Source organism: Burkholderia sp. Bp9012, from assembly GCF_003853825.1.
Classification (GTDB): domain Bacteria; phylum Pseudomonadota; class Gammaproteobacteria; order Burkholderiales; family Burkholderiaceae; genus Burkholderia; species Burkholderia diffusa.
The window spans coordinates 1-54,909 of record NZ_QTQA01000019.1 but is presented as its reverse complement, the minus strand read 5'-3'; the positions used below and the strand labels follow the sequence as shown (position 1 = coordinate 54,909).

The following is a 54,909-nucleotide window of genomic DNA, read 5'->3' as shown; positions in this document are numbered from 1 at the left end:
CTGTTCGACGTGCGCTCGGCCGTGCAGATCGCGGCGTCGGAAGGCAGCTCGACGGCGACCAACTACGGCGCGGCGCTGGGCGGCCTGGGCGGTGGCGTGGGCGGCGGTCTCGCCGGCTTCTCGACGACGCCGGAAGGCAAGGCGACGGTCGTCGCGTTTATCGACGCGTGGAACAAGATGGTCGTCGCGCTGCGCAGCTACAAGGCGCAGGACGTCAAGGGCGGCCTTGGCCGCGGTGGTCAATTGCAGGTCAACTGACGTTCCGGGCCGGCGCTGCATGTCCTGACGTGCAGCACTGGTCGAACTGGGTGCATCCGGTGCATCGCGGCGTGCGTGCCCGTCTGTGCGGCACGCGCGTGAGAACGACGGCCTGGTCGGATCGAAGCGGCCGTCCAGTGGGAATCGGCAAGAGGCGGCACACAGGCGAGGCGGCGCCGACTTCGCGCATGCCTCCCCGGCGTGCCGCATCGCGCGATCAACCTTCCCGAAAAATCCCGCTATATGCACTCAACGCCGGCACCCCGCCTAGGTGCGCATACAGCACCTTCGACCCCGGCTCGAATTCCCCGCGCCGCACGTGGTCGATCATCCCGTGCATCGATTTCCCTTCATAGACGGGATCGGTCAGCATGCCTTCCAGCCGCGCACACAGACGAATCGCCTCCAGCGTGCCATCGTTCGGCAGTCCGTATTCCGGCCCGGCATAGCGCGTATCGAGCACCACGTCCTTCTCCTCGATATCGCGCCCCAGCCCGACCAGCTCGGCTGTGTGCCGCGCGATGCGCGTGATCTGTTCACGCGTGCGCTCGGGCGTTGCCGACGCGTCGATGCCGATCACGCGGTCCGCGCGTCCGTCGGCCGCGAAGCCGACGACCATCCCCGCCTGCGTGCTGCCCGTGACCGAGCAGACCACGATGTAATCGAACTTGAAGCCAAGTTGTGCTTCCTGCTCGCGCACTTCTTCCGCGAAGCCGACGAACCCGAGTCCGCCGAGCGGATGCTCGGAACACCCGGCCGGAATCGGATACGGCTTGCCGCCCGCCTGCCGCACGCTCTCCATCGCTTCTTCCCAGCTGCGGCGAATGCCGATGTCGAAACCGTCGGCAACGAGCCGCACGTCGGCGCCCATCATTCGTGACAGCTGGATGTTCCCGACGCGGTCGTACACCGGATCCTCGTAGTTGACCCAGTGCTCCTGCACGAGCACGCACTTCATCCCGAGATGCGCGGCGACGGCCGCGACCTGGCGTGTCTGGTTCGATTGAATGCCGCCGATCGACACGAGCGTGTCGGCGCCTTGCGCGAGCGCGTCGGGGACGAGGTATTCGAGCTTGCGCGTCTTGTTGCCGCCGAAAGCGAGGCCGCTGTTGCAGTCCTCGCGCTTCGCATACAGCTCGACCTTGCCGCCGAGGTGCGCGCTCAGACGCCTGAGCGGCTGGATCGGCGTCGGGCCGAACGTGAGCGGATAGCGGGGGAAACGTTGCAGGTTCATCGACAAGCTCCGAAAGGCTGTGGGCGGGAATTCGCATCGGACGGGGGCGGCCGGCACGCCGTGTCCCAATGGAAAATGATAGGCAGGACGGCGCGAAATGAGCTTGCGAAATTAATAACGAAGGCCTACGTTGTCGATGAGATGAGGATCGGATAGATAATTTTCGTTCGTAAAAAGTCCAGGAGACGCAATGAAATTAGATCGTGGCAGTGCCTTGCCGGCCGCCGCCGCGCCGGTGCTCGACCGCATCGACCGCGCGATCCTGCGGCAGTTGCAGCAGGACGCGTCGATCTCGAACGTGAGCCTCGCCGCGAAGGTGAAGCTGAGCGCGCCGGCGTGCCTGCGGCGCGTCGAACGGTTGAAGGAGATGGGGCTGATTCGCGGCATCGTCGCGCTGCTCGACCCGAAGCCGCTGGGTGCCGGGATGCTGGTCGTGATCGGCTTCGTACTCGATCGTTCGACGCCGGAGGCGTTCGCCGAATTCGAGAAGGCCGCGCAGAAGGTGTCGGGGTGTGTCGAATGTCACGTGGTAACCGGCGAATTCGACTACTTCATGCTGGTCCGCACGCGCGACAACGAGAGCTTCAACCGCTTGCACGCGGAACAACTGCTGTACCTGCCCGGCGTGCGGCAGGTGCGTTCGTTCATGGTGCTCAAGGAGATTCTGTCCACGCACGCGCTTCCGGTGTAGCGCATCGCGATGGGGTCGGCCGTGCAGGCTGCGTTGACGGCATGCGGGCCGGGAACGCGCGGCCTCGCAGGGCAGCTCCGTCGAGAAAACGACTGGCGTGCCGCGCTCTGCGTTGCCGCGCCCGTTAGCCGCTGCGTCGCCGCGCGTGATCCTCGCATCGTCACGACGCCGCGCGGCACGATCGCGTATGCTCGTCCCGTCAGCGGCGACGGCGGCTGCCGTAGCCGGATCAATCGTGTAACGACCGATCAATGAGCGAGGGCATGATGGCTAGACAGACGATGGCGGAATACCTGGCGAAGACGCTGGCGGCAGCGGGCGTCGAGCGGATCTGGGGTGTGACGGGCGACAGCCTGAACGGGCTGTCGTTCAGCCTGAGCCAGATCGGCTCGATCCGCTGGATGCATACGCGGCACGAGGAAAGCGCCGCGTTCGCGGCCGGCGCCGATGCCGCGTCGACCGGCCGGCTCGCGGTGTGCGCGGGCAGCTGCGGCCCCGGCAACCTGCACCTGATCAACGGTCTCTACGACTGCCATCGCAATCACCAGCCGGTGCTGGCGATCGCCGCGCACATCCCGTCGACCGAGATCGGCCTCGGCTACTTCCAGGAAACCCATCCGCAGGAGCTGTTCCGCGAGTGCAGTCATTTCGCGGAACTCGTGACCAACGCATCGCAGTTCCCGCGCGTGCTCGCGCGCGCGATGCGCACCGCGATCGAGGAACGCGGCGTCGCGGTGATCGTGCTGCCGGGCGACATCGCGCTCGGCGACGGCCCGGAAGAGGCGCCCGCGTGGAGCGGCTCGGCGCCGCCGTCGATCCTGCCGGCCGACGCCGATCTCGACCGGCTCGCGGCGCTGCTCGACGCGTCGGATGCGGTCACGCTGCTGTGCGGCAGCGGCACGCAGGGCGCGCACGACGAAGTGGTCGCGCTGGCCGACACGCTCGGCGCGCCGGTCGTGCATGCGCTGCGCGGCAAGCAGTTCGTCGAATGGGACAACCCGTTCGACGTCGGGATGACGGGGTTGATCGGCTTCAGCTCGGGCTATCACGCGATGGAATCGTGCGACACGCTGCTGATGCTCGGCACGGACTTCCCTTACCGGCCGTTCTATCCGACCAACGCGAAGATCGCGCAGATCGACTGCAAAGGCTCGCAGCTCGGGCACCGTGCGCCGCTTGCGTTGGGGCTCGTCGGCACGGTGAAGGAAACGATCGCTGCGCTGCTGCCGCGCCTCACGCGCAAGACGCAGCGGCGCTTCCTCGAGAACGCGCTGAAGCACTACGCGGCCGCGCGCAAGGGGCTCGACGATCTCGCGGTGGCCGAGCCGCCGGGCCGCGCGATTCATCCGCAATACCTGACGAAGATCGTCGACGACGTCGCGGCCGACGACGCGATCTTCACGGCCGACGTCGGCACGCCGACGCTGTGGGCCGCGCGCTACCTGACGATGAACGGCAAGCGCCAGCTGCACGGCTCCTTCAACCACGGCTCGATGGCGAACGCGATGCCGCAGGCGCTCGGCGCACAGGGCGCGCATCCGGGGCGGCAGGTCGTGTCGCTGTCGGGCGACGGCGGGCTGTCGATGCTGCTCGGCGATCTGCTGACCGCGCGCCAGCTCAACCTGCCGATCAAGATCGTCGTCTACAACAATAGCCTGCTCGGCTTCGTGTCGATGGAATTGAAGGCGGCCGGCTATCTCGACACGAACGTCGACCTGAGCCCGACCGACTTCGCGGCGATCGCGAAGGGCGCGGGCATCTTCAGCGTGCGCGTCGAACATTCGGAGAACGTCGAGCAGGCATTGCGCACGGCGTTCGCGCATGACGGGCCGGCGGTCGTCGACGTCGTCACGTCGAAGTACGAACTGGCGATGCCGCCGAAGATCGAGATCGCGCATGCGAAGGGCTTCAGCCTGTTCATGCTGCGCGCGATCCTGAGCGGGCGCGGCGACGAGATCGTCGAGCTGGCGAGGACCAACCTGCGGTGAAGTGGCGGAGCGGGGCGAACCGTCAGTTGTCCGACGCGTTACCTCCGGCAGCCGTCCATTCGCGCACGGCTTCGACGAACAGCCGCAGGGCGGCCGGCGGATGCCGGTTCGCCGGATAGTAGAGGCACAGGCTGTCGAACGTCTGCGCCCATTCGGGCAACACGCGCACGAGCCGGCCGTCGGCCAGATGCTCGGCGACCCGCGCGTGCGTGACCCATGCGATGCCGATGCCGGCGAGCGCCGCGTCGACCATCAGGCTCAGGTTACCGAGCGTCATCGGCCCGTCGACGTCGACGCTCACGCGCTTCCCGTCGCGCATCAGGTCCCATCGATAGAGCGCGCCGCTTTCGAAGCGGAACCGGATGCACCGGTGGCGCGTGAGGTCCTGCGGCGTGTCCGGCGCGGGGTGCCGCGCCAGGTAGTCGGGCGACGCCACCGCGACGAAGCGGACAGCGTCGCCGAACCGCACGGCGATCATGTCGCGCGGCACGTCCTCCCGCACGCGGATGCCGGCGTCGAAGCCGTGTTCGACGATGTCGATCAGCCGCGAATCGACGACGAACTCCACGTGAATGTCCGGATAGCGCGCGACGAAGCCGGGCAGCACATGCCGGATCAGCGGGCGCGACGCGGATTCCGACGCGCTGATCCGGATCTGGCCGGACGGCCGGTTGCGGGCGGTCGCGGCGTCGTTCATCGCGTCCTCGAGATCGGCGACGGCGGGCCGCACGCGCAGCAGCAACTGTTCGCCGGCTTCGGTCAGCGCGACGGAGCGGGTCGTGCGGTTGAACAGGCGCACGCCGAGCCGCGCCTCGAGATGACGGATCGCATGGCTCAGCGCCGACGGCGACACGCCGAGGATGCGGGCCGCGCCGCTGAAGCTGCGCTGTTCCGCGATCGTGATGAAGGTCGTGAGTTCGCCGAGGCCAGTGCGCAGCATTAATGAAATTCCCTCAGTAATGTATGAAATGGTACGCCGATTGTTGAGACGTATCCATCAACCTACACTCGCTTCCTCGGGCATCCCGTCAATCGTCTTCACCTTTCAGCAGGAGAAAGTCATGCAAAAGCGCATGCTTGGAAAGAGCGGCCTCGAAGTCTCGGCAATCGGGCTCGGCTGCATGGGATTGAGTTATGGCTACGGTCCGGCCACCGACAAGGCGAGCGGCGTCGCGCTGATTCGCGCGGCGTTCGAACGTGGCGTGACCTTCTTCGATACGGCCGAAGCGTACGGCCCGTTTGTCAACGAGGAACTGGTGGGCGAGGCGGTGGCGCCGTTTCGCGATCAGGTCGTGATCGCCACCAAGTTCGGTTTCGAGAATGGCGAGCCGATGAAGGGCGTCGACAGCCGGCCGTCGCAGATCCGCGCGGTGGCCGACGCAGCGCTCAAGCGGCTGAAGGTCGACCGCATCGATCTGTTCTATCAGCATCGCGTCGATCCGAACGTGCCGATCGAGGACGTCGCGGGCACCGTCAAGGATCTGATCGGCGAAGGCAAGGTCGCGCACTTCGGGCTGTCGGAAGCCGGTGAGCAGACGATTCGCCGCGCGCACGCGGTGCAGCCCGTCGCGGCGCTACAAAGCGAATATTCGCTGTGGTGGCGCGAGTCGGAGGAGCGCATCCTGCCGACGCTCGAGGAGCTCGGCATCGGCTTCGTGGCGTTCAGCCCGCTCGGCAAGGGTTTCCTGACGGGGGCGATCGATGCGAGCACGACGTTCGATGTGACCGACTTCCGCAATATCGTGCCGCGCTTCTCGGAAGAAAACCGCAGGGCCAACGCGGGCCTCGTCGACCTGCTCGGCCGGATCGCGGCCGACAAGGGCGTGACGCGCGCGCAGATCGCGCTCGCGTGGCTGCTGGCCCGCAAGCCGTGGATCGTGCCGATTCCGGGCACGACGAAGCTGCATCGGCTCGACGAAAACGTGGGCGCGGCCGCGGTGGTGCTGACGACCGACGAACTGTCGGCGATCGAGACGGCGCTGCGCCAGATCACGATCGTCGGCGAGCGGTATCCCGCGCAGCTTCAGCAGCGCGTCGACCGCTGATCGGGCAGCCGTCGGTTGCACGGCCCGCATCGATGACGCAATCAGGGACAATCTTCACGTCGCCTTAAGTTTGCATTTCCTAGAATCGATTGATCGCCGCGCGAGCGCGGCGGACCGATTTGTTCAGGAGGATGCACGTGAAAGAGCCCCGTGTCGTCGTAGCCCAGTTGCAGGCAGTCATTGGCACGTCGAAGCTGAAAGCGCAACCGCGCAAGGTTGGCCGATGATCTGGCCGAACGCGTTGCGTGTCTCGGCACTGTTCGTGCGCGAGTGGGTCGGCCGCCCGGCCGCGGTGGGCGCGTTGTGCCCGAGTTCGCGGCATCTGGCGCGCGAGATGGCCGATGCCGTGCCGGACGGCGACGGGCTCGTCGTCGAGCTCGGCGGTGGCACCGGCGCGATCACCGCCGCGTTGCTCGAACGCGGCGTCGCGCCACGGCGCCTCGTGGTGGTCGAGCGGTCGCCGGCGTTCGTGCAGCACCTGCGACGCCGCTTCCCCGGTATCTCGATCGTGTCGGGCGACGCGCGACAGCTCGAGCGGCTGCTGCCGTCCGACGCGGCGGTCGATGCGATCGTGTCCTGCTTGCCGCTGCGCACGCTGCCGCGCCAGGACGTGACGGCGATCGTCGGGCAGTGCGAGCGCGTGCTGTCAGTCGACGGCGTGATGATCCAGTTCACCTACGATTTGCGCGTGCCCGAGCGTCACCCGCTGCGCGATCCGGCATTTGTTGCCGACGCCAGCCGGATCGTGTGGGCAAATATTCCGCCCGCGCGCATCGTCACGATGCGCCGGACCGCGATCGGACAGGCGGCGTGATGCCCACATCGTGCCGCGCTTCCTTTCATCGACCCTGCGGATGCCGTCGGCCGCGGCTCATGTCGCGGCGTCCGGCACGCGCGCCGCAGGCCGCGACGCGGCCCGCCGGATGATGCGGTCGAGCGGCGTCGCGTAGCCGCGCGCGACGGCCGCGCTCAATCCGGCCGACAACACCAGATACGCGACGAGCAGCACGAGCTTGCCGTTGCCGTGCATGGTGGCGGGCGGCCACACCGTGCGCAGCGCGCCGAGCGCGATCAGGTGAAACAGGTACAACTCGTAGCTGAGCCGGCCGCTCCAGCGCAGCGGCGCGAGCGCGCGGCCCGGTGCTCGCTCACCGCGGGCATGCGCGCCGATCAGCAGCACGGCTGTGCCGAGCGCCATCGCGGATACGCCGATCACATGGCTCTGGGCGATTGGCCACGCGAGATAGAGCACGGTCATCGCGATCGCGGTCAGCCATTGCACGGGCGCGGCCGCGAGCCGCTGCCAGCCGGCGCGTCCGGCCAGCACCGCAGTGCAGCAGCCGATCGCGATTCCGTCGAAGCACGCGAAATACGCATACAGAAACCCGCCTTCGTCGCTCGCATGCGTGAAGCGGTACACGGGCCCGATCGCGACGACCGCCACCCAGAACGCGAACAGTCGCGCGTCGCGGCGCAGGGCGATGCACAGCAGCGGAAACGACAGGTAGAACATCTCTTCGACCGACAGCGACCACAGCACGCCGAGCGCGTAATTGACCCATCCATACGTGCCGATCAACACGTTCATCCAGAACGTCAGCGATGCGAGATTGACGAGCCAGAACGACACGGCGACACCCTGCGGCGCGTGGTTCGCGAAGATCGGCACGCCGGTTGCCGCCAGCCCGTTGACAAGCGCGAGCAGCAGGAGCAGGCACGGGACGATGCGCGCGATGCGCGACACGTAGAACGCGCGCACGTCCACCGCGCCGAGGCTGCCCCAGCGGCGGCGCGCATTCGACGTGATCAGGTAGCCGGAGATCACGAAGAACATCGTCACGCCATAGTTGCCGTTGCGGACCACCGCGTGCACCGCGTCCCAGCCGAACATGCGCGCGACGGACGTGTCGCGCAGCGAATACGGGATGTTGAAGTGATGCAGCAGGACGAGCAGGATCGACACGCCGCGCAGCACGTCGATCCGGGCATTGCGCGGCCCGGCGCTCATTGCGGCTGGCCCGGTTGCGCGCGAGCCGGCCGCGCGGCCGGGAACGTGTCGCGTGAATGCCGCACGGTGTCGGATTGGGCGTCGGGCAGCGTGGGGCGCCAGGGGTTCAAGCAGGACTCCATCGGATCGGGATCGGGGCGACATGTGCGATGCAGGCTGGCCAACCGGAAGCGGTGGAGCGTGCGTGCAATTAAAGCGCCGTCCGGCATCGGGGACGCCGGACATCACGGTGGCACAAGTGTATCGGTGGATCGTTGGCGATTGTCCTGTCAGCGTTGACGGGGCGCACGCCGCGCAACCCGACCGGTATGTGCTGCTCTTCCGGCATGCCGTTTTTTGCACTGCAAAGCCGTTTTTTTGCACGGTATTTATGCGGCGCCTTCTAAGCTCGGGATGTGTCCAACAGCCAGGACGCCCTCCGTCCGCACCATGACCTTCATCCATCCCGTACCCGGGTGCGACATCGTCAGCCGCCAGCCGCGTGCCGGCGCGTGCACTACCGTCGTCCCGCTCCCGCCGCCGCGCCCGCGCCTGCGGTTGCCCGTCACGCTGACGGCCGACACCGGCGCGCTCGCGCACGCCCGGCTCGCGGCGCTGCTGCATTCCCCGCTCGGCGTGTATGTGGTCAGCGCGCGTACCGTGCGCGACGTGATCCATGTGGAATTCGACATCGCGCCGGAGGATCTCGATTTCACGCTGCACATGCTGATCGCGCAGCAGGTCGATGCCGTGATCGGTCCCGTTGCCCGCCGTCTGCGCGTGGCGACGCAGGATCGTCAGGCCGGGGAACGCTGATTGCTCGTACGTTACGGTTTGCCGCCGATTCGCCGTCCGTCGTGCTGTCCGCGGGCCGGTCGCGGCGAGCGTTTGTGCGCCGCGTCGCACGCGGCGCCGGCCCTCGACAGGGAGGATCCATGCACCTCATGGAAGAAGTGCAGACTACGCGTCCGGCAAGCGGCCGCTTGCGCGTGGCGGCGTTGCCGTCGGGCACGCAGCTTGCCATGCAGCTGCGGGTGACCGTGCGCGCGGCGGAGGTGCTGCTGCGTCAGGCGATCCGGCTGCCGGATCGCCATCAGTGGTCGGTCGACCTCGAACGTGTCGACGCGGCTGGCGGACCGCTGGCCGCCTGGGATTCGCACGTGACGCTGCGCATCGCGAAGACGTTCGCGCCGTCGGCCGATGCGAACGCGCGCGCTGGCGATCCCGACCAGGTTGCGGTCGACATTCGGCTGTTTCTTCCGGAGCAGGCGTACCTGGGCGAGCAGCGCGTCGGCATCTTCGGCCGGCGGCACGGCAACCGGTTCGGGGCGACGCTGTCGGTGACGGCCGGGTCGCAATGGGGCGGCCGGCGTATCGAATGCATTCCGCCTGCCGGGCGGCATGTGCATGGCGACACGCTGGAAGCGCTCGTCGACACGGTGGCGGGCATCGTCAACGCGGCGCTGCTCGCGGCCGGCCATCCACGGCCCGGCGGTTCGTGACGGTGCAGGCGGCGCGCGCCCGACCGCGGTTCAGGCGTCGGCGGTTTGCCCGGTTTGCCGCTGAAGGTCTTCCATCAACTGCTCCGCGAGAAAGTCGCACGGCGGGCGCTTCGATTTCGTGCTGCGCGCGAGGATCAGCTCGAGCGGCGGCAGATCGGGCAGCCCGTGTGAGCGGCCGAGCATCGACAGCTGCGCGGGGATCGCGCAGCGCGCGAGCGGCGCGACCGCGAGGCCGGCTTCGACCATGCTGAGCAGCCCGAGCAGGCTCGGGCTTTCATAGGAGGTGCGGTACGGCACCTTCGCGCGTTCGAGGCTGCGGATCGCGTTCTCGCGCGCAACGCTGCCCGGCATGAACACCGCGATCGGCAGCGGCCGTTCTTCCCACACGCGCGGCCCGTTCGTCATCGCGGCCCATGCCATCGGCTCGTGGCGGATGAAGTCGCCGGTCAGCCCCTTGATGCGCGTGCCGCACACGAGATCGACGGTGCCTTCCTTGATCAGCGGCGCGAGCGCGCTGCTCGGCAGCCCCATCACCTGGATCTCGACCTTCGGGTAGGTCGCCGAGAATTTCTTCAGGACCGACGGCAGCAGCGACGACGCATAGTCGTCCGGCACGCCGATCACGACCTTGCCGGTCACTTCCGGCCGCACCACGGCCGCCCACGCCTCGTCGCGCAGCGCCAGCATTCGTCTGGCGAATCCCAGCAGCACCTCGCCTTCGCGCGTCAGCACGATGCTGCGCGGCTTGCGCACGAACAGCGGCCGGCCGATCGCGTCTTCCAGGCTCTTGATCTGCATGCTCACGGCCGACTGCGAGCGGTTCACCGCTTCGGCGGCGCGGGTCATGTTGCCGGTTTCCGCGACGGCGACGACGGTGGCCAGCACGTCGTGATCGAGCATCTTCATGGGTATCAGGAAAACTGAACGTAACGATCAGCATTATGCGTTTTTATTGTTGCTGTGTGTCTGCCATAGTGGCATCGAGCCTGCCGTATCGTTCGATGCGGTGCGGCCAACACGCCGGCGAGCCCGGCACGCAGCGTTGAACAGGAAGAGTGGTGTACCAATGATGGATCATCCGTTGCGCGCCGCGCTGGCCGCGGAATTGCATGCCCGGCCGTTCCTGCGGCTCGCCGAAGCCGTGTCGCTCACGCACTACGCGATCTACGCGGACGGCCAGCCCGATATCCACGAAACGCTGCTGCACGCACTGTGCCGTGACACCGGCATTGCCGTGCCGCAGGACGGCGCGACCCACTATGCGGTGCAGTCGCCGTGCGGCTGGCATCTGAAGTGGGAGCGGCACACCGAATTCTCGACGTTCACGTTCGTCGCGCCGCGTCGCGACACCGGCTATTTCGACGATCTCGCGATTGAAGGCATTCCGGCTGCGTGGTTCGCGCGGCTCGCGGGCATCCGCTTCGTCGCGGTGCGCATGGAGCTGCTGACGGGCGATGCCGCGCGGCTCGTCTGCGGCGACCTGCGCCGCTGGATCGACGGCCCCGCGCTCGTCGGCAGCAACGTGCTCGGCGGCGGCAAGGTGTTTTGCGACTGGCATGTGCGTGACGACGGCTTCATGCGTTTTCTCGTGGTCGACGAGGATTTTCGCGAGGAGCAGGGCGGCCGGCTGCTGCAGCGCCTGTATGAAATCGAGACGTACCGGATGATGGCGCTGCTCGCGTTGCCCGTCGCGCGCCGGATGAGCCGCGAGCTCGACGAGATCCACGCGGCGCTGCACGCATTGATGCAGCGGATGGACGCGAGCGGCGCAGACGGCGACGACACGGCGCTGCTCGTCAAACTCACGCATCTCGCGGTGCGGGTCGAATCGCTGTCGGGATCGGGCGCACGTTTCAGCGCGTCGCGTGCGTACGAAAAGCTCGTGCTGGCGCGCATCCACGAATTGCGCGAGGAACGCATCGAAGGGATGCCGACGATCGCCGAGTTCATGGAGCGGCGCTTCGCGCCGGCGATGGAAACCTGCCGCAGCGTGTGGGCGCGCCACGAGCAGATCGCCGCGCGGATCGCGCGGGCGGTCGACCTGCTGCGCACGCGCGTGAATCTCGCGCAGGAAAAGGACGTGACGCGCCTGCTGGCGGGCATGGAGCGCACCGCGCGCAATCAGCTTCACTTGCAGCACGCGGTCGAAGGGCTGTCGGTGGCGGCCATTTCGTACTACGTGCTGTCGCTCGCGACGGCGGCGTTCAAGGCGCTGCACGTGATGAACCTGCCGGTCGATCCCGAGCTGGCGGAAGGCCTGCTGATCGCGCCGGTCGTGTTCGCGGTGATTCACATCACGCGGCGCACGCGTGCGCAACTGGCGCGATCGGAGGCGGCGCACGACGGCATGCCGGTGCAGGCGGCGGCATTGAAGCAAGTTGGTTAGAACATCGAAAACATAAACAGGCAAAACAGGTAAAGGAGTGGAGATGACTTTTTCGCAGAGGCAACCGGGGTTTTACAGCGATTTCGATGCCGCGTTCGACGAACCGGCACCGGATGAGCAGGGCGCGCCGGAAGCGCCGCGCGTGACCTCGTATCAGGCCGTGCTGCAGGAGCCGATGACGTCGCTCGTCGGGAATACGCTCGACCGGCCGGACGTCGCGGCGGTGGCGATTCTCGGGTACAACTGACGCGGGGCCGGATGCGGTTGGCGCCCGGTCGCGTGTGCGGCCGGGCGGGCTTGCTGATTGGCGTGGTGTGTACTGCTCAGTCGCCGGAGAGGTCGCCGATCGACGCGCCGTGCGGAATTTGGCCGGACGTGACCTGCCTGACGTATTCGTCCTGCGCATCCTTGATGTTCTTCGATACGTTGCCGAGGACTTTTTTCACGTAGTCCTTCGCGGCGTCGGTCTGGCGTGCGACCCAGCCTTTCTCCTCGATTTCGCGCAGTTGCATGAATACCCCGTCGCCGAGCGACACGTTGTTGAATGGCGTGATCGTGTTGTGTACGAAGTTGTCGAAGAACGCGATGACTTCCGGTGACAGTTTTGGCGGGTGCACCCATGCGGTGGCCAATGCGCGCACGGTCTTGTCCGAGATGTCGTCGACTGTCCGGCGTTCGCCGAAGGTGAACTGCGGGACTTTGGAATTCGGATCCTGGCTCTTGTAGTACCAGTCCCGGCCCTCATAGTTTGGCAAGCCGCCGCCGTGCGGGAAGACCGCGTTGTAGACGTCGGCGTCCACGGTGTTGATGAACAGGCTGTTGCCGGTGCTTTCGTGCGCGGTGCGATCGTGGACGTAACGTGCCCATGACACGAACAGCTTCTGGTGCTCGAGAAAATGTGTCTCGAGTGGCCCATTCGATTTCGGCAGCATTGCCGTGTAGGCAGCGAAGAGATCGTCGACGGTGAGGTTCTTTCCGTTGACGCTGACTGTCTTCTGAAACTCGAACTCACGAGCAACCGTCGGGTCGGTTTTCCGAAGCTTGTCGAGTGGCAGCAACGGTACACCGGCTGACCATGCTCGATCGAGCATATGCCGTGCCGATATGCGTGCCAGCTCGGCCGACTTGTGATTCTCGCCTTCGTGAAATCCGCCTCCCACATCAGCCTGACTTCCCGGATAGACGATCTCCAGGAGATTCGCGTGATCCGAAGATTTTCTTGGTGAATCCAGATTCTTATAGACGCGCAACTCTGTCGCTGCGACGTGGTGGATGATTGACTTGAACTCCTTCTGGATATCGTATTCGCCAAGCGTTTGCTTGGAGAGGCTGAGAAATATACTTAGCCCTTTAATGCTGAGGCTGACGCCTTTTCCTGCGGCCGGCACGACACCAAGAATAGGGGCGACTGCCTTCGTGAATATCGAGTCTGCATAGGATGTTGAGACGCAATCGAATAGCCCCATGAAATCGAATTCAACAGGGATTTCTTTGTATGTGACGTTACCGTTCTTCTGCTTGCATACCTTGGCGATCAATTCGTTCGCGAATTTCCGGGCGATGGTGCCGCCTCTGTCGTAGCCGAAAACCGAAACGCGGATACGCTTGAGCTCGCGAGGGTCACCGTCTGTTGCGCGTTTGACATTGGCTTCGAAGTCGGCAAGTGCCTGACTGACTCGGATGTCGAAACCAGTACCCAGATATGCAGCCGAGAATTCGGTGTCACGTATCGCCTGAACTGAGTCGGCCACTGTTGATATTCCGGCGGGAATAAGGTCGGCGCCGATTTTTTTGACTGTGAAGGATTCCTTGAGGGATTTCTTTATGGTGTCGGGGGCATTGCTGATCGCGTCGAGTATCGATGACTTGGCGTGTGCGAATATCGATTGATTGGCTCGATCGGCCATTACACGCTTGCCAATATCGACCCCGACTTTCTTGGCGGGATCTTCGATGCCTTTGCCTTTGGCTTCCTTGAGTAACGCGGCACCACTATCGCTTGCAGCCTTCTTGAGCGTGCCGACCGTCTGGTTGGGTAAATCACGGCCCATGCCTGCATAGTATGTTCGATAGATTCCGGTTGAATTGTCGCTTTCCATATGGGCCTTATACAGGCGCGCGATATTCGAAGGGTTATCGTCGTCGAGGCTTTGTCCGAAGCCGTCAAAGAAGAAGGACTGATAGATTTCCTGGTGGCAACGAAAGCATGGGCTGGGAGGCTCGGCGGGAAGCTGTGTACTGACGCTGGCCGCCCGGGCGGCACGCGATGCTCCGGCATTGGCGCTGGATTGCACGGGCGTGGCGCCCTGGGCGGGGATTGTGTCGTTAGGCATGCTTTCCTCCCGGTTACTGCAAGTTCGGATTGTGAGGGTCAGTCGGCAGTTCTGCCCATCGCGCTTCAATTTTCTGTTTCGGCAAGAAATAGAATTCGATGTATCCGCCGTGCTTGTCAGGAAGCGGCGGAATAGCAATGTCCGTCTCGAAGATGTCGTTGGGAAGGTTGTTTTTGTATTGTTCTTGAGTCAGCTCGTACTTGAGTTTGATGTGCCAAGTTTTCTTGCCCCGAGGTACATCCATACAGCATACGGTTCCACCGCCACCGCCTGGTTTGTGCGCACGCACGTTACCTGCGCCAAATTCGTCGATCTTGAAACTGTAGATACTGCGATCGGTGAAGTTATAACCGATGACGCGGTACGGGCCGAAATCTGTGGTTTGCGCATGCACCCACCACGCACCACCGAGCAGCATCACGGAGATCGCGATCGGGTTGCGAATGAGACGGCGAAGAAAATTCAGCATGTCGATGTTCCTGTCATTCAGTTCGTCGTGGACGACGCGTTACTCGTGGTATTCGGGTTGCGCGGACCGGTCGGGTATCCGACCCATTGGGCTTCGATCTTGCGGTCGGGCAGGAAATGGAACGCGATATAGCCGTCGCGTTTGGTTGGCAGCTTCGGGATGGCAATGTCCGTCTCGTAGATTTCCGGCGACAGATTCCTGGCATCTTCTTCAGGCGTCAGGTCGTATGTGACCTTGAGGTGCCAGGTCTTCTTGTCGCGCAGCACCTCCATGCAACAGGCCATGCCTCCACCGCCGCCGAACTGACGGGCGTGCACAGTGCCGGCACCGAATCCGTCAACGACGAAATTGTAGACGCCGCGATCGGTGTAGTTGAAGCCCACGACGCGATAGGGGCCGTAGCTGGCGGTCTGCGCATGCACCCACCATGCCCCGCCAAGCAGCAGTACCGCGACGACGATTGAATTACGAATGAGGCGACGAAGAAAATTCAGCATGTCGATGTTCCTGTCAGTCAGTTCGTCGCGGGCGACGCGTTGCTCGTGGTATTCGGGTTGCGTGGGTCGGTCGGGTACTCGACCCATTTGGCTTCGATCTTTCGGTCGGGCAGGAAATGGAATTCGATAGATCCGTCGTGTTTGTTGGGCAACGAAGGGACGGGGATGTCAGTTTCATCTACATCGTTCGGCAAATCTATCGATAAGGACCGTAACCAGCAGTCACCGCATGAACCCGCCATGCCCCGACAAGCAGCGGCACGGCGACCACGATCGGGTTGCGAACGAGCATCGTATCGTCCAGCGCGCCGTCGACGAGCGCGATGAGGCGCAACGGGCCCGTGTGCTCGATTCGCCGCGCGCGATGCCAGTCGCGCAGATCGTCGTGCCGCTGCTCCGCGGTCGTGCGTGGCCATTGCGTTGGCAGCGGCAACGCGCGCGCCAAATCGCGAAACAGCTTCATGGAGGCAGCGTCGCTCATGTGCGGGGTGTCAGTGCGGACCTCATTTTCGCGGCGCTGCGGCAGCATTCCGAACATACGCCTTCGGGCAGGCGTGGCAGCGGATAGTCGAGGCTGTTCGGCCCCGAGAAGCATTGGCTCCCGGCGTCACGAAACGGCGGGTGCCGGATGTGCCCGTCGTTTGTATGTTCGTCAAGATCGGCACAGTCTCGCGCTGCGGGCGAACGCGCTATAGTCGTGCGACGCCCGCCGCGAACCCTGCACGTTCGGCGGCTCATTCACGCACGTCTCCATTCCATGACCGCGCATCCCGCCGTTTCCCTTCAGCTCACCGACACCGAACAACCGGCTGCCCGCGATTTCATCAGCCGCAAGCTCGGCGAATTCAACCACGCGATGACGGGCCGCAGCGACACGGCGGCGCTCGACGTCTACGTGACCGATCCCGCGACCGGCGAGGTCCTGGGCGGGCTCACCGGCCGAACCTCGCTCGGTCTCTTCTTCGTCGACCTCTTTTATCTGCCGGAATCGCTGCGTGGCGGCGGCTTCGGCAGCCGGCTGCTGCGCGAGGCTGAAGCGGAGGCGAAGCGGCGCGGATGTGCCCGCGCGGTGCTGTACACGATTACGTTCCAGGCGCCGGATTTCTACCGGAAGCACGGGTACGAGGTGTTCGGCGAAGTGCCGTGCGTGCCGGAAGGGGCGGCGCGTGTGTTCATGGTCAAGACGCTATGAACGACGTTGCCTGACGTCACCGCGCCGGCGTCGCGCGCTCGACGATCATGTCGTACAGCGCCTGCGCCGCGGGCGACAACTGCGCGGCCCGGCGCTTGACCAGCACGAGCGTGCGCGACACCGACGGCTCGACGAGCTCGATCGTGCGGATCATCGGATACGCGTTCTTCTGGATCGCGAGCTTCGGCACCACGGCCGCGCCGAGGCCTTCGGCGACGAGTCCGAGCGCGGTCGAACTGCGCTGCACTTCGTAGAACGAATGCAGCGTCACGCCGCTCGTCTTCAGCGCACCTTCGAGCAGCCCGCGATTGCCGCTCACTTCGCCAGCGAAGATCAGCGGATGCGGCTGCAGCGCGGCCCAGCGGATCCGCCGACGCTTCGCGAGCGGGTGATCGTCGCGGCAGACGAGCACGTACGGATCATGCGTGAGGGGCACGCTGACGAGTTCGGGGTGCTGGTCGCCCGCGATGCTGATCCCGAATTCCGCTTCGCGGCGCAGCACGGCCTGCAATACCGACGCCGACGCGTGGTCGAGGATCTTCACGCGATCGTGCGGCCGGTGCCCGGAGAACGCACGCAGAATACGAGGGAGATACTGAACGCCGACCGTCGGCACGCACGCGATCGTCACGTCGCCGCGCTGGCTCAGGCCCGTTTCGCGGATTTCGGTCAGCGCATCCGACAGCTCGTTCAGCAGCCGGCGCGCCTGCGGCAGGAAACGCCGGCCGATTTCGGTGAGGGTGGTGCGGCGTGTCGTGCGCTCGATCAGCGCGACGCCGAGAAACGACTCGAGCTTGCGCAGCCGTTGCGTGATCGCCGTTTGCGTGACGTGCAGCGTGTCGGCCGCCTGCCTGAAGCTGCCGCCGTCGGCGATCGCGACGAAAGCCTGGACACCGAGCGTATCGATTTTCATCAGAAACATGAATCAATAACGATATTAAATTCATTTTACTGAAGAACAGCGAGATCGCAGAATGCGCTGCATCGATGGCTGTCGGTATTCCGACGCCGTCCACGCCGACCAGGAGGCATACCGTGACGACCCCACTCGATCAATACGCCAACCAGTACGTGCGATTCGAAGACGAACGCACGCGGCCCGTGCGCGACCTGCTGGCCGCCGTGCCGGATACGCGGATCCATACCGCGATCGACATCGGCTGCGGGCCCGGCAATTCGACCGAAGCGCTGATCGCGCGCGCACCCGACGCGACGGTTCGCGGGATCGACGCGTCGCCGGACATGATCGCGGCCGCGCGCAAGCGCCTGCCCGCGCTGCGTTTCGATCTCGCGGATGTCTCGGTCTGGGACGATCCGGGCGGCTACGACGTGATTCTGTCGAACGCGGTGCTGCAATGGGTGCCCGCACACGACACGCTGTTTCCGTCGCTCGTCGGCCGGCTCGCGCCGGGTGGCCATCTCGCGGTGCAGATGCCCGACAACCTCGACGAACCCGCGCACCGGCTGATGCGCGAGGTCGCCTCGGCCGGGCGATGGGCGGACAAGCTCAAGCGCGCGGCGCGCACCGAACGGTTCGACGCACGGTATTACTACGCGCTGCTGTCGCCGTTGTGTTCGCGGGTGGATGTCTGGCGCACGACTTACTACCATCCGTTGCGCGGCGGGGCCGATGCGGTCGTCGAATGGTTCAAGGGCAGCGCGCTGCGGCCGTTTCTCGCGGCGCTGGACGAAAGCGAACGCGACGCATTCGTCGCGCGCTATCGTGATGCGCTCGCTGGTCCGGACGGCTATCCGCTGCTCGACGACGGCACCGTGCTGCTGCCGTTCCCGCGCCTGTTCATCGTCGCGACGCGGAAGTAAGGCGAAACCAGGACCGGGGCGGTGCGGCGGCCGGTCGTCGGTCAGGACAGCGGCCGCATCGATTCCGGATCGACCGTCCGGCTCTTTGCGGACTGCCCGTCACGCAGATCCTTGTACCAGAAGAGGGCGACTTCCCCGTCATTCGCGCCGTCGGCGTACAGGAAGCGGTCGTGGCCGCCGATGACGAAGCCGGCGCGCGCGTACGTGCAGCAGGCCGCGACGTTGTTCGCCTGCGTTTCCAGCCGCATGAAGCCGAACCCGCGGTTGCGCGCCCATGCTTCCGCGGCCGCCAGCAGGAACTGGCCGATACCTTGCCGCCGGCAACCGCGGTCGACCGCGAGTTCCGCGATCTCGGCCATCCCGTTCCAGCTTTCGGTGATCGCGACGAATCCCGCGAGGCGCCCGCCCGCGCTGGCGCGAAACAGCGCGGTGCCGCCGGACGCCTCGCGCGCCCAGCCGGCCGGGTCGAATCCGTAGTCCTTGCGCCGCACGGGCAGCGCGCGCAAATCGAGCAGATCCTGGTACGGCGCATTCAGCTCCCACGCGATCTCGAACGAAAAGTCGCATCCGTTCAGTTCGTCGGCGGGCAGATCGCCCGCCTGTTCGATGCTGATGTGCTCGGCTCGGTCCATGTGTCGGTGTCCTGTCTTCAGCGGGATTGCCGGGTATTCCCCCGGGGCGAGCGCCGCCGCCTTGCGGCGAGCCGGATCGCGCCCGTTCCTGATTCGAATTGCTGCGCTCGCACAATGCTTCCCTTCGCGGCGCGGTTCAACGCCCGATTATGCGGGATATCGGCGGCGACGCCGCACCTGGAATGGGTATGCAACCACGCCATGCATCGGCGCGTAACGCGAGATAGTCGGCGGTGCGTATCGAAACGACGATCGACTGCACCGACCGACATTCACCGGCACGGGAACACCATGTTGAATTCGACGCAGCGGGAAGCCGTCGGCGAAGCGTTTTCGCTCGACGCGAAGCGGCACGCAAGAACGATGACGTGGCACGCCGTCGACGCGATCGCGGATACGGGGCATCGCGTCAGCGATTTTCCGCACGCGATCGACAAGGCGGGCAATCTCGGCGACTTCGACGGCGCGCAGGCCACCGGGCCGTGGATCCTGGAAATCCGAAAACGCGCATCCGACACGGCCGTTCGGCGCGCTCCGTGAAGACTTGCTGATGCGAGCCCCGGCCGAGCGACGCGCGCCGTGAGCGCGCGTCGCCGGCCGCTCGTCAGATGCTGATCGCGACCGGGCCTGCCAGCGGCGTGTAGCCGTCGTCGAAGAGGAACCACGCATCGTACTGGCCCGACGCCAGCGCGCTGTTCGCCGTGGACGAGAAGAGCAGCGAGCCCGTGCTCTTCGGCAGATACGCCCACGACTTGTAGCCGCCCTTGGTCGGCTGCGCGCCGCGCGGGTAGATGCCGACCCAGTTCTTCGGGCTGTGGCGCCAGGGCGGCACGACGTAGTCGAACCGCAGCGTGCCGTACGACGACCCCTGAGACGACAGCGCGGGCACGAACTTGCCGTTCGTATTGCCAATCGCCGAATCGGTCAGCAGCGCGCCCGCTTGCGCCTGCACGCAGCCGGCCACGCGGCGCAGGAAGTTCGGATCGTTCGCGTCGCGGATGCTCGCGTCGTACCAGCCTGCGTCGCCGTACCACGTGACGGCCTGCGTCGCGCCGGCCGGCACGCTGACCGACTGCGGCGTGTTCATGCCGTACGCGTTGTCGACAAGCTGGAACGTCGTCGGGCTCGATCCGGCGGTGTTGTCGAGCGTGATCTGCACGTTGCCGTTCTGCACGTCATAACAAAGGCTCACTTCGGCCGACGAACCGGTATTTCCCGACGCGCCGACGTTGCCACGGAACGTCTGCAGGAATCCGTTCGGCCCGTAGACCGAATAGTCGTAGCCACCGGCCGAACTCAGCGCGAGCGAATCGGACAGGGTCGTGCACGCGTTCGCGCCGGCGCCGATCGTGTATTGCCGCGGGATCGTGCTGGTGCCGTCGACCCACGCCTGCAGATGCACGCCCGCCGTGCCGGTATTGGTCATCGTCAGCGCGAGCGTCTTGCCGGACCGGTTGACCTTGCCCTGCACGAAGAACTCGTACGGCAGCCGGCATGCCGCATTGCGGCCGGTCGTTTGTGCCGGCACCGCGGTGGTGGTCGCCGGCGGGATGACGACCGTCCAGCCGTTCGGGTCCATGTTGCTGGCCGGGCTCGGGATCGCGGGCACCGTCTGATCGGGATTCGTGAAGTCGAACGCCGACGTGAGGTCCCCGCACACGGTGCGCCGCCACGGCGTGATGTTCGTTTCCTGCAGCCCGAAACGCGTTTCCAGAAAGCGGATCGCCGACGTGTGATCGAACACCTGCGAGTTGACCTTGCCGCCTTTCGACCACGGCGAGATCACGAACATCGGCACACGCGGGCCGAGGCCGATCGGCACGTCGCCGCTGGCCGAGCCGTCGGACGCCGCGCCGCTGCTGCCGACGAATTCGGCCGCGGTCGAGACCGTCGACAGGCCGGTGCCCGCGTAGGCGCTGGATGGCACGGCGGGCGGCACGTGATCGAACAGGCCGTCGTTTTCGTCGTACATCACGAGCAGCACCGTGTTGGCCCAGACCTTCGGATTCGACGTCAGCACGTTGAGGACGTTGCTCACATACCATTCGCCGCCGCTCGCGGCCCACGACGGATGTTCGCAGTACGCGTAGGGCGCGGCGATCCACGATACCTGCGGCAGCGTGTCGTTCGCGACGTCGGCCTGCAACTGGCTGAACAGGCGCGTGTCGTACTCGGTGCCGCCACCCGTCGGGTCGATTTGCGTGCCGTTGAGCGCCGGCGCGAGCGGATCGTTCGCGCCGAGGCTCTGGTACTGCCTGAAGTTGAGGATGACGTTGTCACCGTAGTTGCCGTTCCACCAGAGATCCTTGCTGGAGCCGTTGTATTCGCCGTAACCGTGAGCGGCATCGAGCCCGTTGCCCTTGTCCTGATAGAACTTCCACGTGACGCCGGCTTCATTCAGCCGTTCCGGCATCGTGGTCCAGCCGGTGCCGGTCATCGTGTTGGTCGTGTACGGTGAGTAGCCGGGCACGTTGCCGCAGCAACCGGTCCACAGATACAGGCGGTTCGGGTCGGTCGGCCCGAGCATCGAGCAGTGGTAGCTGTCGCACACGGTGAAGGCGCTCGCCAGCGCGTAATAGAACGGGATGTCGTTCTGCGTGAAGTAGTACATCGTGCCGCTGGTCTTCGCGCCGGCCCAGTTGTCGTAGCGGCCGTTGTTCCATGCGCTGTGCGTGCCGTTCCAGCTGTGGTCGAGGTCTCCGTAATAGGTGTCGCCGTTCGCGCTGCCGGCCGGCGGCGACGGGTTGAACGGGAACACGTACGACAGCAGCCACGGCTGGCGCCAGACCGGATACCCGCTCGAGATCACGACGGGGCGCGGATCGCCGAAGCCGCGCGCACTGCGCAGCGTGCCGAGGTAGTGGTCGAACGACCTGTTTTCCTGCATCAGGATCACGACGTGCTTCACGTCCTGGAGCGTGCCGGTGACGGTTGCCGCCGGAATCGACTGTGCGCGCAGGATGCTCTCGGGCAGCATGCCGGTGACTGCCGTGGCGCCTGCGAGCTTCAGCGCATCGGCCAGGAACTGACGTCGTGTCGTGGATTTGTTTTGCATGTTCGCTCTCTGTCATGAATGGCCGGACGCCGCCGCGCTTCAAACGCCGCGCGTTGCAATGGCAGTCGCGCCGGACAAGGGCAGGTGCCCGTCAGTGGCAAGCCGTGGCGCAATGCAGGACCGGCGCGGCGGCCGGGCCCGATGCCGATGCGCGGTTCGCGGCGAGGTTGCCGGTCGCGCCGGAATCGCCATCGCCGCAACCGACCAGCGTGCAGAGGAGTGCGATCATCAAAGCGCCGCGCCAGTGCGGAAAATGACTTTCCTTGCCGGCAGGCGGAGCGGGGTTGTCGCGACTCGATTCAAGTCGGATTCCTGAGTGATTGACGTGCGTCGTTCCTGTTCCTGCTTTCATTGCCCCTCCAGAAATGAAATGAACAGCGGAGAATAGCGCCCGTATCAGAACAACTTCATGACAGGCCATCCGCGCGTGCCGGCGACATGCGACAGCCTTGCATCGGGATTGGTCGCGACCGGATGCGTGACGTAGTCGAGCAACGGCACGTCGTTGATCGAATCGCTGTAGAAGTAGGTTCGTTCGAAATCCGACGGCGCGTAGCCGAGCGAATCGAGCCAGGCGTTCGTGCGCACGACCTTCCCTTCGCGAAAACTCGGCACGCCGGTGCTGCGTCCGGTGAACCGTCCGCCCGGCGTGCCGTCGTCGGTATCGAGCTCGATGCCGAGTAGATGCTCGATTCCAAACTCGGCGGCGATCGGCCCCGTCACGAATACGTTGGTTGCGGTGACGATGCAGCAGAGATCGCCGCTCTCGCGATGGCGATCGACGAGCGCGCGCGCCTGCGGCGTGATGGCCGGCCGAATCACCTCGTCCATGAACTGCGCGTGCCAGCGTTCGAGCTGCGCCCGTGGATAGCGGGTGAGCGGCGCCAGCGTCACCGCGAGATATGCGTCCATGTCGAGCGTGCCGGCCGCGTAGCGGCCGTAGTGCTCGTCGATCAGCGCCGCGTGCGTGTCGTCTTCCAGCGAGCCGACCCGAGTGATGAAGCGGCCCCAGGCCTGATCGCTGTCGAGCGGCAACAGCGTGTGATCGAGATCGAACAGCGCGAGATTCCTGTGCATGTGAAAGTCCTTGTATTGCGTGCCTGCTGGCGTGCTCATGCGCCGATGAGTTTCTCGATCGCGTCCTTCGCGTTCTTCCCGTCGATGGTCGTGACGCCGTCGAGCCACTTCGACAACACGCCCGGGTTCTTCCTCGCCCATTCCTTCGCGACCGCGACCGGATCCGCGTGATTCATGATCGGCACCATCAGCTGGTTCTCTTCGTCGGTCGTGAATTTCAGGTTGGTCAGCAGGCGGCCGACGTTCGGGCAGCGTTCGAGGTAGCCGGGCGTGACGAGCGTGTAGACCTTCGCCGAGCCGTAGTTCGGGCCGAACACGCCGTCGCCGCCTTCCAGGTACGCGATCTTGTAGTTGATGTTCATCGGATGCGGCTCCCACGCCAGGAACACGATCATCCGGTGTTCCTGCACCGCACGCGTCACCTGCACCAGCATCCCGGCCTCGCTCGACTCGACGAGCTTGAAGCCGCCGAGCCCGAATTCGTTCCTGTCGATCATCCGCTGGATCAGCGCGTTGCCGTTGTTGCCGGCGCCGATCCCGTAGATCTTGCCGTCGAGCTGGTCGCGGAACTTCGCGATGTCGGCGAAGCTCTTCAGGCCCTTGTCCGATGCGTATTGCGGTACGGCCAGCGTGTAACGCGCGCCGACCAGGTTCGGCTGCGGCAGCAGGTGCACGGCGCCGGCGTCGACGAACGGCTTCACCGTCGGCGTCATGCTCGGATCCCAATAGCCGAGGAACGCATCGATCTGTGCCTTCTTCACGCCGGCCAGCACGATCGGCGGCGACGCGATCGTCTTGCTGGCTTCGTAGCCGAGCCCGTCGAGCAGCATCATCGCGACGCCGGTCGTGGCCGCGATGTCGCTCCAACCGACATCGCCGAGCGTCACCTTCCTGCAGACGTCGCCTTCGGATGCGTGAACGGGCGCCGTCGCGATCGACGCGAGCAGCATTGCGGCCAGCATCCATGCCTTCTTCATCATGTTGGTCTCCTAAGCAAGTGTTCCGGATCGGGTTGCGTGAGTGGTCCGACGATCGATCGTATTGATCGGATGAAACGAACGAACTTGGGTCTAGCCGTGCGGTTTTTCGTAACGTATATTAGAAAGCACAAATTCGCAAGTTCGCACAAAAATACAACCTGCGGCGCGTGCGAGCCGTCAGCCGGACGAAAGCAGGTCGGGCGGCGGTCCGGGCGGGTCGCGTTTCATCAAGTCGGTCGAAGAATGGAGGCATCGCATGATCAGTCAGATGGAAATCATCTCCCGCCTGTTGCTGGCCGCGCTGCTCGGCAGCATCATCGGCATCGAGCGCGAACGGCTGTCGTGGGCGGCCGGGTTGCGCACGCACATGCTGGTAGCCGTCGGCGCGGCGCTCGTGATGGTCGTGTCGGCGTTCGGCTTCGCGGACATCCAGAACGCGAAGAACGTGTCGCTCGACCCGTCGCGGGTCGCCGCGCAGGTCGTCTCGGGCATCGGCTTTCTCGGCGCCGGGTCGATCATGCTGCGCGGCGAGATCATCCGAGGGCTGACGACGGCGGCGAGCCTGTGGGTCGTCGCGGCGGTCGGGCTGGCGGTGGGCGGCGGCATGTACATCGCCGCGATCGCTGCAACGGCGATCGTGCTGACGATCCTCGCCGGCCTGAAGCCGATCGAGAAGCGCTTCTTCGCCGCGCGGCAGCGCTGGGGCGTGCGCATCCTCGCGAGCCGCGGCACGGTGAAGCTGACGTCGCTGCAGGCGATGCCCGGGATCGATCAGGCGCGCATCGTCCAGTTCGTCATCGAACAGGACGATGCGACACCGGACGACGACCGGATCCATGTGGTGTTCTCGAAGATGACGAGCCGCGAATTCCAGGTGGTCCGTCAATCCCTGCAGACCCTCGGCGGGGTCAAAAAGATGGAGGAGAGCGCCGCGTAGCCGCGGTTCGAATACCATTGACGTTCATTTCCAAGGACATTTCATGTGGCAAGAAGAGCGATATCAGAGGATCCGGCTTCTGTTATCGAAGATGCAGCGTGTCTCCACCGACCGGATCATGGCCGATCTGAACGTGTCGCGGGAAACCGTGCGCCGCGATCTCGTCGATCTGGAGGCGATGGGGGAACTGAAGCGCGTGCATGGCGGCGCGGTGCAGGTGGGCGACGAAGCGCCGATTGCCGAACGCGCGCAGACGCACGTGAAGGCGAAGCAGGCGATCGCGCGCGCCGCGGCGCGGCTCGTCACGGGTTCGCAGACGCTGTTCATCGACGCGGGCACGACCACCACGCTGCTGGCCGAGGAACTGGCGAAGCTGTCCGGCCTCACGGTCGTCACGAATTCGATCGACGTCGCGTTGAAGATGCGCTCGAGCGACCCCGGGCAGGCGAAGAACGAAACGATTCTGCTCGGCGGGATGATCGGCAGCCGCGCGGCCGCGACGGTCGGCGACGGGACGATCGCCGAGATCTTCCGCTATCGCGCCGATCTCGCGTTGCTGTCGCCGGTCGGCGTCGACCATGTGCGCGGCGCGACGAACTACGATCGGATGGAAACGGAAGTCGCGCGCGCGATGGTCGCCAACGCGGCGGACGTCGCGATCCTGGCCGACTTCAGCAAGCTCGGCACGAATAGCCGGATCGGCTTTTGCGAACCCGCGCGGATCGGCACGCTCGTGACGGACCAGAAGGCGGAGTCGGTCGACAGCTACCCGAGCATCAAGAAGGTCATCCGGAACATCGTGCTGTCGTGATGCGCACCGGCGCGCCGCGTCAGGTGAAGCGGCTGGCGGGGACCGTCGCGCATGCTCGCGCGCTGAGCGGGCGCACATCATCCATCGTGTATGCGCGGCCGCATCGTTCTACCGGCAGACAACACGAAGACTTCGGCACATTCCAAGCCAGAGGTGCGGTTCAGAATGCGCATCCAGCAGGCCGGCACATATACCACTGAACATAACGGTCGAGATTCCGGCGACATGCGCGATTCACTGTTCAGCAGAGGGCGGCTGATTCCGGGCGCGATCCGTCGCCGGTGCCGCACGCCGATTTCAACGCCTATCATGTATCAAGCCAGTTCCGCGTTCGACATGCGCAGCCGCCCGTGACCGCGCATGTCGAACGCGCACGGGCGTGGTCTGACGTATGCCGAAACGGACGCGCGACCGCGTCACTCGACGTTTGCAGGGAGAGCGCGATGACCGATCGCGACAAGGTGTTTTCAGGCTCGATTCCCGCGTTCTACGACACGCTGATGGTTCCGCTGATCTTCGCGGAATATGCGGCCGATCTGGCGGAGCTCGTCGCCTCCTTCGCGCCTCGCTCGGTGCTCGAGACCGCCGCCGGCAGCGGCGTGGTCACGCGGGCACTTGCGTCACGGCTCGGCCCAGGCGTGCGCTACGTCGTGACGGACCTCAACCAGCCGATGCTCGACTATGCCGTCACCAGACAGGGGGCCGACAGCCGTATCGAATGGCGGCAGGCGGATGCACTCGCGCTGCCGTTCGAGGACGCGTCGTTCGAGGTCGTCTGCTGTCAGTTCGGTGCGATGTTCTTTCCCGACCGGGTCGCCGGCTACGCGGAGGCGCGGCGCGTGCTGCGGCCGGGCGGGCGTTTTGTCTTCAGTGTCTGGGACCGCATCGAGGAAAACGTCTTTGCCGATGAAGTCACCCACGCCGTCGCGGCGCTGTTTCCGCTCGACCCGCCGCGATTCCTCGCCCGCACGCCGCACGGCTATCACGATGTCGCACGGATCCGGGACGATCTGCGCCGCGCGGGTTTCGCCGACGTCGACATCGCGACACGCGAGAAGGAAAGTCGCGCGGCGTCGGCACGCGATGTCGCCACCGCGTATTGCCTGGGAACGCCGCTGCACGACGAAATCATCGCGCGCGATGCCGGCTTGCTTCAGCACGCCACGGATCGAGCAACCGCGGCCATTGCCGGACGTCATGGCGACGGGCCGGTGGTCGGCAAGATTCAGGCGCACGTCATCGTGGCGTCGGGTTAGCCCGACCGTCGATTGCTCATACGGAATGCACGCCGTCCGATTGCTGGAGAACACCCATGGGGGCCGCCTCGCGGTTCGACTATGCTGAGTTGTCTGCGGCTCGAATTGCGCGCCGCGACGCGGTGAACCGGCGAAGGTGGGAGGGTGCGATGAGCGAGCAAGACAACGTGCAACTCGTGCAGCAGGCATACGCGGCGTTCGGCAGGGCCGATATCGACGGCATTCTGCAGACGCTTTCCGAAGGTATCGACTGGTTCATCCCGGGGCCGGCCGACGTCGTTCCGTTCGTCGGCAGAAGACACGGGCCGCAGGAGGTCGCGGCGTTCTTCGCGGCGCTGGCGTCGACGCAGACCGCGGAGCACTTCGAGCCACTCGAGTTCATCGCCAGCGGCAACCGGGTCGTCGTGCTCGGCACGCAACGCTGGCATGTTCATGCCACAGGCCGCACGTACGACGACGACTGGGTGCATCTGTTCACGATCGAAAGCGGGAAGATTGCGACGTTTGTCGAGTATCACGATACCGAGGCCGAAGCGGCGGCACATCGACCGTGACGACGCCGTATTCGCGCACGGACATCGTCATCATCGGAAGCGTGCATCGCATGCTTCGGCCGGCCGCCCCGGTCAATCGATCGCGCGCATCGCGTGGCGCAGTTCCTGGTAGCTGCGCAGGCTCGTCACGCCGAGTTCGCGTCCGATCCCGCTGAGCCCGAAACCGCCCCAGCACACGTGCGGGTAGATGAGCTGCGGTGCGTTGATCCACACGAGCCCGGCGCGCAAGCGTGCCTGGAACTGCTTCGCGATTTCCGCGTCGCGCGTCACGACGGTCGCGACGAGCCCGTAGCGCGTGTCGTTCGCGAGCGCGATCGCCTCGTCGTCGGTGCGGAACGACTTCACGCACGCGACCGGGCCGAACACCTCGTCAGTCCACAGCAGGTTGTCGACGGCCGGTTCGGCGACCACGACCGGCGCCATGAAGAAGCCGTTGCCGCCCCCCTCGGCGACGCACCCGCTGAACGCGACGCGGGCGCCGGCCGCGATGCCTTGCTCGAGCATCGCTTCCACGCGCGTGCGCTGCGCGGCCGAGATCAGCGGCCCCATCGCGACGTGTTCGGCGGAAGGCGGCGCAACGACGAGCGCGCGAACGGCCGTCTCGAACGCGGCCATGAAGCGGCGGTACACGCTGTCGTGCACAAGGATGCGCGCGGTGGCCGAGCACATCTGGCCCGCGTTCGTGAACGCACCGGCCACCGCCAGCGACACCGCGACGTCAAGATCGGCGTCGTCGCGCACGATCAGCGACGACTTGCCGCCGAGTTCGAGCGTCACGCGCTTCATGTCCTCGGCCGCGGCCTGCATGACCTTGCGGCCGGCGGCCGTGCTGCCGGTAAACGAGATCTTGTCGATCAGCGGATGCGCGGTCAGCGCCGCGCCGACTTCTGCGCCGCCGTTGACGACGTTGACGACGCCGTCGGGCACGCCGGCTTCGGCGATCAGGTCGAGCAGTGCGTGCTCGGTCGGCGACGTCAGTTCGGACGGCTTCATCACGACCGTGCAGCCGGCCGCCAGCGCGGGCGCGAGCTTCCACGCGGTCGTGACCATCGGGAAATTCCACGGCATGATCAGCGCGGCCACGCCGACCGCATCGTGAAAGCGTTCGGCCGTGACCGTGTCGCTCGGCAGCGCGACCGGCTCGGCCGTGAACAGCGCAGGGTTCTCGCACAGCTGCGCGTAGTACGTGAACGTCGCGGCGACGTCGCCGACGTCGGCCTCGAACGGCGGCTTGCCGCTCACCTGCATCTGCAGCGCCGCAAGGCGTTCGCGGCTGGCGTCGACGCGCGCGGCGATCGTCGCGAGCAGGCGGCCGCGCTCGGCGGGCGGCGTGTCGCGCCAGCCGGCGAACGCGTCGCGCGCGGCGCGGACCGCGGCGTCGACGTGCGCGGCCGTCGCAAATTCCTGCCAGCCGATCGTCTCGCCGGTCGACGCATTGAAGATCGGCGCGCCGGCCTCAGCGGAATGCGTGCGCACGGATCGGCCGGCGATGCGCGCGGCGGGCAGCACGATGGTGGTGGCGCCAGGGGAAAGCTCAGCGGTGGACATGAAGGTTTTCCTGTCGATCGGGTTAGCGGCAGGCGACGCCCGGCATCACGCAGAGCATCTCGAACGCGAGGTTCGCGCCGACGAGCGCGGTGGTGCCGGTCGGATCATACGGTGGCGACACTTCGACGAGATCCGCGCCGACGATGTTCAGCCCCTTCATCCCGCGAATGATCTCGAGACCCTGCTGCACCGACAGCCCGCCGATTTCCGGCGTGCCGGTGCCGGGTGCGAACGACGGATCGAGACCGTCGATGTCGAAGCTGAGATAGACCGGCGTGTCGCCGATGCGTTCGCGCACCTGCGTCATCAGCGGCGCGAGCGACGTGTTCCAGCATGCCTCCGCCTGCACGACCGTGAAGCCCTGCTGGCGGCACCAGTCGAAATCGTCCGCGTGGTAGCCGGTGCCGCGCAAGCCGATCTGCGTGACCTTGTCGCATTGCAGCAGGCCGTCCTCCACCGCGCGGCGGAACGGCGTGCCGTGCGCGATCTTCTCGCCGAACATCGTGTCGTTCACGTCCGCGTGCGCGTCGACGTGCACCACGGCGACCTTGCCGTACTTCTTGTGCAGCGCGCGCAGGATCGGCCATGCGATCGTGTGGTCGCCGCCGAGCGTGATCGGCCGGCAGCCGTTCGCGACGATCTCGTCATACGCTTCTTCGATGCGGCGCACCGAATCCTTCAGGTCGTACGGGTTGGTCGCGACGTCGCCGATGTCGGCGACCTGCAGCGAATCGAACGGTGCCGCGCGCGTGGCCATGTTGTACGGGCGAAGCAGCACGGATTCGGTGCGGATCTGGCGCGGGCCGAAGCGCGAACCCGAGCGGTTCGACGTGCCGAGGTCCAGCGGCACGCCGACGAAGCACACGTCGAGACCGTCGGTCGTGTCGGCCTGCGGCAGGCGCATCATCGTGGCGATGCCGCCAAAGCGCGGCATCTCGTTGCCGCCCATGGGTTGGTTCAGTTCGCGGTGCATGGGGCCGTCTCCTCTTTCTGGCGAAAAGCGATCGGCCGATGGTAGAGGAGAACGCGTACGCGAAGATCGTGAAGTCGCAACGTTTACATCGACGGCGCTCGATGCGAGTGGCGCCGCCGCATCGAAGCGACGTGACTATCGGCGGATGGTCGGCGTCGGACCGGATCAGCGTGCGATCGCGGGCGGCGGCGCGCCGTCGCCGTCGTGGGCCGCGGCCGCACGAAACGCCGGCGCGGCCGAGCCCCATGCAGCAAGCTCGCGCTTCGTGCGCACACCGAGCTTCGCGAACGCGCGCTTCACGTACGACTCGGCCGACGCGACCCGCACGCCGAGGATGTCGGCGGTTTCCGGCACGGTCTTGCCGGAGATCAGATGCTTGCAGGTTTCGTATTCGCGCTTCGACAGCTTCACGCCGTCGGTCGCGATCCGCGCATCGAACTGCGCGAGCGGATGCACTTCGGGTGTCGGATGCGCGACGCGCCGCGCGGCGGTGGTCGACGCGTGCAGCTCGAGCAGCGGGAACAGCACATCGCTGACGTTGCGAAAGCGGTTCATCTCGGCGAGCGTGAACGGCGGGCGGTCACGGCCGCGTTCCAGCGCGATCGAATGCTGCGCGTAGCGGGTGCCGCGCGCGAGCACGCATTCGTGGCCGATACGCACGTCGTCGAACAGCCGCTGGCGGAATTCGCCGGGCGGAATCGCCGCGATATCGCGCACGACCAGCATCGTGCCCGTCTTGCCGCGCAGCCCCGCGAACAGCGGGTCGCTGTCGAGAAAGCGCTCGTAGTAGAGCGTCATCACGTCGGAGATCGCGGCAGTCGCGGTGCCGATGCCGCTGCTGCCGATCCATTCGCAGCGGTAGCCGGTGGGCATCGTGCCGTCGACGCGCGAACGTTCGACGTGCGCCACGTCGAGCGGTACCACGTCGTTCAGCAATTGCGTGAGACGCGGCACGAAGTGCGGCGTGCCGACCGTCTCGATCAGCTCGCCCAGCGCCTTGAACGACACGACGAAGCGGTCGGTGTCGCGGTCTGAGGGGTTCACGTTGAGCAGCATGCGGTTCCCCGGTGAAAAGCGGCCGCGATTTTAGCGTCCGAAGTCCGAAACGTCATTAAGGGGAAATGCGGTATGGCGTCCTGCGATCTGGCGCACCCCGGAAAACGCGACTTGTCCCCCCCGAAGGGGGGCATACCGGGGCAGTGTAAATGAGTAACTTTGTCTCTGCTTTTTCAATCCAGAGACGAAAGATTCAGATGACCAAACTGATCAAGGACATCCTGCCGCTCGGCGCAGGCATTGGCGAATTCACGAAGCTCGACTTCGGGATGGACGAAAACGACTGGCGCGCGGCCGAAGGCAAGAGCGGCAGCTACCTCATCGGCTGGTGGGAAGGCAAGGTCGGCTCGGTGGAGTTTCCGGAAACGGCGGCGGACGAGGCGGTGTGGCTCGTCGAGGGCCGGATCGCGCTGACCGACGTGGAAGGCAACCGGAAGGAATTCACGCCGGGCCAGGGGTACCTGCTGCCGGCCGGTTTCGCGGGCCGCTGGGAGACGATCGAGGACGCGAAGAAGTTCTACGTGCTGCTCGAGAAGTCGTGATGCGAGCGACCGCCGCCGGGGTGTCGTCGTCGGATTGACGCGGGCCCGCCGGCGGTTGCGTTTTCGATCGACCGCTAGCGAAGTCCGTCGCGTTTTTGCCGACGGGACGCATCGCGACTTGCGGTGCATGCGCCGCAAGTCGCCATCGGCGGAAGCGATGCGATCGGCGAAATCGGCGAATGCGGCACGCCGCGCACGCTCGACCCGTGCGGGCCGCGATCACGTGGGATGGCTGGGATCATGGAAATGGAAGTCAACGAAGCAACACGGGCCGCACCGGCGCACGCACACGCCGCGCGTCGCGCACCGGTCGCACTGGGCGCCGCCGAGGCGCTCGCGAATACGAAGCTGTTCCCGTACTGGCTCGACAACCCGGCCGCACCGGCCACCGAGCCGGAGCTCGTCGGCGACGCGACGGCCGACCTGCTGATCGTCGGCGGCGGCTTCACGGGGCTGTGGGCGGCCGTGCAGGCGAAGGAGCAGATGCCGCAGCTGAACGTGGTGCTGATCGAAGCCGGCAAGGTCGCGCACGGCGCATCGGGCCGCGCGGGCGGGATCATCTCGACGTCGGTGATGCACGGGCTGCCGAACGCGGTGCGCGTGTTCCCGAACGACATCGCGCAGCTCGAGGCTTTCGGCCATCGCAACCTCGACGGCTTCGAGGAAACGCTGAAGCGCTACGACATCGACGCCGACATCGAGTGGAACGGCGAGATGACGGTGGCGGTCGACCCCGAGCACCTCGCGCACCTGAAGGGCGACTACGACCTGCATCGCGAATACGGACACGACGTCGTGCTGCTGAACCGCGACGAAACACTCGAACAGTTGAACTCGCCGCTATTCGCGGGCGCACTGTGGTCGCGCAACCGCAGCGGCATCGTGCATCCGGCGAAGCTCGCGTGGGGGCTCAAGCGCGCGGCGCTGTCGCTCGGCGTGAAGCTGTACGAACACACGCCGCTCACGAAGGTGACCGACGAAGGCGGCACGGTGTACGTGAAGACGCCGAAGGGCAGCGTGCGCGCGCCGCGCGTCGTGTTCGGCAGCGGCACGGCGAAGGTCGGCATTCCCGACATCAACCGCCGGGTGATGCAGGTGCGCGACCACGTGCTCGCGACCGAGCCGCTCACCGACGAACAGCTCGCGCGCATCGGCTGGAAGAATCGCCAGGGCGTGTACGACACGCGCACACAGCTGAACTATTTCCGGCTGACGAAGAACAACAACATCATCTTCGGCGGGCTGGTCAGCTATCACTTCGACGGCGATCCCGAGCCGCACCAGGACGGCGAGCGCGAAACCTACTACCGGCTCGCGGAGGCGTTCTACCGCACGTTCCCGCAGCTCGCCGACGTGCGCTTCTCGCACGCGTGGGGTGGCCCGATCGACTACTGCTCGCGCGGCTCGGTGTTCGCGAAGCGCTATCTCGGCGACAAGGCCGTGTTCGTCGCCGGCTACACGGGTTTCGGCGTCGCGGCGAGCCGGTTCGGCGCGTTCATGGGGCTGAACATCCTGTTCGATCGCGACAGCCCGGAACGCAAGCTCGACATCGCGAACCAGAGCCCGGGCTACATCCCGCCCGAGCCGATGCGCTGGGTCGCCGCGAAGATCACGTTCCATGCGTTCGACGGCGCGGATGCCGAAGGCGGCTGGAAGCGCGCGTGGATAAACGGGATCAAGGCGATGGGCTTCCCGATGTAGGCGACGCGCGATGTCCGCGAGCGACGCGTTTGGCGCGTGCCGTTGCCGATGGCGGCACGCGTCCGGCAAGGTTCATCGGCAAAGACGGCCGGTATCGCGCCGGCCCGACAACGCGCTCAGGCGCAGCGGCTCGAAGCATGTTTTCGAATACCACCGATCTCGATCTCCGGCTCATCCGGGTCTTTCTCGCCGTCGTCGACGCACGCGGCATCACGGCCGCCGAGGCATCGCTCGGCGTGCGGCAGTCGACGATCAGCACGCAGCTGTCCGCGCTGGAAGCGCGCGTCGGTTTCAAGCTGTGCGATCGCGGCCGCGGCGGCTTTCGGCTGACGTCGAAGGGTGAACGCTTCGCGGCCACGGCACGCACGCTCGTCGCGGCGACGTCCGAGTTCGTCGCGCGTGTGCGCGACATCGACCGCAAGCTGGTCGGCACGCTGTCGATCGGCCTGATCGGGCAGGCGCCGCTCGTCGAAAACGCGCGCCTGGCCGATGCCATCGGCGCGTTCCGCAAGCGCGACCAGGCCGTCACGTTTTCGATGAAGGTCGCGTCGCCGCAGGAACTCGAGGAAAGTCTCGTCAACAACCAGCTCGATCTCGCGATCGGGTATTTCTGGCACCGTGTGCCGGGGCTCGACTACACGCCGTTGTTTACCGAGGAACAGGTGATCTACTGCGGGCGCGGCCATCCGCTGTTTCATGCGTCATGGCCGGTGTCGGCCGACGACCTGCAGGCGCACGACTGGGTATGGCGCACTTATCCGGTTCCGGAGGAGCAGTATCCGCTGCCGGAGCGGCGCGTGACCGCGAGCGCGGACAGCATCGAGGCCGCGACGATCCTGATTCTGTCGGGCGGCCATCTCGGCTATCTGCCCGCGCATTACGCGGAGCCGTTCGAGCAGCGCGGGCTCGTGAAGGCCATCGGCCGCGCGACGCTCAGCTTCGATGTGCCGCTGCATCTCGCGATGAAGCGCAGCGCGAACGACAGGCCGATCGTCGACGCGTTCTGCGAGGATTTGCTGCGCGCGTTCAACATCAAGGCCGTGGCGCTGGCCGCGTAGCGCGGCACCTGCTCAGGCATCGATGCGTTCGACCTTGCCGACCAGCAGCCCGTACGACAGGCTGCCCGCGAGCGCCATCGCGGCGATGTAGGTGATCGCGCGCGAGAAGTCCGCGCCGTCGACGAGCAGCCCGATCACGATCGGCGTCGCGATCGCGACCAGATTGCCGGTGAGGTTGAACACGCCGCCCGTGAGGCCGAGCAGCCGCGCGGGTGCGAGACCCGACACGAGCGGCCATGTGATCGATGCGAAGCCGTTGCCGAAGAACGCGATCGTCATGAACGCGATCACCCATCCCGTCGACGTGACGTAGTTCGCGCCGATGATGCAGGTCGAGATCCTGGCCACATGCGCGGCGGCAATCGATGCGCAGCACGCGACCAGCAGCGTGCTGCGCAGGAGAAGCGGTTGGAATCGCGCAGCACGCGTCATGGGCGAAGCGCGAACGCGTGAGATGTGAACGCGTGCCGGGCAGGGCGGGTTACATGCTTGCGCTGTCGTCGCGATATCCGCTCTTGCCGTCGAAGATTTCCTTGAGCGCGGCACGCAGCACGACCGGATCGTGCTCGCCGGGCGCGAGATGAATCACGTAATGCGTGTTGCCGTCGAGACGCGCGGCGGTGCGCTCATCGAGCTCGACTTCGATCGTGTCGCCCGTGAGGCGCACCGTCAGATCCTTCACGTGCGCGGTGAGCTGGTCGAGCACCATCACCTCGATCGACGTTTCCTCCGGAAAGCGCAGCAGCGAGAAGCAATAGTTCTGCGCCGCGTCGTGGCAATAGATGTTCGCGCAACTTTCGTCGTCGTCGATGTCGGACGTTGCCGCGCCGACGGTGGCATGTAGTTCCATGATGTTTCTCTCGATGAGGGGTTATCGGGGCAGCGCGGCTTCCGCTTCAACCTCGCGGTGCGCATCGCGCGCCTTCAGCCACAACCCGAACTCGCGCATGACGTCGACGACGGGCCGCAGCCGGTCGCCGTCCGCAGTCAGATCGTACTCGACGCGCACCGGCACTTCCGGATACACGGTGCGCCGCACGAAGCCGGCGTCCTCGAGCGCGCGCAGATCGAGCGTCAGCATGCGCTGCGAGATGCCCGGCATGTCGCGGCGCAGGTCGCTGAAGCGCTTCGGCCCGTCGAGCAGATACGACACGAGCAGCAGCCGCCAGCGGCCGCCGAGCAGGCGCATCGCTTCTTCCACGGAACATCCTGTCGCACTCGTTTTCATCCTGCTGAACCCCGGTTGGTAACTTTTTTGTGACTACGGCACAAACGACTGCCTTCTTCTCAGCGCTGCGCCGATGCGAGATATTAGCGCCCGCGTCGCGGCGAATCGAGAGTCGAACCACCCAACCAAGGAAACACATGAAGCTCTATCACGCTCCCGGCAGCTGTTCGCAGGCGATTCGCATCGTGCTGCGCGAAGCGGGCATCGACGCGAAGATCGTCACGGTCGACGCGCGCAAGCACCGGATCGAAGACGGTCGCGACTATTACGACGTCAACGAACTCGGCTACGTGCCGCTGCTCGAACTCGACGACGGCACGATGCTGCGCGAAGGACCGGTGATCGCGCAGTATCTCGCCGACCTGCGCCCCGACGCGGGGCTCGCACCCGCGTACGACACGCTCGCGCGCTACCGGCTGATGGAATGGCTGACCTTTCTCGGCACCGAGATCCACAAGGGCTTCATCCCGCTGCTGTACGCGGTGCAGGCGGGGAAATACGTCGACCCGGCGCGGCAGAAGCTCGACAGCCGCTTCGCATAGATCGACCGCCAGCTCGACGGCAAGACCTTCGTCACGGGCGACACGTTCACGATCGGCGATGCGTACCTGTTCGCGCTGACGGGTTGGGGCAAGGCTGACTGGATGCGTTCGGTGTACAACGCCGACATCGACTTGAGCCGGTACACGAACCTGCGCGCGTGGTACGAGCGGGTGCGCGCGCGGCCGGCCGTGCAGCAGGTGCTGCAGGCCGACGCCCGGCCCGATGTGTCGTGATTGAAGCGCGTCGCGCGTTCAGCGCGTCAGCGTCACGAACAGATAGCCGACATACCCGGCCCCGTTTGCCAGCAACGCCCAGATCGCGAGCCCGCGCGCGCGGGCATTGACGCGCAGCCACACCGCCGCCGCGAGCGTGATGATCACGCCGGTCAGCACTTCGGGGCGCGGTTCCCACGGCGTCAGCATGATGCCGATCGCCGGCAGCAGCGTGCCCTGGAACACCATCGCGCCGGTGATGTTGCCGAACGCGAGCGTGTCCTTCTTGCGGCGGATCCACAGCACGCTGTTGACCTTTTCCGGCAATTCCGTCGCGATCGGCACGATGATCAGCGACAGCAGCAGCGCGGAGATGCCGAGCAGGTGCGACACCCCCTCGACGCCGTGAATGAAGCCCTTCGCGCCGCCGACGAGCAGCGCGACACCGAGCGCGAGTTGCAGCGCGATGGTCGCCAGGTTGGTCGGCAGCCCGACGCGCGACAGGAACATCGCGTGCGGCGCCTCGGTGCCGTGCCCGGCATCGACGAGTTGCGTCGACGCGCGGAACGTCATCAGGACGTACGTGACGTAGATGCCGACCAGCATCGCGGCGAGCAGCGCGCGGACCGCCCACACGTGATGCGGAACGAACATCGCGATGGTGGCGAGTGCGAATGCGGCGATGAAGTAGTTGAGGTCGCGCACGAAGCCGGTGCGCTCGGGCGCGATCGTGCCGGTCAGTCCGCGTGAGCGGATCACGGCGATCGTCATCAGGAAGGTCGTCAGCGTCGCGAGCATCAGCGGCGCGCCGAGAATCGCGCCGACGCCGATTTCCTCGTTCACGGCCGCGTTCGACGTGCCGCCCGCGAGCGCGAGCAGCGGCACCATCGTTTCGGGAAGCGCGGTGCCGACGGCGGCGAACAGCGAGCCGGTCACACCTTCCGAAATCTTCAGCCGCTCGCCGAGATGTTCGAGCGCATTCGTGAAGAGTTCGGCGGCGATCAGGATGACGATCAGCATGACCGCCAGTTCGACGAGCATCAACGTCATGCGGCACCTCCGCAGGCAGGCACGCAGGCAGTGGCAGAACGAACGCGGCGAACGAAACGCAGGGGGAAGTCTGGAAGGAACATGGGGACTCCGTGGTCGGACGTGGACGAACCATGACGCATCTGCCGACGTCCGACCAGGAACGACGCGATGCGTCGATGGTCTCGCCAGACCGATTCGGCCGAACGCGCCACGGCCGCAGGCCGAGTGTGTTGACGCGTTCGCTTTCCGGGGGATGGAAAGCAGGCTACTCCCCAAAGACGAAGGGCAGTCTAGCCGAGCTGGCCGCTTTCGGCAAGCGCGTGCGGTCATATCCGTTCATGCGTGCGGTCAAGCCGCCTTGTGACGGATGCCCGTGCAGTATCGGGAAGCAATCGGCATGCTCGTGCGACGGCGTCATCCGCGTGTCACGAAACGCAGGCCGGGAAGTGAAGCGCGAAGGTCGTCCGTCCGTCGCGGCTCACGACTTCGACCTTGCCGCGATGCAGCTCGACGATCGACTTGACGATCGCGAGCCCGAGCCCGGTGTTGCGCGCCGCGCCGTGCCGCGACGAATCGATCCGGTAGAAGCGCTCGAAGATCCGCTCGATCTGTTCGGGTGCAATCGCGACGCCGCGGTTCGTGACCTCGACGACCGCGTAACCGGGCCGGGTCGATACGGCCAGCTCGATCGTCGATCCGGCTTCCGCGTGTTCGAGCGCGTTCGAGACGAGGTTGCTGACGGCGCGCCGGAACAGTGTCGCGTCCGCGACGACCGGCGCTGCGCCGTGTACGTCGAGGCGCACGCCGGCCTCGTCGGCCAGCGCCTGGAAATACGACGCGAGCCGGCTCAGCTCGTTGCCGGCGTCGAGTTCGGCGGTCTTCAGGTGCTGCCGCGCATTGTCCGTGCGCGCGAGAAACAGCATGTTCTCGATCATCCGCTGCAGCCGTTCGCATTCCTCGATGTTCGAATCGATCAGCGATTCGTATTCCTCGGTGGTGCGGGCACGCGACAGCGTGACCTGCGACGCGCTGATCACGTTCGCGAGCGGCGTGCGCATGTCGTGCGCGAGATCGGACGAGAACTGGGACAGCCGCACGAACGCGCGCTCGAGCCGGTCGAGCATCCGGTTGACCGACGTGGCGAGCTCGCGCAGCTCGATCGGGCCGCCGCGCGCATCGAGGCGCGCGGCCAGGTTGTGCGCCTCGATGCGCGACGTCTGCCGGCCGAGGCTCTCGACCGGACGCAGGCCGCGGGACGCGACCGCGTAGCCGAGCGCGCCGACCAGGAGCGCGCCGAGCGCGGCCGCGAGCCAGATGTCGACGCGATAGCTTTCCAGCAGCGACTGGCGATCCGCCGCCGTGCGCGCCAGCGCAACCTGAATGGTTTCGCCCGACGGCAGCGTGGCGCGCGCACGGACGCAGCGCGACGTGCCGATGCCGGGCGGCGAGCACGTGAATGGGCTGGCCGCCGCGCCCGCTGCACCGGCCGGCTGCGGCCGCGCGATCACCGACGCGAGCGTATGGCCGGCTTCGTCGGTGTGTTCGACGAGCGGGCGGTTCGCGCCGTCGTAGATGCCGAGATAGACGCCCGGATGCGACAGCAGCACTTCGTGGAAGACGGCCGGATCGGCGCGCACGGCGGCGGTCGACCCGCTCGCCCGCGCGAGCTGCAGGAACTGGTTGAGCTTGCCGGCGATCTCGATATCGTCGCGCCGGGTCAACTCGGCGGACAGCGAGCGATACAGGTACGCGCCGGTCAGCGCGAACACGAGCGCGGCCACGACCGCGAACGCGAGCGTCAGGCGCCGGAGCAGCGAATAGGGCGCGGGGCCGCCTTTCATGCGCGATCCTCGAGCACGTAGCCCATCCCGCGGATCGTGTGGATCAGCTTCTTCTCGTACGCGTTGTCGATCTTCGCGCGCAGGCGCTTGATCGCCGCATCGACGACGTTCGTGTCGCTGTCGAAATTCATGTCCCAGATCTGCGACGTGATGAAAGTGCGCGTCAGCACCTCGCCCTCGCGTTCCGCGAGCAGCTGCAGCAGAGCGAACTCCTGCGCGGTCAGGTCGATGCGGGCGTCGGCGCGCCGCACGCGGCGCTTGATCAGGTCGACTTCGAGATCGGCGATGTGCAGGATGTCCCGGGAATTGCGCGGCACGCGCCGCAGCAGCGAACGGATGCGGGCAAGGAACTCCGCGTACGCAAACGGTTTGAGCAGGTAGTCGTCGGCACCCAGTTCGAGCCCCGTGACCTTGTCCTCGATCGCTTCCCGGGCCGTCAGCAGCAGCACCGGCGTCTGCTTCTGCGCGCGCAGCCGCCGGAGCACCTCGAAGCCGTCCAGTTCCGGCAGCATCACGTCGAGCACGACGAGATCGAAATCCTCGTGCAGCGCGAGGAACAGCCCGTCCTGGCCGTTCTCGGCCACGTCGACCGTGTAGCTTGCCTCCGTCAGCCCCTTGCGGAGGTACGACGCCATCTTGGGTTCGTCTTCGACTATCAGTATCCGCATGGTGGAGCAGGCGTTCGTGATTCCAGCCGGTCAGTGTAACGCGTGAGCTTACGGCGCAGCGCGTGCGCGAAAGATGACCGCCGGATGACGGAATTTTCATGAAGCGCGCGTGCGATGCGTCGCCGTACTTCATGAAAATTCCGTCATGTTTCGGCCATGTCGTCGTCACGCCGGCGGCGATAAGCTGCGGCCGTCTCGTATCCGGCGCGCGTCGTCGCGGCGCCGCTCCCGTTCATCCGGTCATCGTCTGCCTGATTCCGCATCCATGTCGTATTGGCGCAAATTCATCCTCGTTGTGCTGCTGGCGCTGTGCGTGCCGATCCAGTCGTTCGCGACCGTGTCGACGCAGTGCGCGGGTGCCGCCGCGCCGCATGCGGGGGCCGGTGCCGATGCCCAGGCTGCGTCGCATGCGATGCCGAGCGCGCACGGCGAGCGGCATGAGCACGGCGACCACGCACGGCACGAGGCGCCTTGTTCCGCCTGCGGGTCCTGCTGTTTGGGCTCGGGCATGGCGGAGGTGCCTGCCGTGTCCGTTACGTCGGACGTCGGCCTCGCGGTCGTCACGTTCGCGCCGTCGACGGTCGTCGTGTCGTTCTTGACCGGCGGCATCGACCGGCCGCCGCGCCGGATTCCCGTCTAGTCCGTGTCCGTGGCCGACCGGCCGCGATCCGCAAACCGTGCCGGCGAACGCTCGACATCCGCCGCACGACTCACGACGAGAAACATCCATGCGATTGATTACTGCGGCGCTGCTTGGCGCGGCGGCGCTCATGCCGTCGCTCGCGCCCGCGCAAACCGCCTTTCCAGATCCGGCCGACGCAGCCGCGCCGGTGCCGGACGTCACGGTGACGTCCACGTTCGACGGCTACGTGCCGTATCGGGACGACGCAGGCCCGGGCTGGAAGCAACTGAACCGGGACGTGATGGCGCGGCCCGCGAAGGGCGGCACCACCGGACACGCGAAACCCGAAAATGCGGCAGCCGGCGCGGCCCATTCGATGCACGGAGGGGCCGGGCAATGACGAGACTTGCGATTTCACCGCGGTTCGGCGCGACCGTGCTCGTGCTGGCATTCCTCGCCGGCTGCACGACATTCTCGAAGGACGGCGGCTTCGACGCCGTGTCGTCTGCCGCATCGGAGCGCATCGGGAAGGTCGCCGTCATCGTCAGGACCGACGCCGATCGTGCAGCCGTCGACAAGCGGACGAAGGAACTGCTCGAGAAACCGCTGTCGATGGACGACGCGGTGCAGCTCGCGCTGCTGAACAACCGTGGCCTGCAGGCGTCGTACGCGGAACTCGGGCTGTCGGAGGCCGATCTCGTGCAGGCCGGCCGGCTGCCGAACCCGCGCTTCTCGTTCAGCCGCACGCGGGCCGGTGACGGCGAACTGAGCCTCGGCCGCACGTTCTCGGCCAACGTGTTCGCGCTGCTGACGCTGCCGCTCGCGACGAACATCGAACGCCGCCGTTTCGAGCAGACTCGGCTCGAAACCGCCGACGCGATGCTGAGGGTCGCGGCCGACGCGCGCCGCGCATATGTCGAAGCCGTCGCGGCCGAACAGGCCGCGAATTATGCGCAACAGGTCCGCGACGCCGCGAGCGCCGGAGCCGAACTCGCGCTGCGCATGCGCCAGGCCGGCAACTTCAGCCGGCTCGACTACGCACGCGAACAGGCGTTCCACGCGGATGCTGTCGCGCAGCAGGCGAAGGCGCGGCAGCAGGCCGTGGCCGCGCGCGAGAAGCTCACGCGCGCGATGGGGCTGTGGGGCGAGCGCACGCGGTACGCGCTGCCCGAGCGCTTGCCCGACCTGCCGAAGGCACGCCCCGATCTGCCCGATCTCGAACGCTATGCGATGAGCAACCGCCTCGACATCCAGGCCGCGAAGCTGCAGACGCGGGGCGTCGCGTCGTCGCTCGGGCTCAGCAAGGCGACGCGCTTCGTCAACGCGGTCGATCTCGGCTACGTGAACAACTACGAGACCGCCAAGGGGCACGAGCACGGCTACGAGATCAGCGTCGAGATTCCGCTGTTCGACTGGGGCGGCGCGAAGGTCGCGCGGGCCGAGGCCGTCTACATGCAGTCGGCGAACCGGCTCGCGCAGACGGCGATCGACGCGCGCTCGGAAGTGCGCGAATCGTACGCGGCATACACGACGAGCTACGACGTCGCGAAGCACTATCGCGACGAAGTCGTGCCGCTGCGCAAGACGATCTCGGACGAGTTGCTGCTGCGCTACAACGGGATGCTCGCGAGCGTGTTCGAGCTGCTGGCCGATGCGCGCGAACAGGTCGGCGCGGTCAACGGCTACATCGATGCGCTGAAGGACTACTGGCTCGCCGAAACCGATCTGCAGGCGGCCGTTGGCGGCCGGCTGCCGACCGCGCAGCCGACGCAGCCGATGCAGCCGATGCAGCCGATGCAGCCGATGCAGCCGATGCAGTCGATGCAGTCGATGCAGCCAACGGAGCCAACGGAGCCAACGGAGCCAACGCAGCCAACGCAGCCAACGCAGCCGACGCAGCCAACGCAGCCGACGCAGCCGACGCAGCCGACGCAGCCCGCGGACGCGCCCGTCGCACCCACGACCGACGCTGCACCGCAGCCGGCTTCTTCACCCGTGGCGCAACCGGCGCCCGCAACGCATCCGGAAGGTCATTGACATGGTGTCCCGTCGACAATTTCTCAGCGGCTCGGGCGCCGCGCTGCTCGGTGCGGCGATGGTCAGCAAGGCCGGCGCGGCGTCGCTGCCCGAAGCGCCCACGATGGCGAAGGCCGGCACGCAGCCGCCGCTCGTGCCGCCCAACGGCCGCCCGTACACGCCTGTCGCGACGCTGAACGGCTGGACACTGCCGTGGCGAATGAAGAACGGCTGGAAGGAATTCCACCTGACGGCCGAGCCCGTCGTGCGCGAGATGGCGCCCGGGATGAACGCGAACCTGTGGGGCTACAACGGCCAGTCGCCGGGCCCGACGATCGAGGCCGTCGAAGGCGACAAGGTCCGGATCTTCGTGACGAACCGGCTGCCCGAGCACACGACGATCCACTGGCACGGGCTGCGGCTGCCCAACGGGATGGATGGTGTCGGGGGCCTCACACAGCCGCACATTCCGCCGGGCAAGACCTTCGTCTACGAGTTCCAGCTGGAGGCGCACGGCACGTTCATGTATCACCCGCACGCCGACGAGATGGTGCAGATGGCGATGGGGATGATGGGCATGTTCATCGTGCACCCGAAGGATCGCGCGACGATGCCGGTCGATCGCGACTTCGTCTTTCTGCTCGCCGCGTACGACATCGATCCGGGCAGCTACACACCGCGCGTGAACGAGATGACGGACTTCAACATGTGGACGTTCAACTCGCGCGTGTTCCCGGGCATCGACCCGCTGCCGGTGCGGGCGGGCGACCGCGTGCGGATTCGTTTCGGCAACCTGACGATGACGAACCATCCGATCCACCTGCACGGCTACAGCTTCGAGGTGGCCGGCACCGACGGTGGCTGGATTCCGCCGGCGGCGCGCTGGCCGGAGGTGACGGCGGATGTCGCCGTCGGCCAGATGCGCGCGATCGAGTTCACCGCCGATCGCCCGGGCGACTGGGCGTTCCATTGCCACAAGTCGCACCACACGATGAATGCGATGGGGCATCAGGTGCCGAACCTCATCGGCGTGCCGCAGAAGGACCTCGCGAAGAAGATCGGCAAGCTCGTGCCCGACTACATGGCGATGGGCAGCACGGGCGGCGCGATGGGCGGCATGGAAATGCCGCTGCCGGACAACACGCTGCCGATGATGACGGGCACCGGCCCGTTCGGGCCGCTGGAGATGGGCGGCATGTTCACGGTGCTGAAGGTCCGGCAGGGGCTCGGCCGCAACGACTATCGCGATCCGGGCTGGTTCCGGCATCCGAAGGGCACCGTCGCGTACGAATACACCGGCGAATTGCCGGACGGTTGAGCCGCGGGCAGCATGCGGCGGCCGTGACGATGCGGCCGCCGGTTTTCGTTTCATTCACTCAGGAGCACGCACGATGAAGAAGGAACTGGTTTCGATTGCAACGGGTTGCATGCTGGCGTTGTCCGCCGCGTCATACGCGGCCGGCGACATGGCCGGCATGGATATGAGCGGCGGCGCGATGCAGGGCGCCGCCGCAAAGCACGAGATGTCGCACGGCGAGATTCGCAAGATCGACACGGGCACGGGCAAGCTGACGATCAAGCACGGCCCGCTGGACAACCTCGGGATGGACGCGATGACGATGGCGTTCAAGGTGAAGGACCCGGCGATGCTGTCGCAGGTGAAGGTGGGCGACCAGGTCGACTTCGTCGCCGAGGACGTGGGCGGCACGTTGACCGTCGTCGAGCTGAAGAAGCCGTGACGCCGGGCATGACCATGAAAATCACCACGCTCGGGCGGCTGGCCGCCCTCGCCGCGGCCGGCGCGATCGCCGCCGCCGTGCCGGCCGCGGCATTCGCGCACGGCAAGCTGGAAAGCGCCGCACCGGCGACGGGCAGCGCGGTCGACACCGCGCCCGACACGTTGCGGCTGACGTTCAACGAAGACCTCGAACCGGCGTTCAGTTCGGTGAAGGTGTCGGACGCGAACGGCAATGCCGTCGCGCACGAAAAGGCGAAAGTCGATGCGTCGAATCCGCGCGTGATGACCGTCGGGATACCGAAGCTTGCGCCCGGTGCGTACACGGTGCAGTGGGTGGCGATGACGGCCGACGCGCATCGCACCAAGGGCACCTATTCGTTCAGGGTGAAGGGGTGAACGAGGGCCTCGTCGGCCTTCTGCGGCTCGTGTCGGTGGCGATCCAGAACACCGGGTTCACCGTCGTCGTCGGCGCGCTGCTCGGCAGCCACTGGCTCGCGCGCGGCGAGTCGGCGTGGCAGCACGGCATCGCGCGGCGTCTCGTCGCGACGCTGCGCATCGCGTCCATCGTGTCGCTGCTCGCGAGCATCACCGCGTTCTGGGCGCACTGCGCGCTGATGAGCGACGTGTCGATGCTGGACGCCTGGCCGGCCGTCCGCGCGATGCTCGCCGGCACCGGCTTCGGCCACGCGTGGCTGGCCGGCGCGGTGTTCACGGCCGTCGTCGTGCTGCTGTCGTTGCTCCGGCGTGCGAACGACACGCGCTTTCCGTTCGCGATGTGGGCCGCGCTCGCAGGTGTCGCACTCGCGCGCAGCAACGGCGGGCATCCGGTCGACGCGGGCCTGTTCAGTGTGCCGGTGTGGGTCGACTGGCTGCATCTGCTGGCAATCAGCGCGTGGGTCGGGCTCGTGTTCGTGACGGCGTTCGGCGTGATGCCGCGTCTTGCCGGCATGCCCGCGAGCGAACGCACGACCGGCGCATCGTTCGTGCAGTCGCTGTCCGATGCGTCGACGTACGCGTTGATCGTGCTGTTCGCGACCGGCGCTTACAACGGCTGGCGCGGTGTCGATACGCCCGCGAACCTGCTCGGGTCGACGTACGGGCAGATCCTGCTGTTCAAGCTCGCGCTCGTGCTGATCGCGGCGGCGCTCGGCGGACACAACCGGTTCTTCGAGATGCCGAAGCTGCTGGCCGCGCTGAAGGACCCGGCGGCCGCGACGCCGGTCGACCTGTTGCGACGGTTCGGCGCGGTGTTGCGGATCGAGGCGGTTGTGCTGGCCGGCGCGCTGATGGTGGCCGCCGTGCTCGTGTCGAGCGCGTTGCCGGGGACGGTTTAGCGCCACGGTCGGCAGGCGAAGCCGGTATCGGGAAATCGTCGGAACAGCGGCGGTTTGGGTCAGACGATTTCCCGCTTTCCGACCGTGAGCGCGATGTCGGATTATTACATCCATCTATCTTCTGGTTACTAACAACTGTCATCGAGCGCCGCTAAGCTTTCGCCATCCTCACAACCGGGATTCCCCGTCATGCGCTCGACAATCCGCCTGTTTGCCCCGCTATTGCTGCTGCCCACGCTTGCCGCACCGGTCTTCGCCGCCACCGCCGCTCCCGTCAGTCCGAACTGCGGCGGCAGCACGACGCCGATCGCCGACATCCAGGGGCCCGGCGCGCCGTCGCCGCTCGCCGGCCAGAACGTGTCGATCGAAGCGGTCGTCACCGCCGATTTCGGCGGCACGGACGGCTTCGGCGGCTTCTTCGTCCAGCAGGCCGACGCGCAGCGCCGCAACCAGCCGGGCGTCTCCGAAGGCCTGTTCGTCTATGCGCCGAAAGTGCGCGCGAAGGCCGGCGATCTCGTGCACGTGACGGGCAAGGTCGAGGAAAAATACGGGCAGACGCAGCTCACGCTGTCGGGCGCGATCGCGGTGTGCGCGAACAACCAGACGGTCACGCCGGCGACGCTCACGCTGCCGGTCGACAACCCGAACGCGTTCGCCGCATATGAAGGGATGCGCGTGCGCCTGCCACAGACGCTCACCGTCACCGAAAATTACGAACTCGGCCGCTACGGCAGCGTGTTGCTGAGCAACGGCCGCCTGCGCACACCGACGAGCGTGGTGCCGCCGTCGCAGGCGCAGACGCAGATCGATGCGAACGCACGCAACCGGCTGGTCCTCGACGACGGCTCGAACAAGCAGAACCCGGCGACCGTGCCGTATCCGGCGCCGGAACTGTCGGCCGCGAACACGTTGCGCTCGGGCTACACCGTGCGCGACGTCGAAGGCGTGCTCGAGGTGCGCTACGGCGCATGGCGCGTGCAGCCGCTGCCCGGCGCGGCCGCGCCTGCTTTCGACACGCGTTCGAACCCGCGCACCAACGCACCGGCGCGCGATCCGAAATCGAACCTGCGCGTCGCGTCGTTCAACGTCCTCAACTACTTCAACGGCAACGGTCTCGGTGGCGGCTTCGATGATCCGAACAACCGCGGCGCGAAGAACTACCAGGAATTCCAGCGCCAGGAAGCGAAGATCGTCAGCGCGCTGAAGGCGCTCGACGCCGACGTGATCGGCCTGATGGAAATCCAGAACAACGGCTACGGCGAACTGAGCGCGGTGCGTCAGCTCGCGGCGAAGCTCGGCAGCAACTGGCGCGTCGTCGATCCGGGCACGTCGCGCCTCGGCGGCGACGCGATCACGGTCGCGATGATCTACGACAGCCGCGCGGTCGAACCCGTCGGCCGCGCGTCGACGCTCGCGATCGACGACAAGAACCGCCAGCCGCTCGCGCAGTCGTTCCGCCGGATCGGCGGCAAGCAGGCGTTGACGATCGCGGTCAACCACCTGAAGTCGAAGAACTGCCCGGACGCCGCGAACGACGACCTCGACCAGGGCGACGGCCAGGGCTGCTGGAATCCGACGCGCACGCGCGCGGCCGCGAAGCTGGCCGACTGGCTCGCCGGCAACCCGACGGGCGTCGCGGGGCAGGGCACGCTGCTGATCGGCGACTTCAACAGCTACACGTATGAAGACCCGATCCGCCTGCTCGAATCGCGCGGCTACCGCAACCTCGTGTCGCGCTGGATCGGCGCCAATGCGTACAGCTACGTGTACAACGGCGAAGCCGGCTACCTCGATCACGCGCTCGCGTCGCTGCCGCTCGCATCGCACGTGAAGGCCGTGCACGAATGGCACATCAACGCGGACGAGCCGCTCGCGCTGCAATACACGCTCGCGTACAAGTCGGCCGAGCAGCAGAAGACGTTCTACGCGCCGGATGCGTATCGTTCATCGGACCACGATCCGGTGCTGATCGATATCGCGTTGCCGGGCAACGGGCGCTGATCGCTGAATCGCGTGTCTGAAGTACGGCGTGCGACGTTGCCGCACGTCGTCGCGCGGGCGGTGCTTGTGCCGCTCGCGCTGCCTCTCTCCCCCTCGGCCGTCAGGTGCCCGATTCGCGATCGCTGTCATGCGATCCGGAATGCGTGGCGCGAATGACGGCTTCTTCATTGCGAATGCCCTCGCATTACGCATCAATGCCGTTTCGCGCACTCCGCGGTTTAAATCCGATGTCGGGTAAATAATTCCATTGCGTGTTCGGGAGATAATCCGAATCGGTATTTTTTGGACAATGCCGATTTTTATTCAATGAATCGCGCCAATCGATTCGGGATAATTAAAATGAAAGAAAAATCCTGTCGATCTGAAGGGCGTCCATGCGCAATGCCGAAGCCTGGAAGATTGTTCAACATACCAGAACGCCGCCGCATTCCAATAAAAACGACTCATATAACAAGCCGGGTGCGAACAATCGTGTTTTCTTTCAAATACCAGACGCTGATCGCCGTTTGCATCATAAGAGATTTTTTAATATCGGAATGATCTTTGACAACGCAGCGCAGCACCACCTATTTTTGTGATGTCGTAAATTTTGGTCATACGATAAGTCGTTGAAACTGCAAAGGGGGCGGCGTTACCCGCATCATTCTCCGCCAGCAGTTTGCTGTGTCTGTATCAAGTTCAGTCTCTCGAAGAAATCCAGTCCCCAACCGCCGTCTGCCGACCGTGCAACGCGAGTGGCGGGTATGCCTGCGCGTTTTTCGCCGGCGATGGCGGCCCGTGTGAAGCGGTATCCGACCCAAGGACAGAGATGAAACCAGACAGGAGCAGTACCGGCAGCCGCCGCGCGCGTCGCGGCTGGCCGGCCGGGCTAGGCGCATTGACCGTCGTGACGCTCGTGCTCGCGGGCTGCGGCGGCGACGATTCGTCGTCGGTCGGCGCGTCGAGCCTCGCGCAGGCCACCGCCAGCCAGCAGGCCAGCGCGCAAGCGGCGGCCGACAGCCAGTCGCCGGCGGCGAACCAGCCTTACGTCGACCCCGTCGCCTATTCGATGAATGCGACCGACGGCCTCGCGGCCGCGCAGGTCTCGGAGAAGGCGGCAGTGATGCATTACCAGTGGAAATCCGGCGGCACGACGGTCAGCTACACGACGACCACGGGCCACCTGACCGCGCAGGACGCGAACGGCAACGCGGAAGCGTCGATGTCATACGTCGCGTACACCGCGCCGAGCACGAACGGCAAGCCGCGCCCCGTCACGTTCGTCTATAACGGCGGCCCCGGATCGTCGTCGATCTGGCTGCGCCTCGGCTCCTTCGCGCCGACGCGCGTCGCCACGCCCGATCCGCTGTTCGGCAACAACTGGCCGAACTATCCGCTCGTCGACAACGCGGAAAGCCTGATCGACACGACCGACCTCGTGTTCATCGACCCGCCGGGAACCGGGCTGTCGGAAGCCGTGCTGCCGAACACCAACCAGAAGTACTGGGGTTCGGACGCGGACGTCAACATCATGCGCGACTTCATCCAGCGCTACCTGAACGTCAACAGCCGCGGCACATCGCCGATCTACCTGTACGGCGAGTCATACGGCACGCCGCGTACCGACATGCTCGCGCTGGCGCTCGAATCGGCCGGCGTGCACCTGACCGGGATCGTGCTGCAGTCGTCGATCCTGAACTACTTCGCCGATGCGGTGGAAGCGGTGGCGATCACGCAGTCGACCGAAGGGCTGCTGCTCGAGACCGATACCGTGGCCGGCTACCTGCCCGGCTATGCAGCGGTAGCGGCGTACTTCAACCAGGTGTCGCCGGCGCCGGTCAACCCGTATCTGTATGCACTGCAGACCGAGTTGTTCACGACGCTGATCTACAACCAGTTGCAGCAGTACTCGCAGTCGTGGGTGCTGAGCCAGCTCGGCATTCCGGATGCGCTCGGCACGCCGGTGTTCCCGAGCGATGCGACGCTGAAGCTTTGGTCGCTGCCGTCGAGCCTCACGCAGCAGGCGCTGCGCGGCTACTTCAACGCGAATCCGTTCGGCACGAGCCTGCTGCCCGGCACGACGATCGGCCGCTACGACGGACGTGTGTCGTTGCCGAACTCGGATCCGCGACTGCAAACGGACGGCGATCCGTCGGACATCCTGATCTCGCAGCCGTTCACGAACGCGCTCGCGACGCAGATGCCCGACTACCTCGGCTACACCGCGCCGAACGCGACTTACCTGCCACTGAACGACAACATCATCCAGGTGTGGGACTTCTCGCATGACGGCCAGCCGATGCCCGACTCGATCCCCGATCTGCTCGGCGCGCTGCAGCTCAATCCGAAGCTCCGGGTGCTCGCGGAAAACGGCCTTCACGATCTGGCGACGCCGTTCTTCAACACCGAGAAGCAACTCGCGCGGCTGCAGACCGTGAAGGGCCTGAACCCGAAGCTGCAGGTGAACTTCTTCCAGGGCGGGCACATGACGTATCTGGATGACGTGGCCCGTCCGCAGATGAAGCGCGACCTGAAGATCTTCTATCAGGGCAGGCGGATTCCGACGGCGCTGACGCTGCGCACGCTGCCGCCGCCGTGGCCGGACGAGAATCCGGCCGGCACGCCGACCGGCAGCGTGCCGGGCGCGACGGCCGCGACGACGCTGGCGGTGGCACCGTAAACGACGGACTCCTTGCGAAAAGGAACCCTCTATTCATCCATTGAATGCGAGTGATCATGTCCCTAATCAACTTGATGCGGCGTATGTCTGCGTTGACCGTCCTCGGTGCCGCGATGAGCAGCGCCCATGCACTGCCGCCGCAGGCGGTGGCACCGGTGAAGCTGCCGCACGGCGGGCACGGTGTCGACGGTCCGTTCTTTCCTTCGACCCGCGTGGCGCCGGTATTGCCGTCGACCGGCGCGACGCTGCAGCAGCAGGCGCAGCGGCGCGTCGACGCCCGGCTCGGCGGCAACACGGTGCTGAGCAACGGCGCGGCGGTGACGAAAGCGCAGGCGCAGAGCAGCGGGCTGGGCTTCGTCGCGAAGCACTTCGACGAGATCGATGCGAAACACACCGGTCGCGTGACGATGAGCGACGTGCGGCAGTTCATCCAGCAGCGGCAGGTGCAGGCGGAGCAGGAACAGCAGGAGTGACGGCGTAGCGAGGTCGTGCGCAGGGTCGTGGCCGGTGCCGGCCGCCCCCTGCCGCGGCGGCCTGCTTTCAACCCGCCGCGGCGCATGTCCGGCCGCGGCTTTCTTCATGGAAGCTCGGTTCATGCGCAGGCAACGCGAAGCCGCGTCACGTATCACGTGATCGATGTTCAGCTTCCCGGTGCGCGTAACGCCGCGCCGTCGCCGACGGCAACTCGCCGAACATCGCTCGGTAGTCCTGCGCAAAGCTGCTCAGGTGCCAGAAGCCCCACTTCGTCGCGGCCGACGTCACGGACCCGCCGAGCCGCAGCTCGCGGCGAACGTGATTCAGCCGGACGGCGCGCAGATAGGCGATCGGATTCAGGTTGAGCGTGTCGTTGAACGCGTATTGCGCGGTACGCCGGCTGATGCCGAGCTGCACGCACAGTTCGGCGATCGACAGCGGGCACGTCGACGCATCCTGCAGCCGCTCCTGCACTGCGTTCACGAGCGACCAGTACTTCGTCCGCCGCGTCGCGAGGGCGTCCGCGTCCGGCGCGGGCATCGTCATCGCTTCGGAAATCGCATACAGCACGGTCCGCTCGAGCAGTTCGATCCGCTCCTGCGTCGTCACGTCCTCGATCGGCGTGCTTTTCGCGGCCGCGGCCATCGTGTGGCGCAGCAGGTCGCGCAAGCGGTCCGCGACCTGGGGCGTCATCGGGATCAGCGGCGCGAAGGTACGCGCGCGCAGCGACGCGGCGAGTGTGCGCATCGCCTCCGTCGACAGCTTGTCGGGTTCGATCTCGACGTTCACGAGCACGTGCCGGTCGGGCGAATAGAACTCGAACACGGGCTGGCTCGAGAACACGTGCAGGCTGTCGCGCCCGCTCTTCTCGCCGCACATGCGTGCATGGCCTTCGAGTTCCAGCGGCACGGCCACCGCGATGCGGTCGGACGGCACCGCGCCCTGCTGCAGGATCACCTTGTCGAGGTCCTCGACCAGGAGCCGGATGCCGCCGAGCGACACGATGGACGACGAGCCATGAAACAGGCCGCCCGAGATCTGCGTGTAGTTGAGATCCCAGCCGTCGAAGATCCGCGCCTGTTCCTCCACGTCGGTGAACGCGCAGAACGCCACCGTTCGCGCAAACGGCGGGGCGCCAGAAAAATCGCTCGGATCGGCGGACGGCGTCATCGGAGTCGGGAAGGGGCGGGCCGGATCGATGCATTGTAGCCGCTGCACGAGCCGGTCAAAAACCCCGATGGCCCGATTCCCCGAAGAAACCCTCGCTTGCCGAAATCCGATAGTGAAAAGCCGGCTGGCGCAATACCTTTGGCACGAACGGAACACAACGCATCGCATCGCGCCGGCGCCGGGAGCATCGCGCTTCGTTGCCGGACGAACCGAACACGGCTGCCGGCGTGGGACCGGCGGCACACTTCTGGAGAGACGTCGATGGAGCTTCCACGTGGCGGATTCTGGCGGAACTGGGTGGGCAATCAGTCGTGCGTTGCCGCGCACATCGCGTCGCCGACCAGCGAGGCGGAGATCGCCGAGCTGGTGCATGCGGCGACGAGCCAGGGCAAGAACGTCCGATGCTCGGGATCGGGACATTCGTTCACGCCGGTCGTCGCGACGAGCGGCCTGCTGCTGTCGCTGAAGGACCACCAGGGCATCGTCGCGGTCGACGAGCAACGAAAACGCGTCACGGTGAAGGCCGGCACGCGGATCAACGCGGTGACGCGTCATCTGAAGGACATCGGCTTCTCGCTCGTCAACCAGGGCGACATCGATTCGCAGGCCATTGCCGGTGCGCTCGCAACCGGCACGCACGGCACGGGGGTGACGCTGAGCAATCTGTCGTCGCAGGTCGTCGGGATGCGGATCGTTCGCCCCGACGGCTCGATCATGGAGGTGAGCGACAGGCAGGACCTCGACCTGCTGCACGCGACGCAGGTGAACATCGGCCTGTTCGGCGTGGTGTCGGAGCTGACGCTGCAGGTGACCGACGCGTTCTGGCTGCACGACCGCGTGTGGCGGGAGGACTTCGAGGCGCTGATGGAAAAGTACGACGACCTCGCGGCCACGCACCGGCATTTCGGTTTCTTCTGGTGCCCGACGTCCGAGAGCCGCCACCTGTACTGCCTGCCCGACACCGCGAAGGTGTCGAACGCGAAGAAAGACTACGACGTGTGCGAAATCAAGGTGATGGACATCACCGACGAACGCACGTTCTTCGAAGGCGAGCACGAGAAGATCGCGTACAGCGCCGAGGTCTATGCGATTCACTACGTCGCGAACTTCCACGAACTCGAATACGCCGTGCCCGCCGAACACGGCAAGGAAGCGCTGCGCCGCGTGCGCGACCTGATCCTCACGAAGCATCGCGACTGCATCTTCCCGGTCGAGTACCGCTTCACGAAGGGCGATCCGGCGTGGATCAGCCCGTTCAACAATCAGGACAGCGTAACCATCTCGTGCTCGGGCGGGCCGAACGGCGTCGACTACTGGCCGTTCCTGAAGGACGTCGACGACATCCTGCGCGATTACGGTTCGCGTCCGCACTGGGGCAAGCTGCACTTCACGAACCGCGATGACGTGGATCGCTGGTTCCCGAAGGCCGAAGCATTCCGCGAACTGCGCCGCAGCGTGGACCCGGAAGGCCGTTTCCTCAACGATCATCTTCGGACGCTGTTCAGCTGAGCGGTCCGAACGAACCAGACTGGAGAGCGACGAATGAATGCCAAGATTGACGGACGCCTGGCCGGCAAGGTCGCCATCGTGAGCGGCGGCGCGGGCGGATGCGGCGGCGCCGCGTCCGAACTGTTCGCGGCGCAGGGCGCGAAGGTGGCGATCATCGACCGCGACGGCGACGCGGCCGAAACGCTCGCGTCGCGGCTGCGCGATGCCGGCTTGCAGGCGATGGGCGTCGGCGCCGACGTGTCGAAGCAGTCGGAGGTGCAGGCGGCGGTCGACGCGGTGCGCCGGCAATATGGCAATGCGGACATCCTGTTCAATCACGCGGGCACGCTGATCGTCAAACCGTTCCTCGACATCGACGAGTCGGAATGGGACTGGCTGATGGGCGTGAACGTGAAGAGCATGTTCCTGATGACGAAGGCGGTCCTGCCGCAGATGCTGGAACAGGGGCGCGGCAGCATCGTCTGCACGTCGTCGATCTCGGCCGTCTGCGCGACGCCCGGCGAGGTGCTGTATGACGCGACCAAGGGCGCGTGCCACATGTTCGCGCGGGCGATCGCAGTCGAATACCGCGACCGCGGCATCCGCTGCAACGCGCTGGCGCCCGGGTTCATCCGCACGCCGCACGGGATGCGCGAGCTCAAGGATCTGCAGGCGATGGGCGTGGACGCGACCGAAGCGGCTATCGCGGTGCAGCAAGGCCGGCTGTGCGAGCCGTCGGAAGTGGCCGCGGCCGCGCTGTTCCTGGCGTCAGACGAATCGAGCTTCGTCAACGGTACCCATCTGTTCGTCGACAACTGTTTTTCCGCTGTTTAGGCCCCGATATTCGCAGGAGGCCGAAGGGCAGGCACGCATTCTCCAGGAGCGGCAGGTCCCGTCGAAGGTTCCGCAGCGATGCGGGCCTTCGATTTTTTTTGCGGGTTCGCCGCGCGATGCGTCCTAGCGGATTGTCGTAATCCTTCTATCTGAACGAATTTGCGTCTGTTGGAATGGCAATGCCGAATCACCGTTCAGCCGGCATCGCGGGGCGGCATGGTTGATGACGTCATCGAGCGCCGGTCCGGCGCTCGGCTTCGCGGGTCCGGGCAAGTCCGGCATACCAGGGTCAATCCATCACTTTCTTTTGATCAATCATCATGTTCAATCGCACTACCAGCACCGTCGCCAACGTCGATCCGGAACTCTGGACTGCCATTCAGGACGAGAACCGCCGCCAGGAAGAGCACATCGAGCTGATCGCGTCGGAAAACTACACGAGCCCGGCCGTGATGGCCGCACAGGG

General features: G+C 66.0%; 55 protein-coding genes, 3 pseudogenes and 1 riboswitch (1 of these 59 only partly in view). Of the genes and pseudogenes, 34 read left to right on the top strand and 24 right to left on the bottom strand.

Going from position 1 to position 54,909, the window contains the following annotated elements; genetic code table 11:
* Positions 1–258: the 3' portion of a hypothetical protein gene (locus DIE11_RS24245; protein ID WP_124627658.1), read on the top strand. 570 nt of this gene lie to the left of the window's left edge; the window shows 258 of its 828 coding nt (coding positions 571–828); its start codon lies beyond the left edge, outside the window; the stop codon is at positions 256–258.
* Positions 259–475: 217 nt separating this feature from the next.
* Here the strand turns inward: DIE11_RS24245 and DIE11_RS24240 are convergent, their stop codons facing one another.
* Positions 476–1,492: a 1-aminocyclopropane-1-carboxylate deaminase gene (locus DIE11_RS24240; protein WP_124627656.1), complete on the bottom strand. Its 1,017-nt coding sequence runs from the start codon at positions 1,490–1,492 to the stop codon at positions 476–478.
* A gap of 190 nt (positions 1,493–1,682) precedes the next feature.
* Here DIE11_RS24240 and DIE11_RS24235 point away from each other — a divergent pair, with 190 nt between their 5' ends.
* A complete protein-coding gene (locus DIE11_RS24235; RefSeq protein ID WP_124627655.1) occupies positions 1,683–2,183 on the top strand; it encodes an Lrp/AsnC family transcriptional regulator in 501 nt (166 codons plus the stop codon).
* Between the two features lie 266 nt (positions 2,184–2,449).
* A complete protein-coding gene (gene poxB, locus DIE11_RS24230) occupies positions 2,450–4,171 on the top strand; it encodes a ubiquinone-dependent pyruvate dehydrogenase (RefSeq protein WP_124627811.1) in 1,722 nt (573 codons plus the stop codon).
* Between the two features lie 22 nt (positions 4,172–4,193).
* Here the strand turns inward: poxB and DIE11_RS24225 are convergent, their stop codons facing one another.
* Positions 4,194–5,111 (bottom strand): LysR family transcriptional regulator, encoded by a 918-nt coding sequence (locus DIE11_RS24225; RefSeq protein WP_124627653.1) that lies wholly within the window; start codon positions 5,109–5,111, stop codon positions 4,194–4,196.
* 121 nt (positions 5,112–5,232) lie between these two features.
* On the opposite strand from DIE11_RS24225, the gene DIE11_RS24220 reads away from it, so the two are divergent.
* Both DIE11_RS24220 and DIE11_RS24215 read left to right on the top strand, forming a co-directional pair.
* The gene (locus DIE11_RS24220) at positions 5,233–6,216 is read left to right on the top strand and encodes an aldo/keto reductase (RefSeq protein ID WP_124627651.1); all 984 of its coding nucleotides are present in this window, start codon (positions 5,233–5,235) and stop codon (positions 6,214–6,216) included.
* Positions 6,217–6,439: 223 nt separating this feature from the next.
* Complete coding sequence (locus DIE11_RS24215) at positions 6,440–7,030, top strand: class I SAM-dependent methyltransferase (protein WP_124627649.1); 591 nt, start codon at positions 6,440–6,442, stop codon at positions 7,028–7,030.
* Positions 7,031–7,087: 57 nt separating this feature from the next.
* Here the strand turns inward: DIE11_RS24215 and DIE11_RS24210 are convergent, their stop codons facing one another.
* Positions 7,088–8,224: an acyltransferase gene (locus tag DIE11_RS24210; RefSeq protein ID WP_124627647.1), complete on the bottom strand. Its 1,137-nt coding sequence runs from the start codon at positions 8,222–8,224 to the stop codon at positions 7,088–7,090.
* Between the two features lie 429 nt (positions 8,225–8,653).
* Between DIE11_RS24210 and DIE11_RS24205 the strand changes: the two genes are divergently transcribed.
* Positions 8,654–9,019, top strand: coding sequence for a hypothetical protein (locus tag DIE11_RS24205; RefSeq protein ID WP_124627644.1), 366 nt, complete (start codon positions 8,654–8,656; stop codon positions 9,017–9,019).
* 119 nt (positions 9,020–9,138) lie between these two features.
* Complete coding sequence (locus tag DIE11_RS24200; RefSeq protein WP_124627642.1) at positions 9,139–9,705, top strand: hypothetical protein; 567 nt, start codon at positions 9,139–9,141, stop codon at positions 9,703–9,705.
* Between the two features lie 30 nt (positions 9,706–9,735).
* Here DIE11_RS24200 and DIE11_RS24195 read toward each other — a convergent pair whose 3' ends face one another.
* The gene (locus tag DIE11_RS24195) at positions 9,736–10,611 is read right to left on the bottom strand and encodes a LysR family transcriptional regulator (RefSeq protein WP_059605089.1); all 876 of its coding nucleotides are present in this window, start codon (positions 10,609–10,611) and stop codon (positions 9,736–9,738) included.
* Positions 10,612–10,771: 160 nt separating this feature from the next.
* On the opposite strand from DIE11_RS24195, the gene DIE11_RS24190 reads away from it, so the two are divergent.
* Both DIE11_RS24190 and DIE11_RS24185 read left to right on the top strand, forming a co-directional pair.
* Entirely contained in the window at positions 10,772–12,091 is a 1,320-nt protein-coding gene (locus DIE11_RS24190) for a DUF3422 family protein (RefSeq protein WP_124627640.1), read from the top strand.
* Positions 12,092–12,134: 43 nt separating this feature from the next.
* A complete protein-coding gene (locus tag DIE11_RS24185) occupies positions 12,135–12,338 on the top strand; it encodes a hypothetical protein (RefSeq protein ID WP_124627638.1) in 204 nt (67 codons plus the stop codon).
* A 76-nt stretch (positions 12,339–12,414) separates the two neighbouring features.
* Here the strand turns inward: DIE11_RS24185 and DIE11_RS24180 are convergent, their stop codons facing one another.
* From DIE11_RS24180 to DIE11_RS37425, 4 genes are all read right to left on the bottom strand, one after another.
* A complete protein-coding gene (locus DIE11_RS24180) occupies positions 12,415–14,424 on the bottom strand; it encodes a phospholipase effector Tle1 domain-containing protein (RefSeq protein WP_124627636.1) in 2,010 nt (669 codons plus the stop codon).
* Between the two features lie 13 nt (positions 14,425–14,437).
* Complete coding sequence (locus DIE11_RS24175; protein ID WP_124627633.1) at positions 14,438–14,893, bottom strand: DUF3304 domain-containing protein; 456 nt, start codon at positions 14,891–14,893, stop codon at positions 14,438–14,440.
* Positions 14,894–14,910: 17 nt separating this feature from the next.
* Positions 14,911–15,390, bottom strand: a complete 480-nt coding sequence (locus DIE11_RS24170; protein WP_185633814.1) for a DUF3304 domain-containing protein — start codon at positions 15,388–15,390, stop codon at positions 14,911–14,913.
* Between the two features lie 196 nt (positions 15,391–15,586).
* A complete protein-coding gene (locus DIE11_RS37425; RefSeq protein WP_311767596.1) occupies positions 15,587–15,928 on the bottom strand; it encodes a hypothetical protein in 342 nt (113 codons plus the stop codon).
* Positions 15,929–16,147: 219 nt separating this feature from the next.
* Here DIE11_RS37425 and DIE11_RS24160 point away from each other — a divergent pair, with 219 nt between their 5' ends.
* Entirely contained in the window at positions 16,148–16,582 is a 435-nt protein-coding gene (locus DIE11_RS24160) for a GNAT family N-acetyltransferase (protein WP_124627631.1), read from the top strand.
* 16 nt (positions 16,583–16,598) lie between these two features.
* Here DIE11_RS24160 and DIE11_RS24155 read toward each other — a convergent pair whose 3' ends face one another.
* On the bottom strand, positions 16,599–17,495 hold the full coding sequence (locus tag DIE11_RS24155) for a LysR family transcriptional regulator (protein ID WP_059605224.1): 897 nt from the start codon (positions 17,493–17,495) through the stop codon (positions 16,599–16,601).
* Between the two features lie 122 nt (positions 17,496–17,617).
* On the opposite strand from DIE11_RS24155, the gene tam reads away from it, so the two are divergent.
* On the top strand, positions 17,618–18,403 hold the full coding sequence (gene tam, locus DIE11_RS24150; RefSeq protein ID WP_124627629.1) for a trans-aconitate 2-methyltransferase: 786 nt from the start codon (positions 17,618–17,620) through the stop codon (positions 18,401–18,403).
* 41 nt (positions 18,404–18,444) lie between these two features.
* Here the strand turns inward: tam and DIE11_RS24145 are convergent, their stop codons facing one another.
* The gene (locus tag DIE11_RS24145) at positions 18,445–19,035 is read right to left on the bottom strand and encodes a GNAT family N-acetyltransferase (RefSeq protein WP_059605117.1); all 591 of its coding nucleotides are present in this window, start codon (positions 19,033–19,035) and stop codon (positions 18,445–18,447) included.
* 114 nt (positions 19,036–19,149) lie between these two features.
* On the opposite strand from DIE11_RS24145, the gene DIE11_RS37055 reads away from it, so the two are divergent.
* On the top strand, positions 19,150–19,575 hold the full coding sequence (locus DIE11_RS37055; protein ID WP_260437170.1) for a hypothetical protein: 426 nt from the start codon (positions 19,150–19,152) through the stop codon (positions 19,573–19,575).
* Between the two features lie 64 nt (positions 19,576–19,639).
* Here DIE11_RS37055 and DIE11_RS24135 read toward each other — a convergent pair whose 3' ends face one another.
* From DIE11_RS24135 to DIE11_RS24120, 4 genes are all read right to left on the bottom strand, one after another.
* Positions 19,640–22,090 (bottom strand): phosphocholine-specific phospholipase C, encoded by a 2,451-nt coding sequence (locus DIE11_RS24135; protein ID WP_124627627.1) that lies wholly within the window; start codon positions 22,088–22,090, stop codon positions 19,640–19,642.
* Between the two features lie 91 nt (positions 22,091–22,181).
* A complete protein-coding gene (locus DIE11_RS37050) occupies positions 22,182–22,319 on the bottom strand; it encodes a hypothetical protein (RefSeq protein ID WP_260437169.1) in 138 nt (45 codons plus the stop codon).
* A 167-nt stretch (positions 22,320–22,486) separates the two neighbouring features.
* Complete coding sequence (locus DIE11_RS24125; RefSeq protein ID WP_059605227.1) at positions 22,487–23,167, bottom strand: HAD family phosphatase; 681 nt, start codon at positions 23,165–23,167, stop codon at positions 22,487–22,489.
* 35 nt (positions 23,168–23,202) lie between these two features.
* Positions 23,203–24,147: a choline ABC transporter substrate-binding protein gene (locus DIE11_RS24120; RefSeq protein ID WP_124627625.1), complete on the bottom strand. Its 945-nt coding sequence runs from the start codon at positions 24,145–24,147 to the stop codon at positions 23,203–23,205.
* A 256-nt stretch (positions 24,148–24,403) separates the two neighbouring features.
* Between DIE11_RS24120 and DIE11_RS24115 the strand changes: the two genes are divergently transcribed.
* From DIE11_RS24115 to DIE11_RS24095, 5 genes are all read left to right on the top strand, one after another.
* Positions 24,404–25,084: an MgtC/SapB family protein gene (locus DIE11_RS24115; protein WP_124627623.1), complete on the top strand. Its 681-nt coding sequence runs from the start codon at positions 24,404–24,406 to the stop codon at positions 25,082–25,084.
* Positions 25,085–25,127: 43 nt separating this feature from the next.
* Positions 25,128–25,895, top strand: coding sequence for a DeoR/GlpR family DNA-binding transcription regulator (locus DIE11_RS24110; protein ID WP_124627620.1), 768 nt, complete (start codon positions 25,128–25,130; stop codon positions 25,893–25,895).
* A 165-nt stretch (positions 25,896–26,060) separates the two neighbouring features.
* Positions 26,061–26,249: a hypothetical protein gene (locus tag DIE11_RS36525; RefSeq protein ID WP_185633819.1), complete on the top strand. Its 189-nt coding sequence runs from the start codon at positions 26,061–26,063 to the stop codon at positions 26,247–26,249.
* Between the two features lie 89 nt (positions 26,250–26,338).
* A complete protein-coding gene (locus DIE11_RS24100; RefSeq protein ID WP_124627618.1) occupies positions 26,339–27,151 on the top strand; it encodes a class I SAM-dependent methyltransferase in 813 nt (270 codons plus the stop codon).
* Positions 27,152–27,300: 149 nt separating this feature from the next.
* The gene (locus DIE11_RS24095; protein ID WP_124627807.1) at positions 27,301–27,705 is read left to right on the top strand and encodes a nuclear transport factor 2 family protein; all 405 of its coding nucleotides are present in this window, start codon (positions 27,301–27,303) and stop codon (positions 27,703–27,705) included.
* Positions 27,706–27,777: 72 nt separating this feature from the next.
* Here DIE11_RS24095 and DIE11_RS24090 read toward each other — a convergent pair whose 3' ends face one another.
* The 3 genes from DIE11_RS24090 to DIE11_RS24080 all read right to left on the bottom strand — a co-directional run bounded on the left by DIE11_RS24090 (position 27,778) and on the right by DIE11_RS24080 (position 31,282).
* On the bottom strand, positions 27,778–29,253 hold the full coding sequence (locus DIE11_RS24090; RefSeq protein ID WP_124627616.1) for an aldehyde dehydrogenase family protein: 1,476 nt from the start codon (positions 29,251–29,253) through the stop codon (positions 27,778–27,780).
* Positions 29,254–29,275: 22 nt separating this feature from the next.
* On the bottom strand, positions 29,276–30,226 hold the full coding sequence (gene speB, locus DIE11_RS24085) for an agmatinase (protein ID WP_124627614.1): 951 nt from the start codon (positions 30,224–30,226) through the stop codon (positions 29,276–29,278).
* Positions 30,227–30,391: 165 nt separating this feature from the next.
* Positions 30,392–31,282: a helix-turn-helix transcriptional regulator gene (locus tag DIE11_RS24080; RefSeq protein WP_124627611.1), complete on the bottom strand. Its 891-nt coding sequence runs from the start codon at positions 31,280–31,282 to the stop codon at positions 30,392–30,394.
* A gap of 197 nt (positions 31,283–31,479) precedes the next feature.
* Between DIE11_RS24080 and DIE11_RS24075 the strand changes: the two genes are divergently transcribed.
* The 3 genes from DIE11_RS24075 (at position 31,480) to DIE11_RS24065 (ending at position 34,583) form a co-directional block, all read left to right on the top strand.
* The gene (locus tag DIE11_RS24075; RefSeq protein WP_124627610.1) at positions 31,480–31,824 is read left to right on the top strand and encodes a cupin domain-containing protein; all 345 of its coding nucleotides are present in this window, start codon (positions 31,480–31,482) and stop codon (positions 31,822–31,824) included.
* A gap of 240 nt (positions 31,825–32,064) precedes the next feature.
* On the top strand, positions 32,065–33,525 hold the full coding sequence (locus tag DIE11_RS24070) for an FAD-binding oxidoreductase (RefSeq protein ID WP_124627608.1): 1,461 nt from the start codon (positions 32,065–32,067) through the stop codon (positions 33,523–33,525).
* A gap of 137 nt (positions 33,526–33,662) precedes the next feature.
* On the top strand, positions 33,663–34,583 hold the full coding sequence (locus DIE11_RS24065; protein ID WP_124627606.1) for a LysR family transcriptional regulator: 921 nt from the start codon (positions 33,663–33,665) through the stop codon (positions 34,581–34,583).
* A 12-nt stretch (positions 34,584–34,595) separates the two neighbouring features.
* On the opposite strand, the pseudogene DIE11_RS24060 reads toward DIE11_RS24065, so the two are convergent.
* From DIE11_RS24060 to DIE11_RS24050, 3 genes and pseudogenes are all read right to left on the bottom strand, one after another.
* Positions 34,596–34,922 (bottom strand): annotated as a pseudogene (locus DIE11_RS24060) (MFS transporter); the annotation flags it as partial.
* Positions 34,923–35,064: 142 nt separating this feature from the next.
* Positions 35,065–35,433: a hypothetical protein gene (locus tag DIE11_RS24055; protein WP_124627604.1), complete on the bottom strand. Its 369-nt coding sequence runs from the start codon at positions 35,431–35,433 to the stop codon at positions 35,065–35,067.
* Positions 35,434–35,454: 21 nt separating this feature from the next.
* On the bottom strand, positions 35,455–35,811 hold the full coding sequence (locus DIE11_RS24050; protein WP_124627603.1) for a helix-turn-helix domain-containing protein: 357 nt from the start codon (positions 35,809–35,811) through the stop codon (positions 35,455–35,457).
* 137 nt (positions 35,812–35,948) lie between these two features.
* Between DIE11_RS24050 and gstA the strand changes: the two are divergent.
* A pseudogene (gene gstA, locus DIE11_RS24045) lies at positions 35,949–36,587 on the top strand (glutathione transferase GstA).
* An 18-nt stretch (positions 36,588–36,605) separates the two neighbouring features.
* Here the strand turns inward: gstA and DIE11_RS24040 are convergent.
* The 3 genes from DIE11_RS24040 to DIE11_RS24030 form a co-directional block, all read right to left on the bottom strand.
* Positions 36,606–37,616, bottom strand: a complete 1,011-nt coding sequence (locus tag DIE11_RS24040) for a sodium:calcium antiporter (RefSeq protein ID WP_059605168.1) — start codon at positions 37,614–37,616, stop codon at positions 36,606–36,608.
* A gap of 91 nt (positions 37,617–37,707) precedes the next feature.
* Positions 37,708–37,884: riboswitch (yybP-ykoY riboswitch) on the bottom strand.
* Positions 37,885–38,023: 139 nt separating this feature from the next.
* Positions 38,024–39,439, bottom strand: coding sequence for a heavy metal sensor histidine kinase (locus DIE11_RS24035; RefSeq protein ID WP_124627601.1), 1,416 nt, complete (start codon positions 39,437–39,439; stop codon positions 38,024–38,026).
* Positions 39,436–40,107 carry a heavy metal response regulator transcription factor gene (locus DIE11_RS24030; protein ID WP_124627599.1) on the bottom strand — a complete coding sequence of 224 codons (672 nt, stop codon included), beginning with the start codon at positions 40,105–40,107 and terminating at the stop codon, positions 39,436–39,438. Before DIE11_RS24030 ends, DIE11_RS24035 begins: the two co-directional genes overlap by 4 nt.
* Positions 40,108–40,372: 265 nt before the next feature.
* On the opposite strand from DIE11_RS24030, the gene DIE11_RS24025 reads away from it, so the two are divergent.
* From DIE11_RS24025 to DIE11_RS23975, 10 genes are all read left to right on the top strand, one after another.
* Complete coding sequence (locus DIE11_RS24025) at positions 40,373–40,747, top strand: hypothetical protein (protein WP_124627597.1); 375 nt, start codon at positions 40,373–40,375, stop codon at positions 40,745–40,747.
* An 88-nt stretch (positions 40,748–40,835) separates the two neighbouring features.
* Positions 40,836–41,129 carry a hypothetical protein gene (locus DIE11_RS24020; RefSeq protein WP_124627595.1) on the top strand — a complete coding sequence of 98 codons (294 nt, stop codon included), beginning with the start codon at positions 40,836–40,838 and terminating at the stop codon, positions 41,127–41,129.
* Entirely contained in the window at positions 41,126–42,766 is a 1,641-nt protein-coding gene (locus DIE11_RS24015) for a TolC family protein (RefSeq protein ID WP_124627593.1), read from the top strand. Before DIE11_RS24020 ends, DIE11_RS24015 begins: the two co-directional genes overlap by 4 nt.
* 1 nt (position 42,767) lies before the next feature.
* Positions 42,768–44,063: a multicopper oxidase family protein gene (locus DIE11_RS24010; RefSeq protein WP_059608038.1), complete on the top strand. Its 1,296-nt coding sequence runs from the start codon at positions 42,768–42,770 to the stop codon at positions 44,061–44,063.
* A gap of 73 nt (positions 44,064–44,136) precedes the next feature.
* Entirely contained in the window at positions 44,137–44,484 is a 348-nt protein-coding gene (locus DIE11_RS24005) for a copper-binding protein (RefSeq protein ID WP_124627591.1), read from the top strand.
* Positions 44,485–44,498: 14 nt separating this feature from the next.
* Complete coding sequence (copC, locus tag DIE11_RS24000) at positions 44,499–44,879, top strand: copper homeostasis periplasmic binding protein CopC (RefSeq protein WP_124627805.1); 381 nt, start codon at positions 44,499–44,501, stop codon at positions 44,877–44,879.
* On the top strand, positions 44,876–45,817 hold the full coding sequence (locus tag DIE11_RS23995; protein WP_124627589.1) for a copper resistance D family protein: 942 nt from the start codon (positions 44,876–44,878) through the stop codon (positions 45,815–45,817). Before copC ends, DIE11_RS23995 begins: the two co-directional genes overlap by 4 nt.
* A 189-nt stretch (positions 45,818–46,006) precedes the next feature.
* Positions 46,007–47,818 carry an ExeM/NucH family extracellular endonuclease gene (locus DIE11_RS23990; protein WP_124627587.1) on the top strand — a complete coding sequence of 604 codons (1,812 nt, stop codon included), beginning with the start codon at positions 46,007–46,009 and terminating at the stop codon, positions 47,816–47,818.
* Between the two features lie 808 nt (positions 47,819–48,626).
* Positions 48,627–50,477: a S10 family serine carboxypeptidase-like protein gene (locus DIE11_RS23980; protein ID WP_124627585.1), complete on the top strand. Its 1,851-nt coding sequence runs from the start codon at positions 48,627–48,629 to the stop codon at positions 50,475–50,477.
* A gap of 83 nt (positions 50,478–50,560) precedes the next feature.
* The gene (locus DIE11_RS23975; RefSeq protein ID WP_260437167.1) at positions 50,561–50,950 is read left to right on the top strand and encodes a 2-oxoglutarate dehydrogenase; all 390 of its coding nucleotides are present in this window, start codon (positions 50,561–50,563) and stop codon (positions 50,948–50,950) included.
* 145 nt (positions 50,951–51,095) lie between these two features.
* Here DIE11_RS23975 and DIE11_RS23970 read toward each other — a convergent pair whose 3' ends face one another.
* Positions 51,096–52,121 (bottom strand): helix-turn-helix domain-containing protein, encoded by a 1,026-nt coding sequence (locus DIE11_RS23970; protein WP_124627581.1) that lies wholly within the window; start codon positions 52,119–52,121, stop codon positions 51,096–51,098.
* A gap of 261 nt (positions 52,122–52,382) precedes the next feature.
* Between DIE11_RS23970 and DIE11_RS23965 the strand changes: the two genes are divergently transcribed.
* The 3 genes and pseudogenes from DIE11_RS23965 to glyA all read left to right on the top strand — a co-directional run.
* On the top strand, positions 52,383–53,630 hold the full coding sequence (locus DIE11_RS23965; protein WP_124627579.1) for a D-arabinono-1,4-lactone oxidase: 1,248 nt from the start codon (positions 52,383–52,385) through the stop codon (positions 53,628–53,630).
* Positions 53,631–53,663: 33 nt separating this feature from the next.
* Entirely contained in the window at positions 53,664–54,443 is a 780-nt protein-coding gene (locus DIE11_RS23960) for an SDR family NAD(P)-dependent oxidoreductase (protein ID WP_124627577.1), read from the top strand.
* A 320-nt stretch (positions 54,444–54,763) separates the two neighbouring features.
* Positions 54,764–54,909 (top strand): annotated as a pseudogene (glyA, locus tag DIE11_RS23955) (serine hydroxymethyltransferase); the annotation flags it as partial.

Excerpts from the sequence above, each read along its gene's own strand:
- DIE11_RS24200 (WP_124627642.1), top strand. The coding sequence starts at position 9,139 with ATGCACCTCATGGAAGAAGTGCAGACTACGCGTCCGGCAAGCGGCCGC.
- DIE11_RS24010 (WP_059608038.1), top strand. The coding sequence starts at position 42,768 with ATGGTGTCCCGTCGACAATTTCTCAGCGGCTCGGGCGCCGCGCTGCTC.
- DIE11_RS24205 (WP_124627644.1), top strand. The coding sequence starts at position 8,654 with ATGACCTTCATCCATCCCGTACCCGGGTGCGACATCGTCAGCCGCCAG.
- DIE11_RS24070 (WP_124627608.1), top strand. The coding sequence starts at position 32,065 with ATGGAAATGGAAGTCAACGAAGCAACACGGGCCGCACCGGCGCACGCA.
- DIE11_RS36525 (WP_185633819.1), top strand. The coding sequence starts at position 26,061 with ATGCGCATCCAGCAGGCCGGCACATATACCACTGAACATAACGGTCGA.
- DIE11_RS24160 (WP_124627631.1), top strand. The coding sequence starts at position 16,148 with ATGACCGCGCATCCCGCCGTTTCCCTTCAGCTCACCGACACCGAACAA.
- DIE11_RS24050 (WP_124627603.1), bottom strand. The coding sequence starts at position 35,811 with ATGAAAACGAGTGCGACAGGATGTTCCGTGGAAGAAGCGATGCGCCTG.
- DIE11_RS24080 (WP_124627611.1), bottom strand. The coding sequence starts at position 31,282 with ATGCTGCTCAACGTGAACCCCTCAGACCGCGACACCGACCGCTTCGTC.
- copC (WP_124627805.1), top strand. The coding sequence starts at position 44,499 with ATGAAAATCACCACGCTCGGGCGGCTGGCCGCCCTCGCCGCGGCCGGC.
- DIE11_RS24015 (WP_124627593.1), top strand. The coding sequence starts at position 41,126 with ATGACGAGACTTGCGATTTCACCGCGGTTCGGCGCGACCGTGCTCGTG.
- DIE11_RS24115 (WP_124627623.1), top strand. The coding sequence starts at position 24,404 with ATGATCAGTCAGATGGAAATCATCTCCCGCCTGTTGCTGGCCGCGCTG.
- DIE11_RS24090 (WP_124627616.1), bottom strand. The coding sequence starts at position 29,253 with ATGTCCACCGCTGAGCTTTCCCCTGGCGCCACCACCATCGTGCTGCCC.
- DIE11_RS24135 (WP_124627627.1), bottom strand. The coding sequence starts at position 22,090 with ATGCAAAACAAATCCACGACACGACGTCAGTTCCTGGCCGATGCGCTG.
- DIE11_RS24110 (WP_124627620.1), top strand. The coding sequence starts at position 25,128 with ATGTGGCAAGAAGAGCGATATCAGAGGATCCGGCTTCTGTTATCGAAG.
- DIE11_RS23990 (WP_124627587.1), top strand. The coding sequence starts at position 46,007 with ATGCGCTCGACAATCCGCCTGTTTGCCCCGCTATTGCTGCTGCCCACG.
- DIE11_RS24075 (WP_124627610.1), top strand. The coding sequence starts at position 31,480 with ATGACCAAACTGATCAAGGACATCCTGCCGCTCGGCGCAGGCATTGGC.
- poxB (WP_124627811.1), top strand. The coding sequence starts at position 2,450 with ATGGCTAGACAGACGATGGCGGAATACCTGGCGAAGACGCTGGCGGCA.
- DIE11_RS24215 (WP_124627649.1), top strand. The coding sequence starts at position 6,440 with ATGATCTGGCCGAACGCGTTGCGTGTCTCGGCACTGTTCGTGCGCGAG.
- DIE11_RS24095 (WP_124627807.1), top strand. The coding sequence starts at position 27,301 with ATGAGCGAGCAAGACAACGTGCAACTCGTGCAGCAGGCATACGCGGCG.
- DIE11_RS24235 (WP_124627655.1), top strand. The coding sequence starts at position 1,683 with ATGAAATTAGATCGTGGCAGTGCCTTGCCGGCCGCCGCCGCGCCGGTG.
- DIE11_RS37050 (WP_260437169.1), bottom strand. The coding sequence starts at position 22,319 with ATGATCGCACTCCTCTGCACGCTGGTCGGTTGCGGCGATGGCGATTCC.
- DIE11_RS24125 (WP_059605227.1), bottom strand. The coding sequence starts at position 23,167 with ATGCACAGGAATCTCGCGCTGTTCGATCTCGATCACACGCTGTTGCCG.
- DIE11_RS24170 (WP_185633814.1), bottom strand. The coding sequence starts at position 15,390 with ATGCTGAATTTTCTTCGTCGCCTCATTCGTAATTCAATCGTCGTCGCG.
- DIE11_RS24025 (WP_124627597.1), top strand. The coding sequence starts at position 40,373 with ATGTCGTATTGGCGCAAATTCATCCTCGTTGTGCTGCTGGCGCTGTGC.
- DIE11_RS24185 (WP_124627638.1), top strand. The coding sequence starts at position 12,135 with ATGACTTTTTCGCAGAGGCAACCGGGGTTTTACAGCGATTTCGATGCC.
- DIE11_RS24195 (WP_059605089.1), bottom strand. The coding sequence starts at position 10,611 with ATGAAGATGCTCGATCACGACGTGCTGGCCACCGTCGTCGCCGTCGCG.
- DIE11_RS24005 (WP_124627591.1), top strand. The coding sequence starts at position 44,137 with ATGAAGAAGGAACTGGTTTCGATTGCAACGGGTTGCATGCTGGCGTTG.
- DIE11_RS37425 (WP_311767596.1), bottom strand. The coding sequence starts at position 15,928 with ATGTTCGGAATGCTGCCGCAGCGCCGCGAAAATGAGGTCCGCACTGAC.
- DIE11_RS23975 (WP_260437167.1), top strand. The coding sequence starts at position 50,561 with ATGTCTGCGTTGACCGTCCTCGGTGCCGCGATGAGCAGCGCCCATGCA.
- DIE11_RS24040 (WP_059605168.1), bottom strand. The coding sequence starts at position 37,616 with ATGACGTTGATGCTCGTCGAACTGGCGGTCATGCTGATCGTCATCCTG.
- DIE11_RS24035 (WP_124627601.1), bottom strand. The coding sequence starts at position 39,439 with ATGAAAGGCGGCCCCGCGCCCTATTCGCTGCTCCGGCGCCTGACGCTC.
- DIE11_RS37055 (WP_260437170.1), top strand. The coding sequence starts at position 19,150 with ATGCTTCCCTTCGCGGCGCGGTTCAACGCCCGATTATGCGGGATATCG.
- DIE11_RS24190 (WP_124627640.1), top strand. The coding sequence starts at position 10,772 with ATGATGGATCATCCGTTGCGCGCCGCGCTGGCCGCGGAATTGCATGCC.
- DIE11_RS23960 (WP_124627577.1), top strand. The coding sequence starts at position 53,664 with ATGAATGCCAAGATTGACGGACGCCTGGCCGGCAAGGTCGCCATCGTG.
- DIE11_RS24240 (WP_124627656.1), bottom strand. The coding sequence starts at position 1,492 with ATGAACCTGCAACGTTTCCCCCGCTATCCGCTCACGTTCGGCCCGACG.
- speB (WP_124627614.1), bottom strand. The coding sequence starts at position 30,226 with ATGCACCGCGAACTGAACCAACCCATGGGCGGCAACGAGATGCCGCGC.
- DIE11_RS24030 (WP_124627599.1), bottom strand. The coding sequence starts at position 40,107 with ATGCGGATACTGATAGTCGAAGACGAACCCAAGATGGCGTCGTACCTC.
- DIE11_RS24100 (WP_124627618.1), top strand. The coding sequence starts at position 26,339 with ATGACCGATCGCGACAAGGTGTTTTCAGGCTCGATTCCCGCGTTCTAC.
- DIE11_RS23980 (WP_124627585.1), top strand. The coding sequence starts at position 48,627 with ATGAAACCAGACAGGAGCAGTACCGGCAGCCGCCGCGCGCGTCGCGGC.
- DIE11_RS24020 (WP_124627595.1), top strand. The coding sequence starts at position 40,836 with ATGCGATTGATTACTGCGGCGCTGCTTGGCGCGGCGGCGCTCATGCCG.
- DIE11_RS24225 (WP_124627653.1), bottom strand. The coding sequence starts at position 5,111 with ATGCTGCGCACTGGCCTCGGCGAACTCACGACCTTCATCACGATCGCG.
- DIE11_RS24220 (WP_124627651.1), top strand. The coding sequence starts at position 5,233 with ATGCAAAAGCGCATGCTTGGAAAGAGCGGCCTCGAAGTCTCGGCAATC.
- DIE11_RS24145 (WP_059605117.1), bottom strand. The coding sequence starts at position 19,035 with ATGGACCGAGCCGAGCACATCAGCATCGAACAGGCGGGCGATCTGCCC.
- DIE11_RS23970 (WP_124627581.1), bottom strand. The coding sequence starts at position 52,121 with ATGACGCCGTCCGCCGATCCGAGCGATTTTTCTGGCGCCCCGCCGTTT.
- DIE11_RS24065 (WP_124627606.1), top strand. The coding sequence starts at position 33,663 with ATGTTTTCGAATACCACCGATCTCGATCTCCGGCTCATCCGGGTCTTT.
- DIE11_RS24175 (WP_124627633.1), bottom strand. The coding sequence starts at position 14,893 with ATGCTGAATTTTCTTCGCCGTCTCATTCGCAACCCGATCGCGATCTCC.
- DIE11_RS24180 (WP_124627636.1), bottom strand. The coding sequence starts at position 14,424 with ATGCCTAACGACACAATCCCCGCCCAGGGCGCCACGCCCGTGCAATCC.
- DIE11_RS24120 (WP_124627625.1), bottom strand. The coding sequence starts at position 24,147 with ATGATGAAGAAGGCATGGATGCTGGCCGCAATGCTGCTCGCGTCGATC.
- DIE11_RS24055 (WP_124627604.1), bottom strand. The coding sequence starts at position 35,433 with ATGGAACTACATGCCACCGTCGGCGCGGCAACGTCCGACATCGACGAC.
- DIE11_RS24155 (WP_059605224.1), bottom strand. The coding sequence starts at position 17,495 with ATGAAAATCGATACGCTCGGTGTCCAGGCTTTCGTCGCGATCGCCGAC.
- DIE11_RS24210 (WP_124627647.1), bottom strand. The coding sequence starts at position 8,224 with ATGAGCGCCGGGCCGCGCAATGCCCGGATCGACGTGCTGCGCGGCGTG.
- DIE11_RS23965 (WP_124627579.1), top strand. The coding sequence starts at position 52,383 with ATGGAGCTTCCACGTGGCGGATTCTGGCGGAACTGGGTGGGCAATCAG.